This window comes from Synechococcus sp. Lug-A (genome assembly GCF_024345655.1).
Classification (GTDB): Bacteria; Cyanobacteriota; Cyanobacteriia; order PCC-6307; family Cyanobiaceae; genus MW101C3.
In genome coordinates this window covers 1-56,497 of record NZ_JAGQBN010000013.1, presented here as the reverse complement: position 1 = coordinate 56,497, position 56,497 = coordinate 1, and the positions used below count along the sequence as shown (strand labels likewise).

49 protein-coding genes are annotated in these 56,497 nt (G+C 65.7%); 19 read left to right on the top strand and 30 right to left on the bottom strand.

The features are described 5' to 3' along the window. The first annotated feature begins 199 nt into the window (after positions 1–199). On the top strand, positions 200–748 hold the full coding sequence (locus KBY86_RS10760) for a thioesterase family protein (protein WP_255141089.1): 549 nt from the start codon (positions 200–202) through the stop codon (positions 746–748). On the opposite strand, the gene KBY86_RS10755 is transcribed toward KBY86_RS10760, so the two are convergent. From KBY86_RS10755 to menA, 5 genes are read right to left on the bottom strand one after another with little or no spacing between them, the layout of a single operon-like run. Then, positions 745–927: a hypothetical protein gene (locus tag KBY86_RS10755; protein ID WP_094511787.1), complete on the bottom strand. Its 183-nt coding sequence runs from the start codon at positions 925–927 to the stop codon at positions 745–747. The genes KBY86_RS10760 and KBY86_RS10755 overlap by 4 nt on opposite strands. Then, positions 927–1,193, bottom strand: a complete 267-nt coding sequence (locus KBY86_RS10750) for a TM2 domain-containing protein (RefSeq protein WP_094511789.1) — start codon at positions 1,191–1,193, stop codon at positions 927–929. The genes KBY86_RS10755 and KBY86_RS10750 overlap by 1 nt, the downstream gene beginning before the upstream one ends. Positions 1,194–1,218: 25 nt before the next feature. After that, positions 1,219–2,469, bottom strand: a complete 1,251-nt coding sequence (locus KBY86_RS10745) for an AMP-binding protein (protein ID WP_255141088.1) — start codon at positions 2,467–2,469, stop codon at positions 1,219–1,221. Between the two features lie 13 nt (positions 2,470–2,482). Continuing rightward, positions 2,483–3,577 carry an o-succinylbenzoate synthase gene (locus KBY86_RS10740; protein ID WP_255141087.1) on the bottom strand — a complete coding sequence of 365 codons (1,095 nt, stop codon included), beginning with the start codon at positions 3,575–3,577 and terminating at the stop codon, positions 2,483–2,485. Beyond that, positions 3,559–4,518: a 2-carboxy-1,4-naphthoquinone phytyltransferase gene (menA, locus tag KBY86_RS10735; protein ID WP_094511795.1), complete on the bottom strand. Its 960-nt coding sequence runs from the start codon at positions 4,516–4,518 to the stop codon at positions 3,559–3,561. Before menA ends, KBY86_RS10740 begins: the two co-directional genes overlap by 19 nt. 77 nt (positions 4,519–4,595) lie before the next feature. Here menA and KBY86_RS10730 point away from each other — a divergent pair, with 77 nt between their 5' ends. Both KBY86_RS10730 and KBY86_RS10725 read left to right on the top strand, forming a co-directional pair. After that, the gene (locus KBY86_RS10730; protein WP_255141086.1) at positions 4,596–6,020 is read left to right on the top strand and encodes an isochorismate synthase MenF; all 1,425 of its coding nucleotides are present in this window, start codon (positions 4,596–4,598) and stop codon (positions 6,018–6,020) included. Between the two features lie 41 nt (positions 6,021–6,061). Further along, positions 6,062–7,789, top strand: a complete 1,728-nt coding sequence (locus KBY86_RS10725) for a cyclic nucleotide-binding and patatin-like phospholipase domain-containing protein (RefSeq protein ID WP_255141085.1) — start codon at positions 6,062–6,064, stop codon at positions 7,787–7,789. A gap of 141 nt (positions 7,790–7,930) precedes the next feature. On the opposite strand, the gene KBY86_RS10720 is transcribed toward KBY86_RS10725, so the two are convergent. From KBY86_RS10720 to grxC, 3 genes are all read right to left on the bottom strand, one after another. Next, the gene (locus tag KBY86_RS10720) at positions 7,931–8,947 is read right to left on the bottom strand and encodes a fatty acid desaturase (RefSeq protein ID WP_255100100.1); all 1,017 of its coding nucleotides are present in this window, start codon (positions 8,945–8,947) and stop codon (positions 7,931–7,933) included. A 97-nt stretch (positions 8,948–9,044) separates the two neighbouring features. Beyond that, positions 9,045–10,061, bottom strand: coding sequence for a glutathione synthase (gene gshB / locus KBY86_RS10715; protein ID WP_255141084.1), 1,017 nt, complete (start codon positions 10,059–10,061; stop codon positions 9,045–9,047). Between the two features lie 3 nt (positions 10,062–10,064). Then, a complete protein-coding gene (gene grxC, locus KBY86_RS10710) occupies positions 10,065–10,355 on the bottom strand; it encodes a glutaredoxin 3 (RefSeq protein ID WP_255141083.1) in 291 nt (96 codons plus the stop codon). 119 nt (positions 10,356–10,474) lie between these two features. On the opposite strand from grxC, the gene prfB reads away from it, so the two are divergent. The 6 genes from prfB to KBY86_RS10680 all read left to right on the top strand — a co-directional run bounded on the left by prfB (position 10,475) and on the right by KBY86_RS10680 (position 14,476). Beyond that, a protein-coding gene (prfB, locus tag KBY86_RS10705) for a peptide chain release factor 2 (protein WP_144036962.1) occupies positions 10,475–11,600 on the top strand; the annotation gives its coding sequence in 2 pieces (ribosomal slippage) (positions 10,475–10,549 and positions 10,551–11,600; 1,125 coding nt in all). Between the two features lie 32 nt (positions 11,601–11,632). Next, positions 11,633–11,836 carry a DUF3285 domain-containing protein gene (locus KBY86_RS10700; protein ID WP_255141082.1) on the top strand — a complete coding sequence of 68 codons (204 nt, stop codon included), beginning with the start codon at positions 11,633–11,635 and terminating at the stop codon, positions 11,834–11,836. Next, positions 11,833–12,444, top strand: a complete 612-nt coding sequence (ybeY, locus tag KBY86_RS10695) for an rRNA maturation RNase YbeY (protein WP_255141081.1) — start codon at positions 11,833–11,835, stop codon at positions 12,442–12,444. Before KBY86_RS10700 ends, ybeY begins: the two co-directional genes overlap by 4 nt. A 99-nt stretch (positions 12,445–12,543) precedes the next feature. Further along, positions 12,544–12,966, top strand: coding sequence for a diacylglycerol kinase family protein (locus KBY86_RS10690; protein WP_233132917.1), 423 nt, complete (start codon positions 12,544–12,546; stop codon positions 12,964–12,966). A gap of 62 nt (positions 12,967–13,028) precedes the next feature. Further along, entirely contained in the window at positions 13,029–13,643 is a 615-nt protein-coding gene (locus KBY86_RS10685) for an aminodeoxychorismate/anthranilate synthase component II (protein WP_094511813.1), read from the top strand. Positions 13,644–13,789: 146 nt separating this feature from the next. Then, positions 13,790–14,476, top strand: a complete 687-nt coding sequence (locus tag KBY86_RS10680; RefSeq protein ID WP_255100684.1) for an MBL fold metallo-hydrolase — start codon at positions 13,790–13,792, stop codon at positions 14,474–14,476. A gap of 74 nt (positions 14,477–14,550) precedes the next feature. On the opposite strand, the gene KBY86_RS10675 is transcribed toward KBY86_RS10680, so the two are convergent. Then, positions 14,551–15,390, bottom strand: a complete 840-nt coding sequence (locus KBY86_RS10675; protein WP_255141080.1) for a hypothetical protein — start codon at positions 15,388–15,390, stop codon at positions 14,551–14,553. Positions 15,391–15,492: 102 nt separating this feature from the next. Between KBY86_RS10675 and KBY86_RS10670 the strand changes: the two genes are divergently transcribed. Further along, the gene (locus KBY86_RS10670) at positions 15,493–16,200 is read left to right on the top strand and encodes a hypothetical protein (RefSeq protein WP_255141079.1); all 708 of its coding nucleotides are present in this window, start codon (positions 15,493–15,495) and stop codon (positions 16,198–16,200) included. Between the two features lie 12 nt (positions 16,201–16,212). On the opposite strand, the gene KBY86_RS10665 is transcribed toward KBY86_RS10670, so the two are convergent. After that, entirely contained in the window at positions 16,213–18,102 is a 1,890-nt protein-coding gene (locus KBY86_RS10665; protein WP_255141078.1) for a glycosyltransferase, read from the bottom strand. A gap of 34 nt (positions 18,103–18,136) precedes the next feature. Here KBY86_RS10665 and KBY86_RS10660 point away from each other — a divergent pair, with 34 nt between their 5' ends. Continuing rightward, positions 18,137–19,303 (top strand): glycosyltransferase, encoded by a 1,167-nt coding sequence (locus tag KBY86_RS10660; RefSeq protein ID WP_255141077.1) that lies wholly within the window; start codon positions 18,137–18,139, stop codon positions 19,301–19,303. On the opposite strand, the gene KBY86_RS10655 is transcribed toward KBY86_RS10660, so the two are convergent. From KBY86_RS10655 to KBY86_RS10630, 6 genes are all read right to left on the bottom strand, one after another. Further along, the gene (locus KBY86_RS10655; protein WP_255141076.1) at positions 19,297–19,956 is read right to left on the bottom strand and encodes a hypothetical protein; all 660 of its coding nucleotides are present in this window, start codon (positions 19,954–19,956) and stop codon (positions 19,297–19,299) included. The two genes, KBY86_RS10660 and KBY86_RS10655, sit on opposite strands and share 7 nt — an antisense overlap. Next, complete coding sequence (locus KBY86_RS10650; RefSeq protein ID WP_255141075.1) at positions 19,953–21,179, bottom strand: glycosyltransferase; 1,227 nt, start codon at positions 21,177–21,179, stop codon at positions 19,953–19,955. Before KBY86_RS10650 ends, KBY86_RS10655 begins: the two co-directional genes overlap by 4 nt. A 2-nt stretch (positions 21,180–21,181) precedes the next feature. Further along, on the bottom strand, positions 21,182–22,312 hold the full coding sequence (locus tag KBY86_RS10645; protein ID WP_255100111.1) for an HlyD family secretion protein: 1,131 nt from the start codon (positions 22,310–22,312) through the stop codon (positions 21,182–21,184). A gap of 108 nt (positions 22,313–22,420) precedes the next feature. Further along, positions 22,421–25,384, bottom strand: coding sequence for an ATP-binding cassette domain-containing protein (locus KBY86_RS10640; protein ID WP_255141074.1), 2,964 nt, complete (start codon positions 25,382–25,384; stop codon positions 22,421–22,423). Next, positions 25,384–26,175 (bottom strand): peptidylprolyl isomerase, encoded by a 792-nt coding sequence (locus KBY86_RS10635; RefSeq protein WP_094511830.1) that lies wholly within the window; start codon positions 26,173–26,175, stop codon positions 25,384–25,386. Before KBY86_RS10635 ends, KBY86_RS10640 begins: the two co-directional genes overlap by 1 nt. Further along, positions 26,172–27,152, bottom strand: a complete 981-nt coding sequence (locus KBY86_RS10630) for a tetratricopeptide repeat protein (protein ID WP_255141073.1) — start codon at positions 27,150–27,152, stop codon at positions 26,172–26,174. The genes KBY86_RS10635 and KBY86_RS10630 overlap by 4 nt, the downstream gene beginning before the upstream one ends. Before the next feature lie 35 nt (positions 27,153–27,187). On the opposite strand from KBY86_RS10630, the gene KBY86_RS10625 reads away from it, so the two are divergent. The 4 genes from KBY86_RS10625 (at position 27,188) to KBY86_RS10610 (ending at position 33,896) form a co-directional block, all read left to right on the top strand. Continuing rightward, entirely contained in the window at positions 27,188–29,740 is a 2,553-nt protein-coding gene (locus KBY86_RS10625) for a glycosyltransferase (RefSeq protein ID WP_255141072.1), read from the top strand. A gap of 10 nt (positions 29,741–29,750) precedes the next feature. Beyond that, a complete protein-coding gene (locus KBY86_RS10620) occupies positions 29,751–30,821 on the top strand; it encodes a sulfotransferase (protein WP_255141071.1) in 1,071 nt (356 codons plus the stop codon). 328 nt (positions 30,822–31,149) lie between these two features. Next, a complete protein-coding gene (locus tag KBY86_RS10615; protein ID WP_255141070.1) occupies positions 31,150–33,675 on the top strand; it encodes a hypothetical protein in 2,526 nt (841 codons plus the stop codon). After that, positions 33,672–33,896: a hypothetical protein gene (locus KBY86_RS10610; RefSeq protein WP_255141069.1), complete on the top strand. Its 225-nt coding sequence runs from the start codon at positions 33,672–33,674 to the stop codon at positions 33,894–33,896. Before KBY86_RS10615 ends, KBY86_RS10610 begins: the two co-directional genes overlap by 4 nt. On the opposite strand, the gene KBY86_RS10605 is transcribed toward KBY86_RS10610, so the two are convergent. From KBY86_RS10605 to KBY86_RS10590, 4 genes are all read right to left on the bottom strand, one after another. Next, positions 33,877–34,680: a hypothetical protein gene (locus KBY86_RS10605; RefSeq protein ID WP_255141068.1), complete on the bottom strand. Its 804-nt coding sequence runs from the start codon at positions 34,678–34,680 to the stop codon at positions 33,877–33,879. The two genes, KBY86_RS10610 and KBY86_RS10605, sit on opposite strands and share 20 nt — an antisense overlap. Then, complete coding sequence (locus KBY86_RS10600) at positions 34,677–37,031, bottom strand: glycosyltransferase (RefSeq protein WP_255141067.1); 2,355 nt, start codon at positions 37,029–37,031, stop codon at positions 34,677–34,679. Before KBY86_RS10600 ends, KBY86_RS10605 begins: the two co-directional genes overlap by 4 nt. 255 nt (positions 37,032–37,286) lie before the next feature. After that, positions 37,287–38,189 carry a calcium-binding protein gene (locus tag KBY86_RS10595; protein WP_255141066.1) on the bottom strand — a complete coding sequence of 301 codons (903 nt, stop codon included), beginning with the start codon at positions 38,187–38,189 and terminating at the stop codon, positions 37,287–37,289. A gap of 161 nt (positions 38,190–38,350) precedes the next feature. Beyond that, the gene (locus KBY86_RS10590; protein WP_255141065.1) at positions 38,351–39,619 is read right to left on the bottom strand and encodes a hypothetical protein; all 1,269 of its coding nucleotides are present in this window, start codon (positions 39,617–39,619) and stop codon (positions 38,351–38,353) included. Between the two features lie 232 nt (positions 39,620–39,851). Here KBY86_RS10590 and KBY86_RS10585 point away from each other — a divergent pair, with 232 nt between their 5' ends. The 3 genes from KBY86_RS10585 (at position 39,852) to KBY86_RS10575 (ending at position 42,989) form a co-directional block, all read left to right on the top strand. After that, positions 39,852–40,835, top strand: coding sequence for a Hint domain-containing protein (locus tag KBY86_RS10585; protein WP_255141064.1), 984 nt, complete (start codon positions 39,852–39,854; stop codon positions 40,833–40,835). 39 nt (positions 40,836–40,874) lie between these two features. Then, complete coding sequence (locus KBY86_RS10580; RefSeq protein ID WP_255141063.1) at positions 40,875–41,672, top strand: hypothetical protein; 798 nt, start codon at positions 40,875–40,877, stop codon at positions 41,670–41,672. Positions 41,673–41,774: 102 nt separating this feature from the next. Next, positions 41,775–42,989 carry an FkbM family methyltransferase gene (locus tag KBY86_RS10575; protein WP_255141062.1) on the top strand — a complete coding sequence of 405 codons (1,215 nt, stop codon included), beginning with the start codon at positions 41,775–41,777 and terminating at the stop codon, positions 42,987–42,989. A 518-nt stretch (positions 42,990–43,507) separates the two neighbouring features. Here the strand turns inward: KBY86_RS10575 and KBY86_RS10570 are convergent. From KBY86_RS10570 to KBY86_RS10525, 10 genes are all read right to left on the bottom strand, one after another. After that, positions 43,508–43,828 carry a hypothetical protein gene (locus KBY86_RS10570; RefSeq protein WP_255141061.1) on the bottom strand — a complete coding sequence of 107 codons (321 nt, stop codon included), beginning with the start codon at positions 43,826–43,828 and terminating at the stop codon, positions 43,508–43,510. Beyond that, positions 43,815–44,060, bottom strand: a complete 246-nt coding sequence (locus KBY86_RS10565; protein ID WP_255141060.1) for a hypothetical protein — start codon at positions 44,058–44,060, stop codon at positions 43,815–43,817. The genes KBY86_RS10570 and KBY86_RS10565 overlap by 14 nt, the downstream gene beginning before the upstream one ends. A 302-nt stretch (positions 44,061–44,362) precedes the next feature. Next, positions 44,363–44,764, bottom strand: a complete 402-nt coding sequence (locus tag KBY86_RS10560) for a type II toxin-antitoxin system VapC family toxin (RefSeq protein ID WP_255141059.1) — start codon at positions 44,762–44,764, stop codon at positions 44,363–44,365. Continuing rightward, on the bottom strand, positions 44,764–45,033 hold the full coding sequence (locus KBY86_RS10555) for a type II toxin-antitoxin system VapB family antitoxin (protein WP_255141058.1): 270 nt from the start codon (positions 45,031–45,033) through the stop codon (positions 44,764–44,766). The genes KBY86_RS10560 and KBY86_RS10555 overlap by 1 nt, the downstream gene beginning before the upstream one ends. Positions 45,034–45,719: 686 nt before the next feature. Further along, the gene (locus KBY86_RS10550) at positions 45,720–47,120 is read right to left on the bottom strand and encodes a nucleotide sugar dehydrogenase (RefSeq protein WP_255141112.1); all 1,401 of its coding nucleotides are present in this window, start codon (positions 47,118–47,120) and stop codon (positions 45,720–45,722) included. Between the two features lie 505 nt (positions 47,121–47,625). Further along, positions 47,626–48,573: a hypothetical protein gene (locus KBY86_RS10545; RefSeq protein ID WP_255141057.1), complete on the bottom strand. Its 948-nt coding sequence runs from the start codon at positions 48,571–48,573 to the stop codon at positions 47,626–47,628. Positions 48,574–48,575: 2 nt separating this feature from the next. Beyond that, positions 48,576–49,580, bottom strand: a complete 1,005-nt coding sequence (locus tag KBY86_RS10540) for a hypothetical protein (protein ID WP_255141056.1) — start codon at positions 49,578–49,580, stop codon at positions 48,576–48,578. After that, positions 49,580–50,227 (bottom strand): FkbM family methyltransferase, encoded by a 648-nt coding sequence (locus tag KBY86_RS10535; RefSeq protein ID WP_255141055.1) that lies wholly within the window; start codon positions 50,225–50,227, stop codon positions 49,580–49,582. Before KBY86_RS10535 ends, KBY86_RS10540 begins: the two co-directional genes overlap by 1 nt. Positions 50,228–50,276: 49 nt before the next feature. Beyond that, positions 50,277–54,875: an exostosin family protein gene (locus tag KBY86_RS10530; RefSeq protein ID WP_255141054.1), complete on the bottom strand. Its 4,599-nt coding sequence runs from the start codon at positions 54,873–54,875 to the stop codon at positions 50,277–50,279. Between the two features lie 118 nt (positions 54,876–54,993). Further along, positions 54,994–55,989 (bottom strand): GDP-L-fucose synthase, encoded by a 996-nt coding sequence (locus KBY86_RS10525; RefSeq protein ID WP_255141053.1) that lies wholly within the window; start codon positions 55,987–55,989, stop codon positions 54,994–54,996. A 114-nt stretch (positions 55,990–56,103) separates the two neighbouring features. Here KBY86_RS10525 and KBY86_RS10520 point away from each other — a divergent pair, with 114 nt between their 5' ends. Further along, a complete protein-coding gene (locus KBY86_RS10520) occupies positions 56,104–56,367 on the top strand; it encodes a type II toxin-antitoxin system Phd/YefM family antitoxin (RefSeq protein ID WP_255141052.1) in 264 nt (87 codons plus the stop codon). Positions 56,368–56,497: the final 130 nt, after the last annotated feature.

Genomic DNA, 56,497 nt, shown 5'->3' with positions numbered 1-56,497 from the left:
GAGGGGAACGTAGTCGTGGTGACCACAGCCGACAACAGACCTGTCATGAACGGCGGAAATCTCCCTCCGACACGCAAGCACGACACGGCGCTGCAGGCCTCGTCCGCCACTCCGGCGGCGTGCGTGGCGTGACCGCCACGCCGGCTTTGTGGGGCGGCCCACCAGGATGGTCAGACGGCGGGAAGGATGGAGGAAGGTGATGCAGCCAGGGGAGGGTGCGATCAACCCGGAGTTGGGGGAACCCGGCACCCGCCAGGATCCCGCCGACTGGCTGGAGCTGCGGCGAATGGTGCGCTTCGGCGACACCGATGCCGCCGGCGTGATGCAGTTCCACCAGTTGCTGCGCTGGTGCCACGAAGCCTGGGAGGAAAGCCTGGAGCGCTTCGGCATTGCGGCCGCAGAGATCTTTCCGACCCCCGCCGCCACGCCCGCCCGCGCGCTGCCGGTGGTGCACTGCGACGCCGACTACCGGCGGCCCCTCGTCTGCGGCGCGCCCCTGCGGATCAGGCTGGAGCCGCAGCGCCTGGAGGCATCGAGCTTCGAGGTGGCCTATCGCTTCACTTCTGAAGGGCGTGAAGTGGCGCGGGCCCGACTGCGCCATGTGGCGATCGATCCAACGGTCCGGCAACGGCAGGCGCTGCCGGATGCGGTCGAACGGTGGCTTGCGGCCTCAGCACCGGCTGCGTCATCAGCTTCTGCAGCGCCACTGGAGCCGGCAACACCACCAGCGGAGTCCGCTCCGGGCTAGCGGCCGAAGACCCACAGCAGCCCCGCCAGCTGGAGCGGCAGCAGGGAAGCGATCAGGGTGAGGGGATGGAGCGGTTCCAGCGCGAGCCCGGGAGCCAGGCTGACGCTGGCCACGCCTCCCACACCAAGCACCACGAGCAGCAGGGCTCGACGTGCTGTGCCGGCGCGTTGCTTCGCCATCAGAACCACTCCTTCTGGGCATCGATATAGGTGGCCTTGAAGTCCTGCGGGGTGGCGGCGAGATAAATGATGCCTTCGATCAGGCCGATCACACCCATCACGAAGCCGCCGAACCCGCAGGTGAGCACAGTGACGAGCAGCATGATGATGCCGGCCTTGGTGTAACCGAGCATGAACTTGTGAATGCCCAGTGCACCAAGAAAGAGCCCCAGCAGCCCTGCCACCAGTTTCTTGTTGGCGATCTCGGAATCAGTCAGGTCAGCCATCGGTGGCAGTCAACGCGCACCCTCTTTAGCGGGGTTCGGGGTTGATTTCATGCTGTTGCCGCAACCATTCATGCCAGCGCGGCCGCTGCCACTTGCCCGTGTCGGTGCGCGCCAGGGATGTGCAGGTCCACCAGTGCAGCGGCCGCTCGGCCGGCGGCAGGCGGCGGGCGAGCTCCATCAGGCCTTCGCGCAACGGCGCAGCAGCTCCGACTGGCAGCGGGCGGACCAGGGCCACCAACCGCTCCCCCCAGAGAGGATCCCGCACCGGCAGCAACAGCAGATCCGCCAGTGGCAGGCCGGCGGCGGCGGCCAGCCGCTTCAGCCGCTGCTCCACCTGCTCGGGAAACACAGTTTCGCCGCCGCTGTGGATGGCTCCGTCGAGCCGGCCCAGCACCTGCAGACCGGCCGGTGTGAGCTGCCCGGCATCGCCGCTGGCCCACCAGCCCTCGGCGCCGGCTTCAACGAACGGGCGCAGGCCGATGCCGTCGGCAGCCAGCCAGCCCGGACTGAGCCGCCCGCAACGCAGTTCGATCGCGCCATCGGCAGGGTTCAGGCGCAGGGTCACATCGTCGAGGGGGTGGCCGCAGCCCCCATCGCCGGCCAGGAAGCGCTGCGGCGGCAGCGCCGTGACCATGGCGGCGGTTTCGGTGGCCCCATAGCAAGGGGCGAGGCGGATCTCCTCGTGCCTGGCCCAGGCGGCCAGATCCGGAGCCAGGGGGCCCCCACCCGTCCAGATCACTGCCAGGCCCCGCAACCAGCGCCGCCCTGCCGGATCCGCCAACAGGCGCTGCAGCTGGGTGGGCACCAGCGACAGCAGCACCGGACGATCCGTCGGCAGAGGCACCGCCTCCGGCAGCTCAGCCGGCGCGCGCAGCAGCTGCGGCGGCAACCAACGCCACTGGCCGCCCCACTGCCGGGCACGCAGCACCGGCATCAGGCCGCTCGTGTGCTGCAGCGGCAGCGGATTGAGCTGCAGGCAGGCGGCGGGATCGAGGCCCAAGGCCTGCAGCCAGGCGGCCGTGGCGCGGGCCGAGGCCTGCAGATGGGCCAGTGGCTGCACGCACCAGCGGCGCCCGCCACGGCTGCCGCCGCTGCCGATCACCACCCCCGGCGCCGCCAGCGGCGGGCAGCCGGCCATGGCCGCCACCAGCTCTTCCCCTTCCCCTGCCGCACACAACCCCACCAGTTGCCCCCGCTGCCAGGCGGCCAGCAACCGGGCCACCTGCGGCTCAGGCGCCACCTCGGCGTGCACTTCGATGCTGAGGGCCATCGTCATGCCCGATCAGGCGTCACAAGCTATGGCCTTCCTCGGCCCGCTGGCCGGCGCCAGCCGCCTGCCACACTGTTTCCGGATCGGCGGCGCACAACGCTGAGGCCTGCGCCCAGCCGGGCGCCAGGCCGGGAGCGGCGGGGGTGGCGCTCCGGCTCTGCAGCGCCGCCAGATGCCCCACCAACCGCTGCGCGATGCCCGTTTCGAAGGCCGTGCTCAGCACCACTGCACTGGCGCCGCCGTCGCCCTGCTGCAACGCCGCCAGCAGCTGCCGGGGATCCCCTTCCACGGCAGGCCGCCGCACCTGCCAGCCCGGCCAGTGGCGGCGCAGGGCGGGATCGAGCTGCAGCGACTCATCCAGCGCCACCGGCACCCGCCGTGCCAGCTCCTGCAGGCCGGGAAGGTCAGTGGGAGCCAGGGGCTGCTCCAGCCATTCCAGGCGCGGATCCTCTGCCAGCCGCTCGGCCCACTGCCAGGCCGTGGCGCGGTCCCAGCCGCCGTTGGCATCCAGGCGCAGGCGACTGCCGGCAGGCAGGCGCGCCAGCAGCTGCTCCAGCAGCTCACGCTCGACCTCATCGCCAGCGGCGGCCACCTTCCACTTGCAGGTGAACGGCGGCTCCGCTCGCCGATCGAGCGCCGCGTCCAGCGCCGCCACCGCCGCTTCCCCTGCCGCCAGGAGCACGGCGGAAGGGGGCGCCGCCAGCCAGCCGCCGGCGGCCACGCCCAGCAGCCCATCGGCTTCCGCCAGGGCCAGGCCGAGCGCGAAAGCCAGCTCGGGCGGCAGGGAAGGCAGGGACGCCTCCAGCTCCTGCCGGGGCAGAGCGCTGCCGAGGGCCTTGATCGCCGCGGCCAGCGAGCGCTGGCGCTCCTGGGCGGTGGCTGGGGTGAAACACAGCGGCGCCGCTTCTCCCCAGCCAAGGCCGGCTGGGGCGGCCAGGCCGGAGCTGGAGGTGCCATGGCCGGAGGCGCCGATGCGGGAGTTGCCCGGGCCTTCGGCCTGGAGCCGCAGCAACCAGCCGTGCTTTTCGGCCATGGCGCCCTGGGCCGTGACCAGCGGACGCGCCAACGGCAGCCGGAAGGGCCGCCAGGTCAGCGTCACCAGCGGCTCAGCCATGGCCCCACCGCCAGTCCACAGGCCAGGCCGAGTCCGTTGAGGGCTTGAAACTGAAGCGCCAGGAACTTGCTGCTGGTGATCCGCTCAGGGGCGGCGTGGTGCTCCCGCAGCAGCTGGATCAAGGCGCGGGCCGGCGGCAGGCCCACCACCCCGAGCAGGGCCGTGAGCGGCCAGCGCCCCAGCAGCACCGGCGCCCACTGCAGCGCCAGGGTGAGGGCCACGAACCAGGGCACCAGCGCCGCCGCCGGTGCCGTGCCGAGCCGCACCACCGGCGAGTGCTTGCCATTGGCGGCGTCTTCCGCCACCTGGTGGAAATGGGAGCAGAACAGCACCAGGGTGGTGGCAATGGCAGGCCCGCCGCCAAGCAGCAAGGCGGTGCGCCAAGGGATCGCTGTGGCCGTCGCGGCGGGGGCGAGTGCCAGCAGGGCGGCGGCTGTGGCCAGCGGCCCGAAGGCCAGCCAGCACAGCGGTTCCCCCAGCCCCCTGTAACCCAGCCGCAGCGGCGGCCCCTGGTAGGCGTAGCCGAGCCCGCAGCAGGCCAGCACCAGCGCCAGCACCGCCGGAGTGCTGCGGGCCGCCACCACGGCGATCAGGACCAGACCCAGCCCCAGGCAGCCATTGGCCAGCACAGCCACCTGGTCGCGGCGGCCGGTGAGGTTCACCACTGAATGGGGCTTGCCGAGCCGGTCCACGCCGGTATCGGCATCAAAGACATCGTTGGCCAGGTTCTCCCAGCCGAGCAGGAGTACAGCCGCCACAAGGAACCCCAGCAGCTGGTCCCAGCGCGGAACCTGTCCCTGGCCGGCCAGCCAGCCAGCGGCCAGCAGCACGGGCATCACCGCCACCGAATACATCGGCCACTTGATGGCTGCCTTCCACAACCGGCGACGGGCAGGATCCGCGCATGCGTAACGGCTTGCGACGACCTTGGGGTCGGACATGGGCAGCGGAGACGTCGGACCGAAGAGGACCCATACATTTGAGCAGCTTCCGCCCGCCGCTCCCGGCCCTCCCCCTGGTGCAGGTCGCCCCTTCCTTCACCGATCTGCTGGCAGCCGCCGCCCTTGGGGCACGGCAGCTCGAGGAGGAGGGCGTGCTCAGCCTGGCCCTGCCGATTCCCGCTCGGGACCCGCTGGCGCTCCTCCCCCACCTGGGTGATGGTCATCGTTTCCGCTTCCTCTGGGATGGCGCCCCCGGGCTCTGCCTGGCGGCAACGGGCCACACAAACAGCCTTGTTCTGAGCGGTCCACGCCGCTTCGAGATGGCCCAGCGGTTCAGCGCCGTGAGCCTGAGCCGGCTGGTGACGGTGCCCCAGTTCTGCCCCGCCGCGGCGCGGCCCCGGGTGCTGCTGGCCTTCTCCTTCTTCGACAGCCCGCTGCAGGAAGGCAATGGTGTAGCCGGTGTGGAGGCGGTCCTGCCCCGCTGGCAACTCAGCCGCCAGGGCCGCCATTGCTGGCTGAGGTTGCAGCGCAATCTGGGCGGGGATGTCACCACCCGAGCGATGGCCGAAGAGCTCTGGGAACAGGCCCGCCGTCTGGAACAGCTGCCGACGGATCACGAGGCGGAGCTCCCCCTGGGCAGGGGCCCGGGCATCGCCAGCCGTTCTCCCTGGGAAGCGGGCTACCGCGAAGCGGTGACGCGTGCCCTGGAACTGGTGGAGAGCGGTGCCCTGCGCAAGCTGGTGGTGGCGGTGCGGCAGCAGTTGCAGCTCGACCGCCCGCTGGATCCACTCCAGTTGCTGGCCCATCTGCGACGCCATCAGCCCGGCAGCTGTCGCTTCCTGTGGCAGCAACGGGAAGGTGCAGCCCTGATCGGCGCCTCGCCGGAGCGGCTGCTGACCGTGCGCCAGGGCCAGCTGCGCAGCGACGCCCTGGCCGGCACCGCCCCCTGCGGGCCGCTGGCCGACCAGCTCAGCCGGTCCGTCAAAGACCGGCACGAGCACGAGTTGGTGGTGGAGGCGATCACTGAGGTGCTGGCCGGCGCCGGACTGTCGCCGCGGCGGCCGCGCCATCCGCGGCTGGCTCGGCACGGCCAGCTGGTGCATCTGCACACCCCCATCACCGCAGCCCTCGGGGACCAGCAGTTGCTGGCCCTAGCGGCGGCGCTGCACCCCACACCGGCGGTGGCGGGGCTCCCCCGGCGGGAAGCGATGGCCTGGCTGCGCAGCCTGGAACCGTTCGAACGCGGCCACTACGCCGCCCCGATCGGCTGGATCGACAGCGCTGGCGACGCCGAGCTGCGGGTGGCCATCCGCAGCGGGCGCCTGCACGGTGACCAGCTGGAACTCACGGCGGGTGCGGGCCTGGTGCGGGGTTCGGAACCGGAGCGGGAGCTGCAGGAAGTGGCCCTGAAACTGGGTGTCCTGCAACAACAACTCAATCTGCCGCTGGATCCAGCGATCCCGCACATACGCAGGCGCGCCAGTAGCAGCCTGCAGGGGTAGAGGGATAATCACACGCAGTTCAACAGTGCCGCACAGACGGGATGACGACGAGGGAGCGGCTGCAGAAGGTCTTCAAACACTCCCGGATGTTCAGAAGCATTCCGTCCAGCTGCATCGAGGCTCTGAACCCGCAGACAGGCACGATCAAAGAAGGCGATCTTCTCTTCCGAGAAGGGGAGTCAGCCGACTTCGCCTATGTGATTGAAGCAGGAATTCTCGGCCTGTTCAGCGGCGGACTGGAGCACACCACCTGCTGCTTCCGCAAAGTGGTGCAGGGGGATCTGGTGGGTGAATACGGGTTGTTCTGTGATCAGCCACGATCCGCTTCTGCGATCGCGCTGACCGATCTGAAGTACTTCCAGTTCGGCAAGGAAGATCTCCAGCAGATGCTGCATCAATCGGCTGATTTTCAGACTCAGCTGTTGGCATCGCTGGCCGAAGCCGCCTCCATCGGCAGAGATCCAAGGCAATCTCCTCTCAATACCATTCTGATTCACAATGTCCACCCGGAGTCCTTGCTCACACGCCAGGTCCTGGTGGAGCTGGCCAGCCATCTACGTAGCCAGGCAGGCAAAACCATCCCCTTAGAAAACCCTGTCATCACATGTCATTGCAGCAGCGAGGCTGAACTTCACCACCAGCTCACGGAAGCCACCAAAGCGCGCGATCTTCAGGTGTTGATCACGGACGATCCGCTGGCAGTGAGCTGGAGGAATCAGAAGTTGATCGACCGGCTGGTGATTCTCAGTGATGGCAGCGTTGACCATGCCGATCTGCCCAGCCGTATGGATTCGGAGGCGATTCTGGTGCGGCTCTGGCCCATGGAGCAGGATTGCCCCAGCACGCAGGGCTGGTTCAGCGACAAGAGTTTTGCCTTCGTGCTCAACATCAAAGCTGCCAAGCAAAGCCATTTGGAACGGCTGGCCCGCACGGTGCTGCGCCTCCAGAACATTCTGGTGCTGGGCGGTGGTGGTGCCAGGGGATTTGCTCATGTTGGAGCGATCGCTGCCCTACAGGAACTTCCGGTGGACGACATCGACATGGTCATGGGCGTGAGCATTGGAGCGCTCGTTTCCTCCTTGGCAGCCTTTGAGCTGACCGCGCAGCAAATCCTCGGACACCTTGAGCGAGTGATCATCGACGCCAAGCCCTACACCATCACCATTCCCCGCGACTCCCTGTTTTCGTTGTCCAATTCCCAGCGTGAGCTCGCCGCCTTCTTCGGTTGCTCGATGATTCAAGACAGCTGGTTGGTGCTGCAGTGTTTCTCCACCAATCTCTCCACCAATCAACTTCAAGCCTGGACAGCTGGCGACATTCCCACCGCTGTGATCGCCAGCATGTCAGTGCCGGGAATCTTTCCACCCGTTGAAGACACCACTGGCGAACTGCATGTGGATGGCGGAATCCTGAATAATCTTCCCATCGCTCCGGCCCGGCACCTGACCGATGGCAGGATCATCGCCATCTCGCTGGATGTAGAGCCGGATTCCGCCAATCAATATGGTGTGAACCGGCAGCGGCGCAGACCATCCCTCGGCAAAACCATCATCAACGCCATGATGTGTGCCTCCCACGCTGCTTCCCAGTCACAGGAACACCTTGCCGATGTGGTGCTGAGGCCTGAGATCGGGCACTACCCCTTCATGGAATGGAAGAGTTACAGCCAGATCTTTGAAGCTGGCTACAACCATGCGCGCAGCCAACTCCCCAGTTCACTCGCTTCGGGAAACACCCCCCAGACGCCGAGCAAGCCGAGCAGCTTCTGAGCGAGTGGGTCGAGCGCTGCGCGCTTAGCCATCAGCCACCCACCAAGTCAGCTTGGCCGTTGGATCGGCATCCAGCGCATCGGGATTCCACTGGTGCTGGTCTTCCTGCCCCGCTTGCTGCCAGGGTTGTGAAGCACGGCATCACATCAGCAAGGCCAGTCCCTCGATGTAGTTGTCCACCTTGGGCAGCGGTGGCTTGCCATGGCTGAGCAGTGTCTTCTCTGCGATGGCCGTGGCCTCGGGTAGCCGGTCGTAGGGGATCGACGGGTAGGCGTGATGCAGCGAGTGATGCGGCAGGCCTCCCATCAGCACGTTCACCAGCGGACCGGCGGCAATGTTGCGCGAGGTGTACAGCTGAGTGAGCTCATAGGTGGTGTTGGCGTGCCAGAGCCTGTGGTGCTCGATCATGCCGCGCACCTGCATCAGTCCGCCCACGAGGCGCTCCACCACCACCAGCATCAGGATCAGCTTGATCACCTCGCCCTGGCTGATTGCCCAGGCGAACATGCAGGTCTGCACCACCAGGATGCCGATCAGGTCGTTGACCATGCCGGCGACAAGGCGTGAATGGCTGTCACGCAGTTTCCAGCCGAACCAGAACATCGACACAATCAATTGCAGGCCGCCGAACACGAGCACGCTGATCCAGAACGGGTGCTGAAAGTGGAGACGCCGCAGCGCACCGGCCCTGGCCTCCTCCTCCTCGGACGGTTCCCGCCGCTCCGGGTCGCGCAGGTCCATCCCATTCATGCGGTGATGGAGCTGATGCAGATTGCGGTAAGTGCGATAGGGCCAACCGATCGGCCAGCTCAGCGCGCAGCCCACGGCCTGTTCAATGTCACCGAGGTCAAGCAGGGTGGAGTGGCTGATGTCGTGGGTGCTGATCATCACAAAGGCGTAGAGCAGCGTGCTCGCCACCAGCCAGGGCAGGGCCAGAAGCAACCGGGGTTCCTGCCAGTACATCCACAGACAGGCGAGCGAAGGCACCAGCAGGGCGAACAGACGCAGCCAGCCGAGGCCTTGATTCACCTTGAACAAGGGCTGAACCAGGTCCTCGATGCCTTCGGTCATCAGGCGGTCAGCGCGACGCTGCTCCTTACTGAATCCGGTGTCCTGATTGGAATCGCTACCCGGGACCAGGCTGGCGTCGGACGTCATGGTTCCGGTCGCGAAGATGGACCCAGAGACTAAACCCGATCCACGAATCAGCAGCAACGGCTCCTCTGGTGGACGGGCCCTGGCGGATGGCCAGGCCTCAGACCTTCAGGAGCCGCTCCATGGTGAGATCGGCCACGGGCACACCGCCCAGCCGTTCGATCTCGCGGATGCCCGTGGGGCTGGTCACGTTGATCTCGCTCAGGCGGCCGTCGATCACATCGATGCCCACGAAGAACAGGCCTTCCGCCTGTAGCACCGGCTCCAGTTCGGAGCAGATGGCGGTTTCGGCGGCGGTGAGGGCCGTGGGTTCAGGGGCGCCGCCCACCGCCAGATTGCTGCGGAACTCGCCGGGCAGGGGCCGGCGGTTGATCGCCCCCAGCGGCTCGCCGTTCACCAGCAGGATGCGTTTGTCGCCGGCGGTGACGGCCGGCAGGAAGGCCTGCACCATCACCGGCAGTGTCTGCTGGTGGGTGACCAGCTCCAGCAGGGCACGCAGGCCCGGTGCGGCGGCGGCGGTTCGCACCACGCCCTGGCCGGCGCGTCCCCCCAGCGGCTTGAGCACCACCTCGTGGTGCAGGGCGGCGAAGGCGGCCAGCTGCTGGGCATCGGCACTCACCAGCGAGGGCGCCATCAGGTGGCTGAAGCGCAGCGCGCCGAGCTTCTCATTCCAGGCCAGCAGGGCTGCGGGCCGGTTGAGCACGCGCACGCCCTGGTGCTCGGCCCGCTCCAGCAGCAGGGTGGCGTAGAGGAAGGCTTCATCGACGGGGGGATCCTTGCGCATCCACACCACCGGGAAGTGATGAAGCGGCAGCCAGAGCGGTTCCCCGGCGCTGAACCAGGGATCGGGCACCTGCCAGCCGTCACCGTCGGGGTGCATGGGGGCGAAGGTGACGGGGCGGGCGCGCACCAGCGGCGTGCAACCGGGGCCAGCGGCGCCGGCCCGCTCGCCTTCCACGGCCAGCTCGGCGATGGTGCAGACCCACACTTCCTGGCCGGCCCGCTGGGCGGCCTGCATCAGGGCGACGCTGGAATCCTTAGCCGGCCGCAGCCGCTCGATGGGGTCGACGACGAAGAGCTGGGAAGCGGGCGCCGGGGTGCGTGCTGTGGCCCCCACCCCTCAGGCTCCCTGCAGCAGGGGATCGAGGCGGCCGGTGCGTTCGAGGGCATGGAGCTCGTCGCAGCCGCCGATGCCCCGATCGGCGATGAAGATCTGGGGCAGGCTGGTGCGGCCATCGGCGCGGTCGGCCATGGCGGCGCGGGCCGCGTCATCGCCATCGATGCCGTATTCGGTGTAGGCGACCCCTTTGCGATCCAGCAGCGCCTTGGCGCGCATGCAGAACGGGCAGAACCGCCAGGTGTAGATCTCCACGCTGGGGCTGGCGGAGGAGGGAGCGGGGGATACCGCCATCAGGCTGGACCGGTGCTTTGGCTGGATCCTAGGAGCGGCCCCGGTCGGGGAGCGCCGACGCGGGCGTGGCAAGCAGGCGCGGCTGATACGGTCGAATCCACCACGCCCCAGGCCCGCCGGTGCTCGATCTCACCGATTTCAAGCGCGATCTCTCCGAACTCACCGACCGCCTGGGCCATGCCCAGGACTGTCTTTGACGTACCGGCCCTGAACGCGCGCCAGCAGGACCTCGAGCAGCTGGCCTCCCAGCCCGGCTTCTGGGACGACCAGCAGCAGGCCCAGAAACAGATGCGCCAGCTCGATGAGGTGAAGGCGCAGCTGGAGCAACTGCAGCAGTGGCAGGCGGCGATCGACGACGCCCGCGCCACGCTGGAGCTCTACGACCTGGAACCCGACGAGGAACTGCTGGGCGAGGCCAACGGCGGCCTGCAGAGCCTCAAGGGCGCCCTCGACCGCTGGGAACTGGAGCGGCTGCTGAGCGGCCCCTATGACAAGGAAGGCGCCGTGATCTCGATCAACGCCGGCGCCGGCGGCACCGATGCCCAGGACTGGGCGCTGATGCTGATGCGCATGTACACCCGCTGGGCCGAAGACCACGGCATGAAGGTGTCGGTGGACGAACTCTCGGAAGGGGAGGAGGCGGGCATCAAGAGCTGCACGATCGAGATCGACGGCCGCTACGCCTACGGCTACCTGCGCAACGAGAAGGGCACCCACCGGCTGGTGCGGATCTCGCCCTTCAACGCCAACGACAAGCGCCAGACCAGCTTCGCGGGGGTGGAGGTGATGCCGAAGCTGGACGAAGACGTGAAGCTCGACATCCCCGACAAGGATCTGGAGGTGACCACCTCCCGCTCGGGCGGCGCCGGCGGCCAGAACGTGAACAAGGTGGAGACGGCCGTGCGGATCCTGCACATCCCCACCGGCCTGGCGGTGCGCTGCACCCAGGAGCGCTCCCAGCTCCAGAACAAGGAGAAGGCGATGGCGCTGCTGATGGCCAAGCTGCTGGTGATCGCCCAGGAGCAGCGGGCGTCGGAGATCGCCGACATCCGCGGCGACATCGTGGAAGCGGCCTGGGGCAACCAGATCCGCAACTACGTGTTCCACCCGTACCAGATGGTGAAGGATCTGCGCACCGCCGTGGAAACCACCGATGTGCAGGGGGTGATGGATGGCGATCTCGATCCCTTCATCCAGGCGCTGCTGCGCCAGGGTGTGGAGATCGCCGCCGATGAGGCCGCCTGAGCCCCGTTGATCCCCTGATGGCCAATCCCCAGATGCCTGAGAGCAGCCCCCCGGACGCCCCCGGCGCGACCACGGCAGCTCCCGCAGTGCCACCGCCGAGCTTCGTGAAGCTGGCGATGCGCAACATGGTGCGCAAGGGGCGTCAGAGCCTGCTGCACTTCGGGCTCACCGCCGTGGGGCTCAGCTCCCTGCTGCTGCTGCTGGCCTGGTTCGGCCGCCCCACCCTGCCGCAATGACGCTGCCAGCCGCCCACGGCAACCTGCCGCTCCCGCCCGACCTCGACCTGGCCTTCTCCAGCGACGACGACCTGCCGGACGATCTGCTCGCCGCCGCCGGAGATCTGGCCGATCCGCTGGCGGGGGCCGATCTCTGGCACGGGGCTCTGAGCGTGTGGCTGGCGCAGCTGCAGGGCGAACTGCCGCCCGAGCTGGCAGCGTCCTCCTACAGCCTCGGGCTCACCCTGGTGAACGATGCGGCGATGGCGGAGCTGAACGCCGACTGGCGCCAGAAGGAGGGCCCCACCGATGTGCTGGCCTTCGCGGCCCAGGAGGAGGCGCCACCGCTGCCGACCGGCGACGACGACGAGGACAGCGAGCCGCTCGAGCTCGGCGACATCGTGATCTCGGTGGAGACGGCCGCGCGGCAGGCCGAGGCGGCGGGCCAGAGCCTGGCGCGGGAGCTCACCTGGCTGGCCAGCCACGGCCTGCTGCACCTGCTGGGCTGGGACCACCCCGACGACGCCCGCCTGGAGGCCATGCTCGCCCGTCAGGACCAGCTGCTGGAGGGCATCGCTGCGGCGGCGCCAGCAGAAAGCGGCGACGCCGGCCCGGTGTGCGAGCCGTGACCGGCAGGGGGAGCGTGCCAGTGAAACCAGCGGTAAGGTTCGACGCAGGCCCGAGTTGCGGCGCCCATGACCACGCTGCTGCCACGCTCCACCGAACCGATGGCGAGTGAAGCTCCTCGCCGGGGGCGCGGCCGCCGGGGCGGAGCCTGGAGGGTGGCCGGCGATCTGCCGCTGAGCCTGCGCTACGCGATGCAGGGGCTGGGCTACGGCTTCGTCAGCCAGCGCAACTTCCGCATCCATGTGATCACCGGCGCGGTGGTGTTCGGCCTGGGGCTATGGCTGCAGCTGAGCCTGGATCGCCTGGCAGTGCTGGTGCTCACGGTGGCGGCGGTGCTGGTGCTGGAACTGCTGAATACGGCGATCGAATCGGTGGTGGATCTGGCGATCGGGCGCCGCTTCCACCCACTGGCCAAGATCGCCAAGGATTGCGCCGCCGCCGCCGTGCTGGTGGCCGCCCTGGCTGCCGTGCTGATCGCGGCGCTGCTGCTGGTGCCGGCCCTGCTCCTGCGGCTGGGGCTTTGAGCCGCCCAAACCGCCGCTCCCTGGCGCGGGTGGGTTGAATGGCGGCAGGTCCGGCAGCCGGGATGCTTCTCGTTCTCGACAACTACGACAGCTTCACCTTCAACCTGGTGCAGTACCTGGGCGAGCTGGCGGCGCAGCACCCGCTGGCGGCCGAGCTGCGGGTGGAGCGCAACGACGCGCTCACGCTGGAGCAGATCCGCCAGCTGGAGCCGGCCGCGATCCTGATCTCGCCGGGCCCCGGTGACCCGGATCAGGCGGGCGTGTGCCTGGAGGTGCTGGCGGCGCTGGGGCCGACGGTGCCGATCCTGGGGGTGTGCCTGGGGCACCAGTGCCTGGCCCAGGTGTACGGCGGCAAGGTGGTGCGCGCCCATGAGCTGATGCACGGCAAAACCTCACCGGTGCTGCATACAGAGGTGGGGGTGTTCGAGGGGTTGCCCAACCCGCTCACGGCCACCCGCTATCACAGCCTGATCGCCGAGCGCGAGAGCCTGCCCGACTGCCTGGAGATCACCGCGTGGCTGGAAGACGGCACGATCATGGGCCTGCGGCACCGGCAGTACCGCCACGTGCAGGGGGTGCAGTTTCACCCGGAGAGCGTGCTCACCCAGAGCGGCCATCAGCTGCTGGCCAACTTCCTGCGGCAGGCCGCCAGCACGACGAGCGGAACCAGTCGGTAGGGCTCGCCCCGGCAGCGCTGCTAGGTTCCGCCAAGATCCGGCGCCATCGGGGCGCAAAGCAGCCCATGGCGTCCGACTCCCCGGCACCGGCCCCGTCCCGGCGCCGCCTGCTTGCCCAGCTGCTGGTGGGGGGCTTGACCCTGGCGATGCCCTTGGCCCTGGCGATGCCGCTGGCCGGCCATGCTGCCGGTGGGGTGAGCATCACCAGCTACGGGCACAGCGCCCTGCTGATCCGCGGCGGTGGCGCCACGGTGCTGCTGAATCCGTTCAAGGCGGTGGGCTGCGCCGCCGGGCTGCCGGAACCGAGGGTGAGCGCCGACGTGATCCTGGCCAGCAGCCGCCTGCTGGATGAAGGGGCGCCTGTGGCCACCGGCCGCTTCCTGGTCAGCCCGGGCTCCTACCGGGTGGCGGGTCTGCGCATCGAAGGCTTCGCTGCCCCCCACGACCGCCTCGGCGGCCGCCGCTTCGGCATGGCGACGCTGTGGCGCTGGAAGCAGGGAGGACTGGAGATCGCCCACCTCGGCGGCACGGCCGCGCCGCTGAAACCGGAAGACCGCGTGCTGCTCGGCAAGCCCGATGTGCTGATCATCGGTGTGGGCGGCGGCGCCAAGGTGTACACAGGCGCCGAAGCCGCTGAAGTGGTGCGCGAACTGCAACCACGCCGCGTGATCCCGGTGCAATACGTGAGCGGCACCACCCCCGCCAGTTGCGACCAGGGCAGCGTGAAGCCCTTCCTTGATGCCATGCCCGGCACCCCCGTGCAGCGCCCGGGCCGCACGGTGACCCTGGGGGCGCCCCTGAGCGACGCCACGCAGATTCTGGTGTTGCGCTGAAGACGGGCGAAGGCGACGTCATGGGTGGGCGGCTTGATCAGACAAGCGGCCTGCTGACCAGCGAGCCTTAGGCCTCAGCCATGGAGCCCATGGCCACCGGGTACTGCGGAGCTGCTGACTCCGATCAGGCGCCGAGCCCGCTCCAGCAGCTGCGGAAGTTGTTCCGCCAGCGTTGCTGTCCGCTCATGGTTGGCCAGGAAGTGGTCGAGTTCTCGCTCCATCTGCAGCAGATAGCCCTGCAGCAACCCCACATGCTCCTTTTCCAGGTCAAGGGAGCGTTCAAGCTGTTCACAACGCTCCTCCAGCTGGCGGTGTCCTGCGCTCGCCTTCAACCCCTGGCCTTCCAGAGCTGACAGGATCCGGGCCAATGGCATTGGTCGGCGCCAGTCGACACCCTCGGCGTGGCCGCTGGCATCGGCCCATTGCTGGGCGTCAAGCCAAGCCTTCAGCAGGCTCGGGCGGGCCTCCAGCAGTGCACGCGTGGCCAGTTCCATGGCGCCGCTCGACACCCCGCTCGCCAGGATCCCGCGGCGTTGCCCAGTGGCCAACTCTGGCAGTTCTGCGGCCAACAGCGCTGCCCCATCGCCACAGATGTTGATCAACTGGATCCGTTCCCGCCAGCGCCGCTTCAGTGCCGCCGATCTGGAGAGATCTGTCTGCCATTGATCAAGTGCGGCCTCCAGCTCCTGGGGAGCGTCAGAGCGCATCACCACGTCCGCCAGTCCGTCCGCCAGTTCCCCGTAGCAGATCCAGATGCGTGTGGACTCCCCCACTGCCGCAGGTTCCTGACAGGCAAGCTCCTGCAGCGAAGGAGCCCCAGCCGCCTGGCTGTACATCAGTCCGCTGCCGGGCAGGCCATACAGCCAGAGGGCGCCATGGCCGTCGTAGGAGCTGGTCTGGGGCGATAAACCCATGGATTGGTGGCCATCGCCGATCCCGTGGCTCCATCCTGCCGCCCTTGCCTCACGGCTGCCCGGCCAGCTCTTCGGTGGTTGGCTGCTGGCCAAGGCCAGACAATGGGAGCACACCACCAGGGGCTCGCCTTGCGGAGGGAAACACTGCTGGAGAGTCTGCGCCGGTTCCCCGGTGATGCCGGGATGATTCAGCGGCTGGGGCAAGAGCTGGAGGCCAGCGGCGATTGGCCATTGATGGTTGAGGCGCTTCAGCCCCAGCTCCAGCATGTGAAGGCCGGCACACCGCTGGAAGCGCAGATCACTTACCTGCTGGCGAAGGCCTCCCTGGAACTTGGCGATGAGCGGCGCGCCCTGGCGCTGATTGGCCGCTCCCTGCTCGGACGCCCGGATTTCGCCTTCAGCCACCACATCAAGGGTCGGGCGCTCGCCCGGCTGCAGCGCTGCGCCGAAGCGATTGCCGCGCAGCAGCGCTGTGTGGAGCTGGCACCCACGTTTTGCTGGGGTTGGTTTGAGCTCGGTTGCCAGCTGCGGCACCAAGGCGATCTTGAGCACGCCATGGGCAGCCTTCGCCGCGCCCTGGCTCTGCAGCCTGCTGAGAATCAGCACCACCACCGCCTCATTGAACGGGCGCTGGGCGAGGTGGAAGCCGAGCTCGCCCAGCGGGAACGCCAGGAAGCGGCCTTGTCGCTCTGGCCGGATCGTGCGCTGGTGCCCCAGGGACAACGGCTCCCATCACTGGACGAAATCGAGCTGCAACTGGAGCAGTTCCGCCTGTTTCTCCATCGCCACGAAGCCCAGCGAAGCCGCTGAACCGGCAACACGTCAGTCCCAGCCGGGGATCTGCAGTTCGCGGGGGCGGCCATCGTGGTGCAGTGCACTGCTCGCGCCCGGCCAGCACAGGCCTGGGCCGGCCATGGCTGCAGGCCAGCGTTGCCGCAGACCGGTGAGGCCGGCATGGCGGGCCGCACGGTCATCGCCGCGGCTGTGGCGGCTGCTCCCCTCGGCATGAACAAGCACCGCCTCCGGGGTGAGCACATGCCGCAGGCCGAAGGCTCCAAGCCGCAAGCAGAAGTCCACATCGTTGCCTTCCACCGGCAAGGCTGGATCGAATCCACCCGCCTCAAGAAACAGCGGCCGCCTCACCATCAGGCAAGCGCCGGTGAGGGCGGGCCAGGTGGTGAGAAAGGAACTGCGGGAGCGGTGCACGTGATGGTCTGGCGGCAGATCGCGGTAGGGGTGGGCACAGCCATCCCTGCCCAGCCCCGGCAGCACCCCGGCGTGCTGCAGGCGCCCTGCAGGCGTGAGCAGCAGGGCGCCTGCGCAGCCCACCACCGGGCGCAGCGCCTGGGCCGCCAGGCTTTCGAGCCAGCCGGAGTGGTGCCCACGGCGCTGCAGAGGGTGCACGTCGTTGTTGAGAAACAGCAGCAGATCTCCACGGGCGGCGCGGGCTGCCCCGTTGTTGAGCAGGCTCCAGTTGAACGGGCCATCGCCATCCAGCCAACCGGCCCGCAGACCTGGCCGCTCCTGCCATCGACGCTGCAGCTCGGCGCTGGCCTGCTGGCGTGAACCGTTGTCGACCACCCACACCTCAAGGCGCAGCCGGGGCGTCTGCGCCCGGTCAACCCCATCGAGGCAAGCCGCCAGCAGATCGGGGCGATCGCGGCTGGGCACGATCACGCTCACCAGCGGTGGCGAGCTAGGCAGGGCCCAGGTGAAACGGAAACCGGCCACCCCGCCAGGCTGTGCTGATCCCGGCGGCACCACCGTGTGGGGCGTGACGGCCGTGACCGCCTCACCCAGCTCGCGCAGGTGGCGGTGCAGCAGGTTGGAGCGAGCGATCGCCGGCCTGGCGGAGGGCTGGCCGCCTGCGGCAGCACGGCAGTGCACAAGGATGCGCGGCAGGGCAACCAGGCGCGGCTGGCAGGCGAGGGCCTGCAACTGCCAGGCAAACAGGGCGTCGGGTGCGGCAGGTGGTGGTGACAGGCCGGCCTGCTGCAGCCAGTCGAGCCGCCACACGCTCAGCCCATCCAGCCAGGGGGTGCTCCAGAAGCTCTCCGGCTGCCAACCCGGCTTGAACCAGGGCCCAAAACGCTCGCCGGTTGGGCTGATCAGGTCTTCGTCGGCGTAGAGGCCATCGGGGAGCCGTTCACCAGCGTCCTGCCGGCGCTTCAGTTCGGCCGCCACCCAGCCCAGAGCCCCCGCCCGCAGCTGGGCACCGGCACCGACGCAGACCTGCCAACCAGGCAGCGGATCAGCCGGCTCGAGAGGGGGCAAGGGCGGCTCCAGCTGCCGGCACCAGTAGCGGTAAGCGGCGGGGCCCAGCCCATCGGCGAGGGTCTCGCCGTCGAGAGCGGCGAGGCCCTCCAGCCGTTGCCGGCGGCGAGCGATCCAGGGCTGGTGCGGCAGGGCTGCCGCAGCCGCGGCCATGGCCCCGGCGGCAGCCGGCCAGTCGTTCTGCTCCTCCAGCAGTTCCGCCAGAGCGAAGGCGTTCCAGCCGAGGCCTGGATCGCAACGGGTGCTCTCTCGCTGCAGGCGAATGGCCTCCGGGCGCCGCCCCTGGCGCGCTCGCAGGCGGCCCAGCAGATGCAGGGCTGCGGCATGGCGCGGTTGCAGGGCCAGGCATTCCCACAGTGCAGCTTCCGCCTCAGCCCAGTGCTCCCGCTCGAGAGCCTGCTCGCCGAGGGAATACCAGTGCTGCGGTGTGGAAGCCAAGGGGAGGCCACACTGGATGGGTTGCCACAGCTCAGTGTCGCCCCTGGTTGTGAATCTGTGGGGCCATCTCGGCGGTGGGTTCGGCCTGGGCGAGGGTGCGCTGTGCACGGCGCGAGCCCTGCGTGCCGCCGGGCTCACGGTGCAGCTGCGCCACCTGCCCCTGGCAACCCATGCCGATGGAGCTGAGGGCGCCGCCGCGGGGTCAGCCGCCGCCGCGATCGATCTGGTGCACACCAACCCCAATGTGCTGCGGCAGACCGATGGCCTGGCGGAGCGGTTGCAGCTGGAGGCACCGCTGCGGATCGGCTTCTGGGCGTGGGAGCTGGAGGCCTTCCCCGACGGCTGGGAGGTGGGCTTCCCAGGCCTCGATCAGCTCTGGTGCCCTTCGCCCTTCTGCGCTACAGCCCTTGGCCAGCGCAGCCCGGTGCCGGTCACGGCGTTGCCGCATCTGATCGATTGGCAACGCGCCGACCGGCTGGCGCAGTTGCGCGCCGGGCGCAGTGGCTGTGGGGAGCCCTTCACCGTGCTCTATGCCTTCGATTTCTGGAGCACCCGCGGCCGCAAGAATCCCGACGGCGTGATCGAGGCCTTCCTCGCCGCCTTCCCGGCAGGCGGTGCGCTGGAGGCGCGGCTGGTGCTCAAGCTCGCCAGTGCCAGCCAGTTTCCGGAGGCCACCGCCCAACTGGTCGAGCGCTGCGCCGGCGATGCCCGCCTGCAGCTGATCACCAACCACCTGTCTGCGGGCGCCTTTGATGCGCTCTACGCGCAAGCCGACGTGGTGCTCAGCCTGCATCGGGCCGAAGGGTTCGGACTGCTGTTGGCCGAAGCCATGGCCGCTGGCATCCCGACGGTGGCCAGTGGCTATGGCGGCAATCTCTGCTTCATGCCCCCGGGAAGTGCGGTGCTGGTGCCCTGCCGCCGGGTGGCGATCCAACGCAGTGAGGGCGACTACCGGGCCGGTTGGTGCTGGGGCGAACCGGATCTGGAGGTGGCGGCGGCGGCCCTGCGGCGGCTGGCCGAGCATCCGGCCCAAGCGGCCCAGCTGGGCGCGGCGGGGCGGCGGGCGGTGCGGCAGGCCCTCGATCCAGCGGCCCTCGCCGCCGTGGTGGCCGAACGGATCGGCTGCCTGCTGCGCTGGGGGGGCCGGGCCGAGCTGGTGAAGGCCCTGCCCCCCAATCACCCGCTGCGCCGGCTTCAGTGACCCTCGGGCTGCGGCAGGGGCGACTGCAACCGTTCGAGCCGCTGCCGCAGGGGAGCTGACCAGGGGGTATCGATGGCCTGCAGAAGCTGCATGGCCCTGTCGAGGTCCAAGCAGCTGAGGCGCCGCATGCAGACCAGGGCCCGCACCGTCTGATCGGCGGCGCCATTGGCGCAGAGCCACTCAGCGAGTTCGGGGGCCAAGCCGGAGCTGGCGGCGGCGCAGGCGCCCTCCTGCCAGCCGGGTTGCTGCTGGCTCGCCAATTGCTGCAGACGCTGCAGCGCCCGCGCCGGATCGAGGGGCACCAGCACCTCCAGCAGGTTGCGCACGGTGAGGGGGCTGTCGCTGCCCCAGGTGAGAGCCTGCTCGTAGGCTGCGGCCGCGGCCGTCAGGCGCTGCCGGCCGCGATGGGCGTCGCCGAGCTTGTGGGGCGTCCAGAAACTGCGGCTGCCGGCGGCCAGGGCCCGCTCCAGGGCAGCTTCGCAGGCATCGAAGCGCCCTTGCATCAGCAGCACGTAGCCGAGCAGGTCGAGCAGATCAGGGGCCTCGGGGGTGAGCAACAGCAGCCGCTGCAGGGCCCCTTCGGCCACGGGCCAGTCGGCCTCGGCCAGGGCGCGCCGCAGCACCTCCGTCCATGACGCCGAGGGGGTGCTCATGGCGAGGGGAGCTCCTGGCCACAGGCCACCGCATCGAGCAGCTCGATCTGGGCGCTGACGCAACGGCGGTGATCGAAGTGGGCGGCCACATGACGGCGGGCACCGAGCCGCAGCGCAGCGGCAGCAGCGGGCTGCTCCAGCAGGGGCACGAGCAGGTCGAGCAGGACGTGCGGATCGTCGGCGGGCAGCAGCCGGCCGTTCACCCCCTCCAGCACCAGCCCCTCCACGCCGGCATCATGGCTGGCCAGAACGGGAGCGCCGCAGGCCATCGCCTCCAGCAGGCTCCAGCTGGGCACGTAGGGGCGGCTGAGGTAAACGTGCAAGCGGCTGATCTGGAACAGGCACCTGAGCTGGGAACGGGGCAGCAGGCCGGGGGTGTGCAGGCGGCTGCGGTCGATGCTGTCGCCGAGGCGAGCCAGCAGATGGGCCAACCAGCTCTCGCTGCCGGGGGGTGCGGCTCCGTAGCAACCGCGGTCGCAGGCACCGGCCAGCACCACCTGCAGGCGGGGCAGGCGGCGTTGCAGGGCCGGCAGCACGGCCAGTAAACGATCGAGGCCCCGCAGGGGTTCGAGGCTGCGGGCCGCAAAGCTGAGCACCATCGCTTCGGGGCCGAGGTTGACGCCGCCGGGGAGCTTGAGGCGGGCGAGCGGATCGGGGGCACAGGCCTGCAGGTCCACGCCTTCGTGGATCACCCGGAGGCGGGGGTGAAGCCAGGAGGGATAGCTGTCGCGCTGGAAGCGGCTGGCCGTGAGCCCCACCGCCATGCGGCGGATGGCCAGAGCGTCAGCCCACTGCTGCAGCTGCCGCCGGCCGGGCGAGGCCGCCCCGCCCCACACCTGGGGGGAACTGAGGTCGAGTTCGAGCAGGGCCACCAGGGGAGCAGCGGGGAAGAGGTCGTCGAGCAGAAGCGCATCGCCCCAGAAACAATGCGCGAGCACCACATCGGGCCGCCATCCCGATGCGGCCAAGGGCTTGAGGCAGTCCACCACCCGGCGTGCCTGGTGCCAGGGAGCCAGCAGGCGCCGCTCGGGATCGCCATGGCGTAGATCGTTGTGCACGTTGCCGCCCGTGGCGAGCCAGCGCAGACGGCCAGCCAGGGCCGGATAGCTGCCCGTTCGGCGTCCCACCGCCACCACGTCGTCGCCGCGGTTCACCAGGGCGGGCGCCAGATGCTGGAACTGACCAGGAAAATTCTGGTGCAGCAGCAGCACCCGCAGCGCCAACGTCAGCGGATGGTGCGCAGGGCGCGTGCACCGCCGGCAAAGCTGGAAAACAAGAGTTCGAGAATGCTGACTTTGTCGAGTTTGAGGTGGGCGGTGAGGGCCATGCCGGCCTGAAGCGAATAGCGCTGGCCATCGGCTTCGAGGTATTGGCGGCTGAGCTGCAGCTTTGCGGGAAAGCGTGGGGTTTGCACAGGGCTGTTTTCGGCGGGCGGCAGCGCATCGGTACCGATGGAGACGACCTCGGCGGGCAACCAGCCGTAGCGGTCACGCGGGTAGGCGGAGAACTCGACTTCGGCTCTCTGGCCGGGGCGCACGAAAGCAAGGTCGGCATCGGGCAGGTCGACCTCGGCCCGAAGGTTGTCGCTGGGCACCAGCTTGAGCAGGGGTTCGGTGCCACGGGCCACCAACCCGGGCTTGGCCTGGAGATCGAGCACCGTGCCGTCGAGCGGCGCCTTGAGCACCGTCTGGCGGAGACGGTTGCGGGTGGCCACCAGACTGGAGCGCGTTGAAGCGAGCTCACCGGCCAGCAAGGCTTCCTTCTGTGCCGATTCGGCCTGGAGCCTGGTGATCTCGGCGCGGGTGGAGCGGATGCTGGATTCCAGTTCCACCCGGCTCTTTTCAGTGTCGAGCACGTTGAGCTGGCCGTATCCGCCCTCTTGAGCCAGGGGACGCAGGCGGGCGAGCTGTTCGTTGGTAATGGTGAGCTGCTCCTGGGCACCGGCCAAGCGGGCATTGGCCTCGCCGATCGCGGCCTCCAGCCGCTGCAGCTCGGCGATGGCGTTGGCCTGAAGGGATCCCTGCCGGTCAACCAACGAGGCCGATTCAGCCGTGAGGGTTTCAGGATCGAGCACCACCAGGGGCTGGCCCGCCCGCACCAGCTGGTTTTCCTTCACCAGCACCTTGCTCACCACCCCCTGTTCCGTGGAGGCCACATCCTGGGTGGAGCGCAGCGTTTTGAGGCGGCCAGGCACGGTGACAACCCGGTCAACCTTGATGAACACCGCACTGGCCACCAGAGCCAGCACCAGCACGGAGAGGGCCGAGCCGATCGCCACGGGCATCCAGGAGGCCGGCCGGCTTTCGAGGCGGATGTCTTCGCTGGAAAAGCCAGTGTCTTCGATGGAGCCCAGCATCCGGTTGTGAGACCGGACGGGGGCGGTGGGCCGCAGCCTGCCAAGCAAGGAGCGGGATGGCGCGGCGGGGGGCTTGTTGGGCTGCATGGCGGGGGGCGCGGGTTGGGTTCAGGCCTGGCTGCCCTGGTTGGAATCGAAGGGAATCCCCACCTGCTGGTAATAGAGGGTGGCGTAGGAGCCAGCGAGGCGCATCAGGTCGTCGTGGCGGCCATCCTCAATGATCTGGCCCCTGTCCATGAAAAGGATGCGATCGGCCTCGCCCAGGGTAGTGAGCCTGTGAGTGATGAACAGCACGGTGGTGCCTTGAAACCGTTGCCGCAGCCTGGCGAACACCTGCCGCTCGGTCTCGGCGTCGAGGGCGGAGGTGGCCTCATCGAGGATCAGCAACGTGGGGTTCTGCAACACCATGCGGGCCAGGCAGAGCCGCTGGCGCTGGCCACCGCTCACGCCGGCGCCACGCTCGCCCAGCCGGGTGGCATAGCCATTCGGAAGGGCGCAAATGAACTCATGGGCGGCGGCAACGTTCGCGGCGGCGACCACGGCCTCCATGTCGGCATCAGGGCTGTTGAGGCAGAGGTTTTCGAGCACGGTGCCCTCGAACAGCAGGCCGTCCTGGGGCACGTAGCCCACCTGGGTGCGCAGGCTGGCGAGCTGAACCTTGCCCACATCCATGCCATCGAGGAACACCTTGCCCTGCTGGGGCAGGTAGAGGCGATCAATCAGCTGCACCAGGGTGCTCTTGCCGCTGCCGCTGAGGCCCACGATGCCCACGAACTGGCCCGCCTTCACGCTCAGGTCAAGACCATCGAGCAGGTAGGGGGTGCGGGTGCCGTAGCGGAACGACACCTGCTCAAAGCGGAGGTCGCCACGCAGGGGAGGCAGCGGTTGCTGCTGCTGGTCTTCAGGGCCGGCCTCCGGCATGCTCTCCATCACTTCACTGATCGCGGCCAGGGAGATCTGCAACTCCTGAATGCCCTGCCAGAGCCCACCAAGCCGCACCAACGAGCTCACCAACCGGCCGGAGAGGATGCGGATCGCGAAGAGCGCACCAAGGCTGAGATCGTTGGCCAGGATCATCACGACCGCCACACCCATCAGCACAACATCGGTGACGTTGCCAACGGTTTTACCTGCCTGATTGAGCAGGGTGGAGAGGCGCGTGAGCCGGTAGCGGGCATTGGTGTAGCGGCGGTAGCGATCCAGCCAGCGCCAGCGGGCCTCCACCTCGAAGTTCTGGCTCTTGACGGTGCGCATGCCCGAGAGCAGCTCCACCAGATAGGAGTTGGCCGACGCCATGTAGCGGTTGCTGATCTTGAGGTTGCGGCTGACCAGCGGGCTGCCGATCAGATTGAGGCCGATCATCACGGGCACCACCGCCAGGGTGATGTACGTGATGGTGGGGCTGATGAAAAAGAGAATCACCAGCACGATCAGGCCGAGCACCAGGTCGAGGCCAACGCCGAGCACCTGATCCACCACGAAACGGCGGATCGAATACAGCTGGTTCACGTTGTAGAGAATGGCGCCCACCTGGCGGCTCTCGAAATAAGGCAAAGGCAGGCGCAGCAGATGCTCCACCACCGACGATCCCAGGCGAACATCGACCCGATCGGAGAGATCGGCGGTGACCAGGGCCCGCACGCCGCCGATCACGGCGTTCACCAACGTGGCGGTGACCAGGACAAAGAGGATGGGCGCCAGCAGGGTGGGATTGTTGCGGCCGATCACCACATCGATCAGCAGCAGCACACTGAGCGGCAGCACCATGTCGAGCACCTGGTAAACCAGGCCCGAGAACATCACCATCGAAACCATGCCCGGGTAACGGGAAAAGGCACTGAGGAACCAGCCCAGGCCAGCCTTTTCGACCACATCACGGCCGGCCCTGCCCTCGCGCACCACCAGCACATCAAGGCCTTCGGGGCAGCGCTTCTCCAGCTCGGCCAGGCTGAGCCGCACCGGCCCGCGGCGGGGATCACCGATCAGCACGCCGCTGCCGCGGCCGGCCAGCAGCAGCAACACGAACTGGCCGTCGAAATCCATCACCGCCGGGGGCTCCAGCCGGGCCAGCTCCCAGGCGCGCGCCCGCAGCGGCCGGGTATCGAAGCCGAGGGCTTCCAGCTGCAGCCCCACCTGCGGCAAGCGCAGGGCACCGAGCCGTGCTTCCACATCGCGCAGATTACGCATCAGCTGCTCGTTGGACAGCACCACCTGCCGCGCCTGGCAGAGCTGCTGGATGCAGAGGAAGGCTTGCTCCACCCGATCAGCAGAGGGATTGGTGGCACCGCGGGCGTCGCCGCCCAGCGGGCGGGTGTCCACGAAGCCCAGCTCAAGGGGATCGACGGGCAGCATTGGTGCCCGGTTGGTCAGGGGGACCAGGGCGGAACTGCCCTCCTGGGGCAACTGGGCGTTGAGGGCCGCTTCCGGGATGGCCACCACCCGGGGCGGCAGTTGGTTCACCGCGCCGCGCCAGCCTTCCGAATCCGATTGGAGCCGATCCCCCGGCAGCAGCCCGGCCGGCTGGCGCGGCCCGCTGTACAGCACCAGGTGGCCAGGGGGGAGCTGGTCGTTGGGGCCGAGCAGCAGGGCCTCACCCAGCAACTGCTCCAGCCGCGCCTGCGGCCGCTCGGGCCGCAGGCCCTGGGCTTGCCACCACACCTCCATCAGGCTGGCGAGCTCTTCGAGCGACGGCCGGCCCGCCACGGCCTGGCGCAGGAGCGACTCCTGCTGCAACAGCCGGACAGCCAGGGCCGCCGGCAGCACCAGCAGGGCGCAGGGCTGAGAGGCCACCAAGCCCAGTTCCGGCTCACCGCGCCACAGGGAGGTCCAGCCGAGCCAACTGCCAGGGCCCACCAGACCTAGGCTGGTGGGTGGCTCCCCCAGCCGCACCTGCAGCCGCCGCAGCCGCCCCTCAACGAGCAGCGCGGCGCCGGGGGGCAGCTGACCGGCCCGCTGGAAGGGCTGGCCCACCCCCAGCTGAAGCATGGAGGCCTCGGCCGCCATCCGGTTGATCAGGTCGTCAGGCAGGTCGGCGAGGAGCGCCGAGTTGCGCAGAAGCTGGTCAAAACGCATCAGGGCTGGTCCTCCAGGGAAGGGGAAAACTGCATCAGCCGCTCACGCAGCTTCTTGAGTTGATCGCGCTGCCAGCGGCTGCGGCATTCCTCCAGGAGCTGGGCCCGGAGGCGGTCGTCGAGCTGAGCGGGTTTGAGCGATTCCACCCGGATCAGATGCACCACCCCGCCGATATCGAGCGGCGGAATCAGTTCGCCGGGTTTGTAGCGGCGTACCACCCGCATCAACAGCGGATTGAGCCGGTTCACCGGCAACGGACCCACCACCCCACGCCGCAGCCGATCGGCTTCGTCGGCATGGCGCTCCACCACTTCATGAAAGGAGCATTCCCCGTCTTGCAGCTGAAAGAAGAGCTCAGTGGCCAGGTCGGGGTCGCGCACGCGCACCAAGGTGAGCACCACTTCATCAAGCTGACCGCGGCGCTTCAGGAAGAGGCCAGGCACCTCCTGGCTCCAGATCCACTGGCTGGCACGGGCCACCCGGGTGTCGAAGCTGGCCAGGGCTTCCAGCTCTTCCAGCGAAAGCCCGCGTGCCTCGCGCCAGGTCTGCAGGGCGTCGAGGTTGTCGAGGCCACAACGGCGGGCGTAGCCGAGCAGCAAGGCTTCGTCGTCGTCCTCGGCCTCGGGATCCGCCTGCAGCGGTAAGGGGGCAGCGGCCAACTCCTCAAGCAGACGCCGCTGGCACCAGGCGCTGAGCAGTTCATGCCGGGCCAGGAACCGCACGGTGGCCTGATCCGGCAGAGGGAGTGTGTTGCCGAGATCCTGCAGCTGGGGCGGCAGCAGGGTGTTCATGGGCTACCGGTGCCGGCGGCGAGCTCCCGATACACCAGGGCCGCCTGCTGATAGTCACCCCGCCGTTCGAGCAACTCGGCCAGGCGGCGGTTGAGGTCGGGCTCGCGCAGGCGGGTGCGGAGGTGCTGAAGCAGGTCGATAGCCGCCGTGTCGTCGCCCATCTCCTCGAGATGCTTGGCCGCCACCACGAGTTTGTCGGGCTGGAGGTGATCGGGCTTGATGCGAAAGATGCGCAGCACCAACTGGGCGGCATCGATCGGGCGGCCGAGCTGGGTTTGGGCCACGGCCAGGTTGGTGAGGGCCGCCAACGACTCAGGCGATCCGGGGCGCGTGTGCTGGAGTGAGCTCTCCAGCAGCGGCACCGCCTCCTCGATCCGGCCGGTTTTCAACAGCACCCCGCCCAGATTCACCAGGCTGCGGAAATGATTGCCGTCGTATTTGAGCGCTTCGCGGAAGGCGCGCTCCGCCTCCGCCGGCTGATTTTTCAGCAGGTGGCACATGCCCAGCAGGCTGAAGGAATCAGCGCCACGGCCTCCCGCCACAATCAGCTGGCGCACTTCCTGCTCCACCTCGGCGGCGTTGGCGCTGCTGAGCTTCTGGCGCAGGGCCGCGAGGGGGTTGGGCGTGGCGGGAGCAGGAGGCTGGCCTGGACGTTGCGGCAGGCCCGGCATGGGCTGGCCGGAGGTGCGATCCGGCAGGGCGAGCTGGGTGTAACCGGCAAGCTGGGCTGCCGCAGGCCCGGCCAGCACCCGCAACATCACATAGGCCTGCCGGTAGTGGGAAACGGCGAGATCAGGCCGCCCATGGTCGTTGAGCTCTTCGGCGTAGCGAAACTGCAGCTCCGGGGAGGAGGGACCGGCGCTGGCTGGGGCATGGGGGGGTGGGGCAGGAGGCTGATCCAGGGAGAATGAACCGCTGGGGCCGGCAGAGCTTTTCTCCCCGCCGAGCATGCGGATCAAGGCCGTACGCAAACCCATCAGCCAGCCTCAGCCTGCATTTGCTTCGCCATATGTTGCCACGCGTTTCCGTGATCCTTCCGTTCCGCGATGCGGAACGGTGGCTCCCGGCCTGCCTGGCGTCGCTGCGGGGCCAGGAGCTGGCGGACTGGGAACTGGTGGCGGTGGATGACGGCAGCACGGATCACTCGGCCGCCTTGATCGCCGCGTGGTCGCGCGGAGGTGTTCAGCCGGTGCGGTTGATCCGCCTAGCGGCCGGGCGAGGGGTGGCCTCGGCCCGCAACATCGGCTGGGCCAATGCACAGGCGCCCCTGGTGGCCTTCCTCGATGCCGACGACATCGCCCTGCCTGCCCGGCTCAGCCACCAGGCGGCTCGTTTCGAGGCCGACCCCGGTTTGCAGCACCTGCTGTGCGGTTGGCGGCGCCTGGATGCTTCCGGCCAGCCCCTTCATGACGTGTGCCCCTGGCAGGAGGGAGCGGGCTGCGAGCTGGAGTCGGCCTTTGAGCACAAAGCCGTTCTGCCGAGCGCCTGGATGCTGCGGCGCTCGCTGCTGGCCAGCAGCGGCGGCTTTGATCCCGGGCTGCGGCACGCGGAAGATGTGGACCTGCTGTTGCGGCTGGCCGCCGATGGCCAGCGCGGCGCCTGGCTGGAGGAGGTGCTCTGCGGCTATCGGGTGCATGGCGGCGCGGCCAGCCGGCAGGCGGCCGATCAGGCCCGTGCGCTCCTGTGGGTGATGAACCGGCGCCTGGAGGCCCTGCCTGCGGCCCATCCGCTGCGGGCCCGGCGCACGGCGCTGCTGTTTGGAACCCGCGCCTGGGCGGGCTGGCACGCCTGGCAGGAACAACACCCTCAGCTGGCCCTGGAGCTGTGGCGCACCGCCTGGGGCAGCCGCCCGCACGGAGCCGCCCACACCTGGCTGCACCTGGCCGAAAACGCGGCACGCAGCTGCGCGCGCATCGGCCGCCAGATCAGCGCTGAACAGTGGCTGAGCGATCCCACCTGGCGCGCCCTAGAAGTGCTGGTGCTGGAGGATCTCGCCCACTCCGGCCGCGGCCGTACAGGCCGCCGGCTGCAGGGCCTGGCCAGCCAGCTGAGGGCTGAATTGCAGGACAGCGACCCGCTGTGGCAGCCGGAAGCACTGAGCCGCTGGTGGCAGACCCTGCCCGCCGGCTCTGACCCGTTGGCCAGCCTGCGGCTCCGGGTGCTGGCCTGGTGCGAGGCGTTGCTGCAGCCGCAGTCCAGCGCGGCCGAGCTGGCGGAGGAGCTGGCGGAGCTGCTGCGCTGCTGGGCCCTGATCAGCTGGCCGGAAAACGCCGAAACGGCGCGTCAGCGGTTGCAGGAGGTGTTTGAGCTGCAACCCGGTGGCGAACTGGCCCGGGCCATCGCGCGGCTGGCAGCCCCCCGCTACCCATGGGGTGCGGCGGCGCTGGAGCAGCTGGCGGCCCACCTGCCCCCCCAGCCCAGCGATGGCGCGGATGCCGCCCGCTTCGGGGGCCTGGCGGCGCCAGCACCAGCGGGGGCCTGCCGCGGCACCGACTGCCTCCCCTGTGCCCAGACCCTGCAGGAGCAGGGGTGGCGGGAGGAACGCTTCCAGCTGCATGAGCTCCACCACGGCCGCGCCTGGTTGCGCCCACCCAGCAGCAACCCCTGGGGCACCACCCACGGACTCGGTGTGGCCGATGGCGCGGGCGAGCTGCTGCCGCAGCTGTGTCGCCGCTATCCCCAGCCCTGGCCCACCTGCCCCAACCCTCCCACCAGCACCGAGCCGCCGCCGGCCGGAGCGCCGCTGGTGGTGGCCGGCACAGTGCTGGCCGTGGCGGACCTCTCCGCCGAGATCCACTACCACTGGCTGCTTGACAGCCTGCCGCGCCTGGGCCTGGCGCTGGCTGGCGCGGGGGGGTGGCCGGCCGCCTGGCACCTCTGGCACAACGGCGGCAGCAGCGAGCGGGTGCGCCGCTGCCTGGTGGACGACCTCGGCATTCCGCCCGAGCGGCTGATCGATGCGCGTGAACACCCCCACCTGCAGGCAGAGCGGCTGTTGGTGCCCGCTGCGCTGCATCCATTGGGTTGGCCGTCACGGCGGGCCCGCGCCTGGCTGCGCCACCGCTACCTACGGCCTGAGCAGCGGGGACCCCGGCGTGGTGCAGGCCGGCGGCTGTGGCTGGTGCGCGGCCCATCGGGCAGGCGACCGGTGTTCGGGGAGGCGGAGCTGCTGGCGCACCTGGAGCAGGAGGGGTTGGCGCTGGAGCCCACGGTGCTGGAAGGGCTGCCGCTGGCAGATCAGGCGGCCCTGATCGCCGACGCCGAACTGCTGGTGCTCGCCCATGGAGCAGCGTTGGCGGGCTTGGCCTTTGCACGACCGGGCACCCAGGTGCTGGAGCTGCATCAGCCGCGCTACGCCCCTCCCTACGGCCATGCCCTGGCGGCAGCGGGCGCCCTGAAGCTGGTGCGCTGCCTGCAGCCCGCTACCCCACCCAGGCTGTACAGCCAGCTGCTGTTCGAGGCGCCGATCACAGAGCCGATCCTGCTCGATCCCGTGCGTGTGGCGGCTGCCCTGCGACGGATCCAGCAGGACGCAGCGGCAGATGATCTAGGGCAGCCTGCCTAATCTCGCCACCATGCTGCTGGCAAAAACGAAAGGACTCCAACAGGCGGCGGCGGCGGCACGGATTGAGGGCCGACCCGAGGCCGCGGCTGCCGCCTACCTGCAGGTGCTGGCGCTGGATCCGGCGGACGCCAGCAGCCTGCGGGGCCTGTATTACCTGCAGATCGACGCCTCCGCCCGTCAGGAGCTGTTGCCCCAGCTGCGCCAGCTGATCGAGGCGGCACCCCCCCACTCCCTTGGCTTGTCGCTGTTGGCCCATTGGCTGCGGGACGACGACCCCGAAGCAGCGATGGCCCTGAACCGCCGGGCCGCCCGCCTGGGCCTGCCGGCCTGGCGCCTGGCAGCGGGAACAGACGGTGGGCTGCCGGAGGTGCTGATCCTCGGCGCTCCCAAGAGCGGCACCACCTCCCTGGCGGCCTACCTGGCCGGTCATCCGCGGGTGTGGCTGCATCCGCTCAAGGAACTGCACTTCTTCGACAACCACTGGCAACGGGGCGAGGCCTGGTACCGGGCCCAGTTTCCGGCGCTGCGCAGCCCGGGGCTGCTGCGGCTGGAGGCCACACCTGACTATCTGCAGAACCCGGAAACGCCGCAACGGATGCGCGCCCTTGTGCCGGAAGCGCGGCTGATCGTGCTGCTGCGCGAACCACTGGATCGGGCACTCAGCTGGCTGCGCCACATGCACAGCCTGATCGGCCTCTCGGGTGATGCCGGAGCCCTGCTGGCGGATGAAGCCGACCGGCTGGAGGCGATGGGAAGGGCGGAACGGGCAGCGATGGGCTGGTTTCGGCCCAATGCGCTGAGCGGCAGCCTCTACGCCGAGCAGCTACGCCGCTGGCAAGCGGTATGGCCGGCGTCTCAACTGCTGGTGCTGCGTTTCGAAGACCTGGCCCTCCACCCCGAGCGGGTGCTGCACCGCTGCCTGGCCTTCCTCGATCTGGAGCGCGAGGGCCTGCCGGCAGGCCGCAGCTATCCGGCGCACAACGTGGGTGTGGCACCCAGCCAGCCGATCGATCCGGCGCTGGCGCGCCGCTGCCGGGAAGGGGTGCTGGCGGAAGCGCTTGAGCTGTGGACGGCGTTGTGAGCCAATGGACAGCGCTCTGAGCGTGCCGAAGGTAGACAGGCTGGTGCAACTGCCGCCACCGTGCGACGACGTTGGCCGCCGTTGGCTGGCCTGGCGCTAGGGACACGACCGACGCCGCTCGGTCCGGTGCTCAGTGAAGGCCCGGAGCACGAAGACACTGGACGTACAGTTGCGTGACATGGGCCAGAGCGACAGGATTGATCATCAACTGACCCAATCATCCAGACCTGTGCCCCAGGAAGAATGGGCCGCTTCGAGCTCACTGGCCACCGGCGCCATGGCCCGGGCATCACTTCAGGAACTTGATGCCTGGGTTTTAAGGCGCAGCATGAAGAGATATCAGCAATGGATCGTCGATGAGACCCCCTTCGTCGTCAGAATTGACGCGATCGACTATTCCTTTCAATGCTGCCGTACCACGGCAGGCACCAATCATCTTGAGATGCATCGCTGCAGCGATGGGGCCCCTTTTGAACTGATTTCGGATAGCTGCGGCAGCGGATTCAGCCTGGCGACCAGTCTCCCCCAGCCCCTGGATCCCGCCCGCGCAGAGGCCCCGCTCCCGCTAGCCAGCGGAGCGCCGGTGGTGCGCATCGGCGACCCCAACTTCGCTCACTTCCTCTGGAACGAGCTGGATCCCCTGCTGCACCTGCTTGAGCAAGCACGGCAGCGCGGCCAGCGGCTTCTGGTGGTGCAGGACAGCGACAGCATTCTCGATCTGGGCACTCTGCAGGGCGTGGAACGCCTGCCAGCCGAGGTTCTGCAGCAGCGCTCCAGTGTTCATGTCGGGGCGATGTGGGTGAGCACTGCGGCGCGCCGGACAGCCCTGGCCGCTCTGGGGGCGCCTGCGGCCGCCAGCGCCCGGGAAGGGAGGCCACCGTTGCTGGTGCTGGGGGTGCGAGGGCCCGGGCGCCGTGAGTTACGCGGCGAGGTGGAGCTGCTGTGCGGCCTGATCCGTCGTCTGCTCAACCGCTGGCCAAGCCTGCGGATTGCCCTCGATGGCTTCACCTATCAGCACAACAATCTCGACGATCCAGGCAGCCAGGCGCGCGCCGCAGCCATCGCCGATCGGATCGCCATCCTCCGTGAAGCTTTTCCCGGTAACAGCCTCGAATCGCTTCATGGCTTCTGCTTTGAGGACTATCTCCCCCGGGTGGCCGAGGCGACGGCCTACATCACCCATGAGGGCACGATCCAGCACAAGATCGGCTGGTTTTACCCAGAGATTCCCGGGATCTGCCTGGTCGCGGGGCCGCACGCTGAGGCGATCGGTCACTGGCATCGCCTCCAATGTGAGGGAGCCTCCCAGCTGGATGTGCTGCCCACCGGTCTGCTGGTGCGCACCACAGTGGAGGAGCAGGGCGACACAACCCACAGCCCGGCGACGGCGGACGACGACCTGCGCAACCAGCCGTTTGAAGCGACCGACCCGGCCGCCACGATTGCTGCCATGGAGCAACTGCTTGCCCCGCACCTGGATCCGCCACCCAGCCCGCACCTGGATCTGGTCGCCGCTGTGTGGGCAGCTCCTGATCCGCTGGCGGCACTCACGGACCTGGCGCAGCACCATATGGCAGGAACCGGGGACAGCCACAGCGCTGTGTTCGGTCTGTGCGAGGCCGCCTGCCTGACCCGCAACCGCGAGCATCTCGCGGTTGCGGCCAGGCAACTGGGACAGCTGCCGGCGGACGACCTGTGGGTGCGGATGCATCGCCTGCGGATCAAGATCGCCAGCGCTGAACCAGACGCTCCCCTGCAGGAAGCCGCCCAGGCGTTGCTTGCCGATGCCGGGCAGCTGGATGCCAGCAGCCGCCAGCTGCTGGCCTGCCTGCTGGAGGCCAGGCTCGATCCTGCGCAGCTCTCCCTGCTGCTGCCGGAGTTCCCCGCGGACAGCCTGGTGCTGTTGCGGGGCACGCCGATGGAGCCCGCCAAGGCCGCTGTGCTGGCGGCGCGGGTGCTGGAGGCCACCCTGGGCGCCAGCCCTGAAGTGTGCAGCCGTGCCGCGGGGGTTTACAGCCGCCTTGACCCAAGCTTGCGGCGCCCCTTTCAGAGCTGGGACCACCCGCAGGTGGCGGATCCCGCCCGGCTGGATGGGCTGGTGGAGCGCATCACCACCGCCTTGCGCGAGGGGCGGGGCTTCGGGGTGATCCGTCTCGGTGACGGGGAGGGCATGCATCTAGCGGGTCGTGTCACGGATCTGGAGGGCGCCACCAGCAATGGCGACGTCCGCGATCCAGCCCTGGCGGCGGCCGGCGGCCATCTGGACGCAGAGCAGCACCACCAGCTGCTGGAGCGGTTCCGGCAGGCGCTTGGCATGGCCGATGTGGTAGCCATCCCTGATCTCTGGCAGTGCCTGCAGGGCCCTGAACAGACGCTGCAGGTGGCCGCCAACCTGGCGGTCGCCCCGGCAGCCACCTGGCCGGGTGGCTGGCATCTGCATCTGCAGTTGTTGTTGCATGGCGCCTTCCACCGCCCGCCGTTCGATCGGGTCGACGCGGTGATTGCAGCGGCGCTGCCGCCGGCACTGAGGAACAGCCCGGTGACCTTCGTACCCCTGCCGGGCGAGGACCCGCACTGGAGGGGCACAGTGCGTCCTGACGCCCACTACCCGCAGGTGTACCACCGGGTGTTGGCGTGGATCGAGCGGAGCGTGGAACCGGGGCAACTGGTGCTGGTCAGCGGTGGGCTGCTGGGCAAGATCTACGTGGGGGCGATTCAGGCCCGCGGTGGGGTGGGCGTCGATGTGGGCAGTGTGATCGATCTGTGTTGCGGCCATACGGGTCACCGTGGCGAACACCGGCTCAACCCCTATCTGGGCACCATGGCCGCGGCGGCCTTCCAACCCAAACGATGACGACTGGAGAAAAGCTGGCTGGAGGGGAATGGCTGGAGCAAGCCTGTGAACACCTTGGCGCCATCACGCCCGGCCTTCAAGGGGAGGTGCGCCGCCAGCAGGCAGCCCTGGCGCTGATGCAGGCAGGACGCGAGGGGGCCGCCTGCGCGCAGCTGGAGGGAGCGCTGCAGGCCTGCGCGTTGCGGCAGCTCCAACAGGCGATCAAGGAGCTTGGGGGCTGAGCTGCTCCAGGTTCTGCCACACCTCAAGGGCGGCATGGCCACGGAACACCGCCAGGTGCAGCGCTTCGCGGGCCTGCTCCGGCATCTGCGGGTCGTGTCCCATGGCGGCACACGCCTGGAGGAGCTGGGCCAGGTGCTGGGGATCGGCCAGTGCTTCAGCGTGTTCCAGCTCCTGCACGCCCTGGAGCAATCGGTCGCGGATGGCCGGCACCACCCAATCACGGGCCTCCGGCAGGAGCTGCAGCAGCCGCTGCAGCAGCTCTACCGCACGCCAGCGGGCCGCTGCCCCGGGCTGGGACATCCAGGCGATCGCGCCGTAGCGGCAGAGGTGCTCGGCCATCAGCGAGCGAAGGTCCGTCTCCTGATGAGGCAGCGCCTCCAGCCGGCGCATCCAGCGATCGGCCTGCCAGAGCTGCTCGGCGCGCAGTGGGTCAGCCACCAGCTCCGGGGCAGGGGAGGGCCCGGCCTGCTCCACCAGCCGGCGATGCAGGCCGGGCATCAAGCGATGGAGCAGGGCCGCCAGGGCGGTGGGCTCGAGGCCAGCGGCGAGGGCTTCGAGCCGGCTGAGCCCCGCCTCGATCTCCCCGGCCTCGCAGAGGGCTTCCACACGGCGCAGCTCATGGGCCTGAAGGGCCTGCTCGAGGGCCTGGCGTTCGCGAACAGCAGCGGGGGGCAGGACACGCAGCAGCTCGCGCCAGAGGCAGGCGAGGGGCTCGGCCGGCAGTGGCAGCGCGAGCAATTGATCGAGCGGGATCCATACGCCCGCCTGTGCGCCAGGGTTCATCGGAGGTTGTAGAAGCTGAGCAGGCCTTCAGGACCGGCGCCCAGGGGGAGCGGCCAGTGTTGCTCCGGCAGGGGCCTGGACACCGGAGCCACAGGCAGGCCCAAAGCGCGCAAGGCGTCTGCCAGGTGTTCGCGCACCACGGCGGCGCCCCAGCCGGCTTCGAGGTGGGCGGTGGCTGCCTCCACCTGGCGCTCCCACAGCTCGGCGGAGGAATGCAGAGCCAGCACATCACGCGCGAAGGCTTCGGCATCCTCGGCCAGCAGGGCCGTGAGGCCATGGCGCAGCCCCAGCCCCTCGGCCGCCACGCCAGTGGCCACCAGCGGCAAGCCGGCCGCCATGGCGGTGAGCATCTTGCCCTTCACGCCGGCACCAAAACGCAGAGGCGCCACGCACACCCTCAGGCGGCTGAGCAGGGGCCCCAGATCGGCCACATAGCCATGCACCGTGACACCCTCACCGGCGAGGGCCTGTATGGCGGCGGGGGGGTTGGCACCCACCACATGGAAATGGGGCACGGCGGCATCACCAGCCAGGTGACGCAACGCGGGCAGCACCTCCTGCACGTACCAGAGCACGGCATCGGCGTTGGGGGGGTGGCCAAAGCCACCGAGAAACAGCACCCCCTGCCGCTCATGAAAGGAACTGGGCAGGGCTTCACGGCGCACGCGGGGCGGCAGCACGAAACCGGCGGCACGGGGGCTGAGCCGCTCCACGGCCTGACGGCGCTCCTCTTCGCTGAGGTAGAGCACGGCATCGACGATGTCGAGGATGCGCTTCTCGCAGGCGCGCATGCGCTCGATCGCCTCGCGACTGATCGCCTCGGGCTGAACGGCGAGCTGCCGCTCCATGCGCAGGTGGTGCAGATCGTGGGTGTAGTAGAGGAGGCGAGCGAGCGGGGCGTGGGTCTTGATGGCTTCGAGCCAACGGTCGGCCACTTCGGGCCGGGCGATCAGGATCGCCTCATAGTGATCGCCGCGCTCTTCGAGCAGCTGGTTCACGGAGGGCACCCAGGGGTGCACCAGCACTTCCACACCAAGGCGCTGGAGTGGGGTGCCGTAGTCGGGCTGCCAGAGCAGGTTGTCGGTGGGGAGAAAGCTCACATCCCAGCCGAGGGCGAGCAGATCGGTGAGCAGGTGAAGGATGTAGAGGGAGCCGGCGTCGCGGTCGGGCGTGGGCAGGCTGGCCTCCATCACCAGGATGCGGCCCACCCGGCCGCGGTTGCGTTCGTGCCAGACGGCACTGCCGTTTTCGGCATGGCTCTGCAGGCGCCGCTCCCACTTGCTGCGGAACAGGCGGGCGTTGCGTTCCTGAAAGCGCTTGGGGCCACTGTCGTGGTCGCGGCCGCTGGAGAGGCCTTCGTAGTGGATCACGCGGGCAAGGGGCTGCATGAGCACGCGGTAGCCGAGATCCCGCACGGCCATGGCCAGGTCGGTGTCCTCGTAGTAGGCGGGGGCATAGCGGCTGTCGAAGCCGCCGATGCGGCGAAACAGCTCGGTGCGCATCAGCAGGCAGGCACCGGACACGTAGTCGACGTCGCGGCAGAAGCCATAGGAGGGGTCGGTGGGATCGCCATCGCGGCCGTAGTTCCAGGCGCTGCCATCGCGCCAGACGATGCCACCGGCTTCCTGCAGGCGGCCATCGGGGTAGAGCAGCATGGGGCCCACCAGGCCTGCATCGGGAAAGCCCTCCAGGCTGCCGATCAGTTCGGTGAGCCAGTCGGTGGTCACAACGGTGTCGTTGTTGAGAAAGCAGAGCAGTTCGCCGGTGGCGTTGGCGGCGCCGCTGTTGCAGGTGCGCAGGTAGCCGAGGTTGTCGGGCTGGCGCAGCAGGCGCAGGTGCTTGCTGTCGAGTTCGGCCACCAGGGCGACCAGCTGATCGATGGAGCCGGCGGGGGAGGCGTCGTCGAGGAGGAGGATCTCGAGGTTGGCCGGTGGATCGGGCCGGCGCAGCTGCTCCTGCACCAGGCTTTCAAGGCAGCGCAGGGTGACGGCCTCCTGGCCGAAGAGCGGCAGCACCACACTCACGGTGGGAGCGGGCTTGAGCCGTTGCAACAGCAGCGGCCAGAGGGTGCGAAGGCGGGCCACGGTGGCTTCAGCGGCAGGCGGCTGGAAGCGACCATCGGCGAAGGGCCGGCCTTCCAGGGGATGCGGCGCCAGCAAGGGGCGGGGCCGCTCGACGAGCCAGCAGGCGTAGCGCTGCCAGAGGCGGGTGAGCGCCTGGCTGGGAGGCAGGGGCTCCAGCTGGCGATGGAGTTCGAGGCCATCGTGAAAGAGGGTGGCCGGATCCTCGGCGCAGAGCTGGCGGGCCATGGCGAGGCCCGCCAGCCGCGGAGTGATGGGGCGCCAGGACACCTGAAGCGGTGAGCCGGGCCGATCCGGCAAGACGGCCTGGACCGCGAGCGGCTGATCCGCCAACGGAAGCACCACCATCCCCGAACAAGAAGACTCAGCAAGACGCACATGATGCTGCGCCTTGCTGCCGTCGTTCAGGTTGAAGCTGAGCTGCAGCGGCAAGCCAGAAGTGGGTGCAGCTGCGCGGATCTCAATCGAAAACCAGCGGGCTGAGGGAGGGCTAACCAAAGGGCCGCAAACCGGCTGATTCGGCTATCAAACCACGAAGAGAATGTCGTCCTGATCCCAGAGATAGCCGTTGCCAGCCACCACTTGAGTGATGTTGCCGCCGACGGTGACAGTAAGGGTGGAGGTTCCGAAGCCAGAGAATGCGCTGAAGTTGTTGGGGCCACCAACAGCAGCGGCGTCGAAGGCCAGCCTGTCGTCGCTAAAGGTGAAGTCGCTGACGGTGTCGACATCGCCGCCGCCGAGCTGATCGGAGGTGTAGTAGAGGGTGTCGTTGCCATCGGTACCCAGACTGACGAAGTCAGACCCTGAACCACCGCGGATGAGATCGTTGCCACCGAAGCCATAGAGCGCGTCGTCACCGGAGCCGCCGCGGATGAAGTCGGAGCCGCTACTACCGTAGATGGTGTCGTTGCCGGTGCCGCCGACGGCGTAGTTCTGGAAGTCGGTGCCCAACTGGCCACCACCAGCCGCGTCAAGGATGGTAGTTGTCGAACCGATTTCGTTGCCAGCAGTGGTGCTGGTCAGATCGACCGTGACACTGGGGTCGTTGGAGTCGTTGCCGCCACCAAAATCACCAAGGCTGATCACCTTGGGGCTGTCAATCACACCAATTTGCTGCTGAGCTTCAACAATGTTGCCGCTGCCCTGCACCTGCACATTGGTTGCACCAGCACCGAGGCTGAGGGTGTTGTTCTCGCCCGTCAGAAGAATTTCGTTCGTTTCACCGGCGGGAGCCGGCGTGGTTGCCCAAAAGGCGCCAACACCACCAACTTCGACAGGGCCGCTGGTTCCATCAACCTGTGTGCGCTCCCCGACAAAATCATCAATAGTGCCTGGATCCACTGGCTCCAGGGGGAGTAGTCCCCCACCTTCCTCATCAACTGGCCTTGTGCCAAAGATATCTGAGGCAGGGGGCGCAATGAAGGACATGGCTCGTAACGGACCAACTCGATGGATCCACCCTACGCCATGCGCACATGCCGATAGCTGTATCGCTTACAACTTTCTTGATCCGGAAATGGTATTAAGGATTGCACTTGAAAATCAAAAGCATGTGCTGGGTAGGCTTCACGCTCGTATAGATTCAGTCATCACTGGCTTGAAGCGAGCAGCTGCCAGCCGCCCAGGGAGGCCACAGCGCTGAAGCCCGGCGGCTCCACCAGCCCCACGGGCGCAAGCAGATGGGCCACCTTCGGCCACAGGAGGCCCAGCGCTGTGGGGAACCTGCTGCCGCTGGGCCGCTGGATCACCAGCAGCGCCACGGATTGGTTTGCGTCGGCAGCCAGCTGGCGCAGCAGAGGGGAGGATTGTTCGCTGCGGCAACGCAGCCCCGCCGTTGCCAGGGCCTCCGCCATCAGCAGGGGCTCACGGCTCGCCACCGGCTGCACCTCAAGGCCCTCGGGCAGCAGTTCCTGGGCCAGGCACCAGTGCAGGGCGCCGGTGGGATGGCCGTGCAACACCACCACCAAGCCATCGCGCGAGAACAGGTGCCGCAACCGCAGCCGCTCACCCAGGGGCAGGTCAGTCGTCGGTGCGTCCGCCGCCGTGCGGTGGCTCAAGCGGTGGCGCTGGGCGTTGTCTTGCAGATCCTGCCGAAGCGCTGGATCGCTCGGCAGCCCCTGGGGGTCGGCTGTGAGCAGGTCGTAGCTGCGCCAGCTGCCTCCGGCCAGCAGGATGCGGGCGCGCAGGTTACGGCCCCAATCGCTGGTGGGATCACGGGCAAGGCCCTGCTGCACGGCCTCAAAGGCCTCATCGAGCACGCCCTGCTGCAGCAACAGACGGGCCAGCAAGAACCAGGGCCGCGGCTGGTTGCGCTGCTTGCTGAGGCTGGTGCAGAGCCAGCGCTCGGCTTCCCACCACTGCTCCAATTGCAGCAAGGCGGAGGCCATGGCGTTGCAGTGATCCGGTTTGAGGCCGCTGGCCACGGCCTGCCGCTGCAACAACTCCACGGCGGCGGCACCATCGCCCGCCGCCAGCAGGGCCCGAGCCCAGGCCGCCACCTGGGCGGCCGCGGGTAAATCAAGCTGCAGCGCCAGCGCCTGGCGGGCCGCCGCCACGGGATCGACCGGCAGCTGCCCATGGGGATCAGGCCCAAAGCGGGTCAATTCCTGGCGGGCCTCAGCGATGGCCGCAGCAAGCTGGGGTGCAGGCGGTGGCAGCAGGGCCCAGGTGCGCCAGCGGGCAGCGGCGGCGGTGAGGCCCTGCCCTAGCAGAACATCCGCCAACTGTTCGCAGACCTCACTGAGCGGATCAGTGGCCTGATCAGCTGGCAGATCGCTTGGCTGTGCGTTGCCCTGGCCAGCCTGGGCGGCGGCAACCGCCTGGTCGAGGCGGTGGAGCAATGGCTCGAGCTCAAGCATGCTGAAAACCCTAGGGGCCAGCAGCCGGGCTGGCATTGGCGCCCCCCGGCGCAGCTGACACCGCCGATCGGGCGCCAGGCGCGCGATCAACGGGAGGAGCGAGCCGAACATGGCAGCAAAACCAAGCGACAGCTGATAGCACGGAACATCAACAGAGTCAAACTAGATTTTTTAAACAATTCTTGCGAGCACTTGGGAGACGGGTAACTGTGCGAAATCCAATGCTGAAATCATGGCCCAAGAAAATTATAACTATTTCTATCAGATCAAGTTTCCCGATAAGAGCGGAGATTCGTTCACGGTGGAATCGACACTGAGCAAAGAAATCCTGCTTGATGAGCCAGAAAAAGCTGATGACGGCAAACTCACCATTGGAGAGACGGTGACGGTGACCCCCAGCGACGGGAAGGAAAGCTATACTTATACAGGATATTCCCATGAAGACTATCCTATTTTTGCGCTCGATGTGCCTGGCTCCGAAGGCGGCAAACCCTCTGAAGGCGCACCTGAAGGCCTGGATCCTGATCGCACCTATGTTCTTGCCACGAACGACGAACTCGTACAATCGAAAGTTGAATACAAGGCGTTTTCATCGGCAGACCCTCTGGTTCTGTGCCTCGTTGAGGGCACAAGCGTGCGGCTTGCGGATGGCAGCAGCAAGGATGTGGCGGCGTTGGAGGTGGGCGATGAGGTGCTCACGCCATCGGGCACTCATGCCGTGCGCTTTGTAGGGCAAACCACCCGCACGCTGTGGCAATTGCGCTCCACTGGCCACATGCCGATCTGCATCGAAGCCGGAGCGTTGGGGGGCATGGGGCCGGAGCAAGCGATTCATTGCACCTCCAACCACGCCTTCTTGATTGAAGGCTGCCTGGGGAAAGCGCAAGCGCTCATCAATGGCCGCACGATCCGCCAACTCGAGGAGTGGCACCCCGGCACGGTGACGTACTACTCGATTGAGCTGGAGCGCCACGCACTGGTGTGGGCCAACGGCCTGCTGTGCGAAACCTATTTCGCCACCGCGCGCGGCAATCAGTTCAGCCGTGAGAGCTGGGACAACTTCTCCGCTTATCAGGCGCTGTATGGCAACGGCGCGGCGATGGTGGAGCTGGCGCTTTCGCGGATTCCGTTCGCACGCCAGCTGCCTGTGGAGATCCGCCAGCGGGTGGTCGCTGGTGCTCCCAGCCGTTCAGAGAAGGCACTGGCCCTGCGCTAAGCCCTGATCGATCGCCAACCATGGCGCTGTGGTGAACCTGTGGTAGTTGATCAAGCCGCGCTGCTGAACGATCTGCAGCAGGCGTCGGCGAAGCTGCTGCCGGAGGCAGACGCCCTGCTGGCGCGCTACTGCGCCCTACCGGCGGCCGAGGGTGCCGATCGGCTCGGCAAGCTCTGGCGGGCGGCGGAGCTGGCCCAACGGCGGGGCCGTCTCACGGTGGCGATGGGGCTGTTGCGCACGATCGATGCGTTGAGTGTTGGCGAGCAGCTCACGCCATTGCGGCGCCGGGCACTGGAGCGGGCAGAGCGGCTCGCCTATCTGCAGGCCGATCTGGAAGCAGCGGGGCAGTTACGGGAACGGCTGCGGCGACTGCTGGCCGCCAGCAGCCAGCCCGACGACCACGCCCTGGTGAAGACCGAACCGCTGCGCCATTGGCGGCTGGAGCTGGCATGGCTGGATCACACCGCTATGGAGGAAACGGCGCAGGTTGAGGTGCCGCCGTTGGTTCGGGCGGCCTGCCACGGCGTGAACGACCCGGCGGTACAGGGCGATCTGCTGTGCCTGGCGATGCTGTGGCTGCGCTGGCTGACGGCGCACCAGGGGGTGAAAGCGGTGATCCTGCAGCCGAATGCCGCCGCCAAGTCCAAGGAACTGGCGTTCCCGCCGGCGAGCCCGGAGCCGCTAGCCCAGGAGCAGACGCTTTGGCATGTCTACAACGGGCCGTCAGGCGGCAACGATGTCGCTGTGGCGGGAGTGCAGGCCTACTGGAAGGCGCGCGGCTCTGACCTGGCGGCGCTGCTGGGGTGGAAACGGAGCGGGAGGCGGATTTCTTATTGAGCGTTGATGCGCGGCCCAACGGTGTCTGGCACATAGGCTTTTCCCGCACGGCTTCTGTGTTGGCGGCGCTCGTAGGTTGGGCATTGGCCGCGGGGCAACGCAATGAGCCGGGAGGCCTACGAGCAGGGCAACTGGCAGGCCGTGATCGAGGCCCACCCGCCGGGAAGCCATGACCCGGCGGAATGGCTGCGTTACGCAGTGGCACTGCTGCAAACGCTCAAGCCTGCCCCGGAAGGAAGCCGGCAGCAACGGCAGGCGGCGCTGGCCTTTCGGCAGGCGCAGACAGAAGGGGCAGAGCCAGCCGAGGTGATTGCGGCACAGCGGCAGGCCATCTGGCTGCTGCTGGCAGAAGGGCTGCTTCTGAGTGGAATGCAGCAGGAAGCGCTGGAGCTGCTGGCCAGCAGCTTGCCGGGGCAGATGGACTCTGAGGAGCGTGTCAGCCGAGCACGACTACTGGCAAACCAACTGCTGGTGAATGCGGGGTATTGGCGGGAGGCCGAGGCTCTGCATTCCGAAGCGCTGAAAGCAATCCAGCCCGAATCACTAAGTCTCGACAGGCTTAACGCCGAATTGCAGATCCTGAGGGTGGAAGGAGAGCTGCTATCTCATGAGTTGAGCCTGGCGCTTGGCCAGGGCGCCTTGGCGAGCCCACCGGCCAAGCCCAGCCCGTCGGAAGGCAGCGCTGAGGGCGTCCGCTGGCTGAGCAAGAGCCGCTCCCAACTGGGTCAAGACCTCTGGGTGCTGGAACAGCTGGGCTGGAAGCGGAGCGGCTATTTCGTGGAATTCGGAGCCACCGATGGGGTGCTGTTGAGCAACAGCTGGCTACTGGAGAAGCACTTCGGCTGGGAAGGAATCTGCGCCGAACCCAACCCGAAGCTGTTTGAGCGGCTGCAGCAGAACCGCTCCTGCACACTCAGCCCCGCGTGCGTGTATCGCAGCAGTGGGGAGCGCATGCGATTTGTGCTGGCCGATGCCTATGGCGGCCTGGCCGAGCTCGGCACAGAGGATCAGCATGGTGCAAAACGTGAGGCTTACGCGGCGGCGGGTGAGGTGATGGAGGTCACCACCACGTCGCTGATGGATCTGCTGGCACAGCACGGGGCACCGCCGCTAATCGACTACCTGAGCATCGATACCGAAGGCAGTGAACTGGCGATCCTCGAAGGGCTGGATTGGGATCGTTATCAGTTCAGATGCATCACGGTGGAGCACAACTTCACGGCGCAGCGCCAGGGGCTGCAGGAACTGTTGGAAGCGCGGGGGTATCAGCGCCAGGAAGCCCAGTGGGACGATTGGTATGTGCTTATTGATGAATGACGACACCTCAAGAGGAGCTGCTCTCAGCGCCCTGAGCTGTCAGTGAATGCAGTGATGTTGGTGGTCTGCTCCGGAGGATGGATGTGAAACGCCATTCGCTCTGATTGGTAAAGGGGTTCCGCCCAATCGCCGCCAACCCCTACCTGCGATGACCACAGCGAGTGCGCGCCGCCATGGATCCGCCAATGGCACGAACAGACCGCACGCATCCCCCACAGGGGATTAACCGAATTTATACCCCACAGGGGATCGGTTGAATTCGTTCCTTGTGGGGGATGAGATTTGTCGCAGGTGGTACGCCTTCCGGCACAGCTGGGCGGTGCGCTTTCTGCAGAACGTGGCCAGAACGCTCCATCAAGGCGATGGTTGGCCACTTTGAGCTCGGGTGCCTCAAAGCAGTAGAGCGCATCACCAAGGCATCGCTTGCCAGGCCCTTAGCGAAGCTGTGCACCTTGCGGCAGCGGGAAGAGAAGTCGTCGGCGGCGGTGAACAGCCAGCAGTGCTGATGGGCGAAAGCGCTAAGCCTTGCCGTAGGTGGCGTCGTGGTCAGGCGCAATGGTGAGGAAGCGGATGAAATCCCCATCCCGGTGGGCAGTGGCACGGCACGCCCGGCTGATGCGCAGGGAGTAAACCGCATCAATGCCTTGGGGTGGCTTGATACTGCTGATTTTCTCCCACTTCAGGTCTTGGTCGCGATAGAGCTGAATCCAGGTGAGTTGGCGAATCTTGTTGAGGGTGGTCATGGCTGCATGCCGTTCGGCATTTTCCAGCGTGAGCAGATTTTCCTGAACCACGGGGTTGTTGAGGTCTAGCCGGATCGTTGCTTCATCGCCGATCATGATCAAGGCGTTTCAGGGTGCCCTCCAGATCGGCGTCTGAGGGTGAATGGCTCACAGACCAAGCCATCGCAGCCTGCAGGTCTGCCGCTGCAGAAGATTGATGCAGCCAGCGCTCGTTATCAGGGATCACGGTGGCCGTGCGCACGATCCAGACACCGGGCTCACTTTGTTCCACCAAGACCTGCCGGCCGGCGTATTGCTTACCCAGGGTGATCTGGCCATTGGCGCCCACAACTTTGACGGCAGGCGCTGGGGCAGTGCTAGCCACGACGGGCCTCCTTGATCGTTCTGCACGATAGCCCAGTAATCGTGCCGCACGAATTCACGGGCTATCGTGCCGCCCACCGGCCGCTCCAGAGCGGTCAACCTGTTGACAGAGAGGCTGATCAGGAGTGAGCGGTATGAGCCTCAGGATTCAGATGGCCTGATCTCTTCCATCAGCACAGCCAAGGCTTCATTCAGTTGGAGCCGGTTGCGGGAGAGCGCGAATCTGGAGGGTGGCATCGGCGTGCCTGCCTGTGGGCTGAAGTATGGTCAGCCCGCCAGGCCGAAGGCGGGCTGGAGATCGGTGTGGCAGAAGTCGTCACCTTTGAAGAGCAACGGTTGATCGAGCCACTTGGCCAGGGCATAGGAAAAACAATCGCCGAAGTTGAGCCCAGCCCGATGACGTCCTTTGCTAAAACGACTGAAGGCCTGGCGAGCGAGTTCAGCCTGTTCACGATCCAGGCTGATGATTTCGATCAGCGCCGTGCTTAGAAACAGATCAAGATCTCCCTGGCCATCAGCACCAAAGCGTGCCTCCATCACAATGGAGAGCTCTACCAGGGAAGCAGAAGAGAGAGAGCACTGTTCTGCTGCGGCGATGGCTTCGTTGAAGGCGTGACGCTCCGGTTCGTTCTGCAGGATGGCCAGCACTGCCGAGGAATCGATCACCATCAGTTGGGCAGGCCCGTGGTGTCGTAGCCGAGGATCTCTTCTGAGCTGCGGCGATCGCTGATCGGCCGCCCAGCACAACGCAGGGCGATCTGGTCGAGTCGGTTGACGAGGCCGGCTTGCTTGTTCGCTGTGGTGTGGCTCTGGCGCTGCAGGCGCCGCAGACGCTCTTTCAGGGCCAGGATCACGGCGGTGGTTTTGGTTTCGCCCGCGAGGGCTGCCACCTCAGCGGCGAGGCGGTTGGCCTCGGCGTTGCGGATGTTGAGGGCCACGGCTGGAAGCGTGTAGACAGCGCTCCATCAGTGTAGCCCTGCAGGCCAGGGCCGAGCACGAGCGCTGGTGCAACGAAAAAGTGCATAGCACCGCTTGATCCTCGCCACACTCCTGCAGGAGTCTGAGAAGACTTCGTCTTCGCCAAGAAGCGCCACCACGGCGGCAACAACGACCAGAACACCGCCGAAAAGCGAGGCATAGCCGGCACGGTCAAGCAGGGGAAGCGGATCGGGCGGATCCGACGAAAGCGGCGCTTCGTTCTCTGCCATGACCGTAGCGGCACTAGCCCGCGTGCTACTTGCGGCACGTGGGCAGCCCGCCCATCAGGTTGCAGAGCGGTTCATGCAGTGGTGACGACGGAGGCAACCACAGCGTGCTGGCTCCCTTGAAGACAGAGAGGCCGATCAGGAGTGCCCATAGCCAGCCGAGGCGGCGACCACCGCGCCCAAGGATCGGCACACACTTGTGAGGAATGATTTGGGCAGTGTGGCACCGGTGATGGCGCCGAGGGGAGGGAACGGCGTCAGGGCGGAGCAGCAAGACCTTCAGCCTCTGCTCAGGGGCACAGGGTTACCGGCAGCAGGAGGCCAAATGGGAAGACTGTGGTTGGCTGGAGTTCGGCTGACTCGCTTTGGTCTGTGAGGCGGCAAAGCCACCTTGGTGGTGTGCCTCTACCGCAAGATCCCTACCCCTCACCCTTCCCCACTACCCAGAGGCGCAAGCCCGCAGCCCGTACGGCGGCGGCATCCGCGATCGCACGGGTGTCAAATACCCAGGCGGGATGGCGCATCACCGCTGCAACTGCGGCCCAATCGATCTGGCGGAATGCAGGCCACTCGGTGAGCACCAGCACAGCATCGGCACCACGGGCTGCATCGAGCGGTGTGGACACCCGTTGCCATACCCCTTCTGCACCCTGTGCCTCCTCTTGCCCGAGATTCAAGGAGATCTGCTCGACCGAGACTTTGGGGTCGTGAAAGGCCAGAACAGCGCCTTCGTTCAGGAGGTCTTGGCAAATGCGAATGGCCGGCGATTCACGCGTGTCGTTCGTGTTGGCCTTGAAGGCGAAGCCAAGCACTGCAAGGCGTTTACCGGATACCGTGCCAAACAAACGGTTGACCACCAAGCGCGCGATGCGGTGTTGCTGCCAGGTGTTGATCTCCACCACCTGCTGCCAGTAGGCGGCCACTTCATGCAGGCCGTAGTAGTCACAGAGATACGCCAGGTTGAGGATGTCTTTCTGAAAGCAACTGCCGCCAAAACCAGGGCCGGCGTTGAGAAACTTGGCGCCGATGCGTGAGTCGGTGCCGATGGCGCGGCCCACCTCCTGCACATCGGCGCCGGTGGCTTCACAGAGAGCGGCGATGGAGTTGATCGAGCTGATGCGCTGCGCCAGGAAGGCATTGGCCGTGAGCTTGGAGAGCTCAGAACTCCAGAGGTTGGTGCGCAGCACACGCTCAGCTGGCACCCAGTGGGAATAGAGACCCGCAAGCGCCTCGATAGCGGCGGGATCCTCACCGCCGATCAACACGCGATCAGGATGTTCGAGATCTGAAATGGCCGTGCCTTCGGCAAGGAACTCAGGATTGGAGAGCACTGAAAACGTTTTCGGCTCGCCGCTGGCACTGGCTTCACCCTGCGCGGCGCCAAGGATGGCCGTGATGATGGCGGCCGTGCGCACCGGCAAGGTGCTCTTTTCCACCACGATCGTGTGCCCCTGGGCGCAAGCCGCCACCTGACGCGCGGAGGCTTCGATCCAACGCAGATCACTGGCCTGGCCGGCGCCAACACCGCGCTTCTTGGTGGGTGTGTTCACCGAGAGAAACACCATGTCCGCGCTGGCGATGGCCGCCTCCACAGCGGTGGAGAAGTGCAGATTGCGGCCCCTGCAACGGGCCACCACAGCATCGAGGCCAGGCTCATAAACGGGGAGGCAGGAGAGATCGTCAGCATTCCAGGCCGCGATCCGGGAGGAATTGAGATCCACCACCGTGATTTGGACCTGGGGACAGCGATCAGCGATCACAGCCATGGTGGGCCCGCCCACGTAGCCGGCGCCGATGCAGCAGATCGTGCGAATGGGCATGGTCATCAGCCAAGAGCCTCTCTGGAGTAAGTGATTGTGGGCGCCAGGACCTGCTCCAACACAATGATGGGTGCTGAGCCAGTTCCCGTGGCGCTGGGTGGGGTCGGCGGCAGGAAGCGGCTTCTCAATGAGCGGCAGTTCTGGGTTGATGCGCACTCGCACCAACTCGGCTAGCTGGTGAATCGTGAACTCCACTGGGTTGCCATGCGTGGTCGAAAAGCGTTTTCGGCAGCAGGATCCTGAAATCGTTTCGGGCCTCCCATCGCAGAACGGTGAACCAGAAAAGATGGCAATCCCAGCAGCATCTCGGCTCGCTCAGCTGCAGGCATAAACAACCTGTTGGAAAACCACACCCAGCCCGGCTATCAGCGGTGGGACCTGCAGCCAAGCCATTGGCCGGCCACCGCCAAGACGTGGGACATCGGAACGCTCGCAGCCTTCGAAGCAATTATCAGTATTGCGGAAGCCACCTCCAACCCAAGCATAGAGTCCATTGGGATCATATCTAAACATACTCAAGTGATTGAACCTCAATGTCTGCCGTGTAGCACTCAATCAGCGGAACAAACAATGAGCCATTGTATTCAAAACCAGGATCTCTGGTAATCGTCCGATCTGGCGGGTCTGCGTTCACTTCAATTAAAACTTCAGCACGATCAGATACTGCTTGCCAAGGAGCAAGTACCGCATAATACATCTCACGCTCAAAGTGACACCACTGGTCGAAGAGATTGATCGATCTTACAAGTGCTTCATTATAATAAATATTGATCACTGGAGAATAAGGACCCACTCTGACACGCAGAACAATTTCTGGAAATAAACCAGACGTAACAGTCCTTAGCCTTAGCGACCGATGCGGACTAATGGTAGAATCAATGCTAAAATTGGAAAGCCTGTAGGGATGATAATCGCTAATCTTAGTTAAGCCTGTCGGGGGCGAACAGACAATCTCACCTGAGAACAAGAAGTCAAAGATCGCCTTTGCATATAAAATTGCCCCTTCCCTATTTGTGTGCACATTATCTCGCAGGTGCACGCTCTGATCAATTAAATTTCTCAGGTCAAGGCAGGGAAGATTATAGTTTTTTGATAAGCTTATAACCTGCCTTTCTGCTTCTCTGTCGCCAAGAAGATTCGTGTCAGTCCGCGGGAAAATTAAAAAGACAGGCAAGGTATCTTTGTTCAACAGGCTGGCCAGCACATAGTGAAGCTTGTTTGAATCAAACTCGCCCATACCAGTCGTATTCCAGTCAAAGAAGCAAACATTCGCCATGCTGTTGATAACTTCATCTGCCTTAAAAAAGCCTGCATCGTTAAAATGACACGCTGAATAAGCAAAACATTCAAGGCCAATGTTGTGCTGGCTACACAAATCTCTAAGATGAGTAATGTAACCTGAATCCTTGCCTTGTGCAGTGACGCTTGCCCCAAACAACGAAATTCTGATCATGGCTATAAACGTGGTGACAATTGATCAATGATACTGCTTAACTTTTTGGGCACGATTAGCTTATCATTAAAGACTTTACCCAAAGAGTTCTTAAACTCAGAAGGCGAGATTTGCAAGTATTCAGATATGCTAGCAACAAAATGATCTATATTCATATCAATTTTTCGCAAAGTCTCAGATCGGATAAATTGTGGATCAATTCCTTCGCTTTTCAGCGAGCGAACAGCATTACACACATCACTCGGCGTATCATTCACCCACCTGACAAACCTTCCATCAAAATAGAAGTCGCGTCCGCCTTGATTGATGGTTGTGACAACAGGAATGCCAGCAAGAAGATACTCCATACTGGCATGCATCGCGCCTTCTTGCTTAGATAGACATAGGCCGCAGTGGGAACTATTATAAATTGCATTTACCTGATCTTGAGGCAGCCATCGCTTGTTTCCATTTTCGTCAAGATTAGCAATTCTTACATCAGGCAGCAGTTCGCGAACGCATTTGAAGTGCTCATTTTCAAAATTATATCCAATTAGCACAAGATTGGAAAGCTCTGTACAAAGCTCATGCCGCTTGAAGCTCAGAAACTGTGCGTTGTAAACAGCATCATAGATTTTTGCATTCTCAGGAACAATCGGCTGAAACAGTCTTCTGTCTACAAACATGTTTTGATTATGAAGAAGCACCTCCGCGCCTAGCGACCTAAGATTGTCCACTTCAGCATGTGTATTTGCCAAGAAAATCATTCGATGATTTCTGTGGGTAGCTAAAATATGATCTCGCCATGCACTTATAGTAGCTGCAGATGCCGAGTTCTCCTCAGCCGTCCAAGCCACAAGAACAAGCCAAACAACCTCTTCTGAACTTAGGCAATCGGCTAGCATTGTAAACGGATTTGGCTCTTGTTGCCCAGCATACATTCCGGAATAGACTAGAACAGGTTCTTCGAGCAATAAGGTTCCCCTAAACGTTAAATCAAAAAGACTAGAAGAATCTGAGAGTCCCATCAGAATCGTCTCCGGATCATAAATGTATCAAACTCTGCCTTGCAAGCATCATAGCTGGGGCCTACATGAGACAAGATTGCATTAAACTTTTCATCGCTCAAATGGCAATGCTCAAAGATGATCAGCTTAGGAAGGAACCTATCAAAACTAACGGACTGGAAGACCTGAGGCTCCCATCCTTCTGTGTCTACTACTAGTATATCGACATCAAACAAGTAGTACTTGTCTACAATACTTTGCAATGTGACAACTGAAACCGACTCACGCCCTATGTTATCCTCGTGAATACCATGACCGAGCAAATGACTTAACTGAAAACTTGCAATACCCTTAAGCTTTTGATTGCCTTCGTGAACGTCTTTGACATAAAAGAGATCTTTGGTGCTATCAGACTCCAAGCCGATAGCTGCATTCTCAAAGAAGCACCTGGTACATGCGCTGTAATGCGATTTGAGTTGCTGAAAATACAGAGGATGAGGCTCTACAAAAACACAATACCAATTATTCTTTATAGCCCTAGGGCTAATGAAATCAGCATTCACCCCATCATTTGCGCCAATTTGAAGAACGGAGCATTGAAACTTTCTTGATTCCAGAAAGTCAGTGAAAAGTGCTTGGGTGATGGACGAATGATAGGCAGTAGTCATTTGTCGCATGCTCCGATGAGTAAAGGGAATGCCTGAACCAAGCTACGATCTAAACATTGCATTTGTCCCAAACAAGAGCAATGAGTTCTTGCTTATTCATTGAGGCCAGCCTTGAGCTCGTGTCGTACCAGCCGGCAACTATTCTCAAAGCCTCCATTTCCGCATCGGAACTGGAATCGTCAATCGCTGGCATCTTTCTGATTAGGCATATGCAAAGAAAAGCAGAAGTGCTTGCAACTGTTGCAGTTGCGCTAGGCTCTGTAGAACTCCAAAATCTTTGCCTGAGTGATGCGATCCGATTTTGATAGGTCTTGACCATTGGATGGACAATGTTTTGATTATCGCACCGAACCGACTGATCATGCTCTTGGTGATGCATTAAATCATAATTGAAAACTGATTTACGCAGAGAAGACAGCGCCATCCGATCCTTGAGATTTGTATCGTCCTGCCCGTAAGCAAGAAATCGCTCGTCGTATCCATTGACTCTGTTGAAATCTCTGATGAAATAATAGGTCTCACCATGCAAGTGGCGCTCATTATTGTCTCTTGCTTGATGCCAATCCCCAACCCAGAATTCACCAGGCTCCAATGGGTGAGCAGCAAAGAAGTCTCCCTTGAATTCCACATCAGAATCACATTTGAAGATGCGTCGATGACGTGCCATGCGGCTAGCAAGATTCTGTGCCAAAGTGCGGATGAACTTGGTCTGCCCGTCTACCCGCACCACCCGCACCCGCGGATCGCCAAACACTCCAGGAATCTCAGCCACAGGATCGGTTGAACTCCAATCCAGCAGAATCAGCTCATCAAAATTCTGCTGCAACCAGTTCGGCAGATTTTTCTGCACGTTCTCGTTGCGATTCATCAGATGCACGTACATCGTGATGCCCTCTCCCAGCGGTTCCCCGATCAAATTCGTTGTCGGTGCAGCCACCGGCGGGAACAACTCGTTACCGGGCACCACATCTTCCGGCCATGCCACCACCGGCAACTGCTCCAGAATCTCTCCGCTGTTGATGTGCTTGGTGTCAAAGGTGTCGTCTTGCCGGTCTGCATTGCGATCCGATGCCGCCTTGAGAATCCCAGCTCGATCCAAGCGCTGTGCTTCCCGTGCGAAGGCATCCTTCTGGCTCAACACAGCCAGCTGCAGATGCGCTGGGAGCCTTGCCTCGGCGCCTGTCTTCCACTGGGCCGTGAACTTCAGGCCCATCGCCCACCACCGCTCCCCGCTCGGCAACCCCAACCAGGCGCTATCCCCCGTCGTGCACTCCACCTTCAAGGGCAGCTCCTCGAACTTGTTGAATTCCCGGTAGCGGGAGATCGTGAAGCTCACCTGCTCGAGCGTGCAACCCTTTCCAGTGAGCTGGAATCCCAGCAGGTGCTCGGTCTGGTCCAGGTGCACCACGATTGAGCTTGGGCCTTCAGAACGCAGCGCCAACATCGCCGGCACCAGCCGGGCCACGCCGGTGAACTCAGCTTTCGTTTCTCCTGGTATCTGCACCTGCTGAGGCTTAAACAGCTTCTGCAGGAGAGGGATCGGCTCCGCTTGCCGCTGGCTGCTTCCAAAGCAGGTCATCGCCACGCTGGCCTCATACAGCCGCCTGCACAGCCGCTGGCGCCGGTGCCGCTCAGCAGCATCAATCGCCCGCAGCCGCTCATCCAGCTGCTCCAGCTCGGCTTCCGGATGGAGCACGATCACTTGGCCCCAGCTCAGCCCCTCCCCCGGCAACAGCCGTTCCAGCGCCGGCAACTCGTGCCGATCCGACAGCACCACCGGAATAGCCCCCGCCGCCAGCGACTCCCACAGCCGCAGGGTGTTGGGTCCTGCCCCCACCGGACACAAGGAGAAGCGGGTGTGACTCAGCAGCTCGTTGTAGCTGCGCACCTCATCGGTTTCGATCGCGTCTTTCTTGCTCTCGTCGCCGAAAACCTGAAAGTTGTACACCACCTTGTTGAAGTGCCACATGTCCTTGATGGTCACCTGGTAGCCCTCCAGCTCCGCCAAAGCGGCCATGCGCTGGCGCACGTCGCTCAGGTAGTGCTTCATGTGGGCACCGCTGAACGAAGCGAACACCGCCCGCTGCTCGATCGGCACAAACGCAAGCCCCTGGCGACGCTCTGGATCCCGATCATTCACCGCATAGAGGCTCCAGCTGTGCAGCCGCATGCCTTGCGCCTGATCAAGGCCCTTTTCCTTGTGGGAGAGCCACAGATCGGTGATGCCGGCCGCTCGGATCCAGGAGGCGGCTTCTCTCCAGAAGATGTGCTGGCAAACGCTGTGCACCTGCAAGGATCTGCCCCAATGGCTGAGAACAGCCGCCAGTGCCTCCGCACGCTTGGCATGCGCAAGGAGGAGTGCTTGCGGGTATGGGGTGCCGCTCAGTTGTTGATTCACGCCACGGTCGATGAACGTGGCCCAAGGCAGGCCCACATACACCTGATACGCATCTCCCTCACGCTGGGGCCCGCTTAGCTCGCTGTGCACAAGGTGTGCATCTTCCTCTGTGCGGCAGGGATACTGCCAGAACAGCAGCTGATTCTTGTGCTGCTTCACTGAGGCGATCTGATCAGGCTTCCACTCCTGCAAGGGCTGGAGAAAACCCAAAGCAAAGAGCGCCTCCTCCCCCTGCTCAAGCGCTGCCTGGGCTGAACCCAGGAAGGCCACCGTGCCCACCATGGGCCAGAAGCGATCCACGAAATAGAGCGCCTCCCCATCGCTGAACACCTCAAAGCGGCTGCCGAAACGCTGCACCAGCTCGCAGCCTTCTGTCTTGAACTCCGAGCGATTGATCAAGGAAAACTGGCCCCAGCCAGCATCAGCGGCCGGTGCACTAGGTGCGGCAGCCAAGGCAGGCTCAGCCGGACCGGTGGCCGAGACGCTCTGGACGCAGCCATCCAAAGGGCTCCGCTGCAGCGAGGAGGGGAGACAGACACCTTCAAGCACACAGGCTTCTGCGGTGTAGAGCATGCCGACAGAGCTTGAAGGGGCATAGTGCTCAAACCAGATGGATGGAGCCTGTAAGAACGACAGCGGCTCGACAAAAGCTGCGGCAATGCTGCAGCGATACCAACCATCACCGACGGCTTCAATCGCACTGCTTGCACCCGTGGCCGAGCCACTATTGATCGCAGGTCCTACCACCAGGCCTGTGGCGAGGTCAAAGGCTTGCCTGGCGTCGTTGTTACCCGTTTGGTCGTTGATGCGCAGAACAATTCTGTTTTGCGTTCCTGCCTTGATCACAACGGAGGCTGTATAAGCACCACTCTCGGTGGTGGCATACTTGTTGAAGGCGTATTTCACCGCAGACGCGCCATCTGCACTGATGATCACAGCAGCACCGGAAACTCCATATGGCCCTGCGGTTTCCGAGTGCTCAAGAGCAAGGTTTCTGAGCTCAACGTATTCAGAATCTGCAAACTGAATGGTGCGCAGTGGCTTGGCAGCCTGTGCTGCCTGGCCCGCTTCAGCGGTGGATGGGGGATTGGCTTCTGGCTTGGGATCTTCTGCGATCACATTCAGGCTCTTCGCTTCTGCCAGGGCGCCCGCTTCGCCAAACAGCACCAACTCGGCGCCTTCTTCAGGGCGCCAGGCTGGCTCGGCAGCGGCAGGCGCGCCAGTGAGCTTCAGGCGCAGCTTGCACCAGGGGGTTCCTTTCAACTCCGCCGGTTGCCAGAAGCGCCGCTCACCACCTGGCTTCAAGGTGAGCGCGCCATCGCCGCACAACTCCAGCCAGGCCTCTCCTTCGCCTTCCGCCTGCAGCGTCAGCTGATGGCCGGCCGAGGCCCGCCGTGGCAGCCGCATCGTGAGGCCCTCCAGCTGGGTGGGTCGCTTCAGCCTCAGCTCCACCCCCTCACCCAGCAGGGCCGTCATCGGCAGAAACACCGTGTCTTCACTGGCGAAGGGAGACCCATCCCCCTGTAAGTGCGCCGACCCCACCGCCTCATGCACCCAGCTCAGGCCCGTGAACTGCTGCTGATCGAGGAACCGCTGCGCCACCTCCGCCTCCCCGTGGCGCAGTTGGTGCACGCCCCGTTCAATCGCCTGCTGGTTGATCAACACACCCGCTGGCCGCTGCTCAGAGCGTGTCCACAGGGTGAACTCAAGCTCCGCCTCCTCATCAGGCGCCAGGCTCGGATGCACATAGCTCACGCCGCCATACAGCCTGTCGCTGGTTTTGTGATACGCGCGGGCGGTGCTGGCCTGCAGGTGCACGCTGCGCACGTGATAGCAGGGATTGCGCACGCGGAAGCCGTGGCTCCACATCACATAGGCGATGCGGTTGTCGCAGCCCGGAAAGCCGAGCGGGAAGCTGCTGGCATACAGCAAGCTCTCGGGTAGCTCTGCATCGCCACGCACGCCCCACACGTCCTGGGTCCAGTGGGGATAGTCGTTGAGGTGGAAGCCGGCATGGCCCGGGTTGTAGCGCGTCAACGCCAGGAAGGTATCTGCACGGTCGAAGGTGGTGGCCAGGTGCTCCAGGCCTTCATCCAGGTAGATGTCGGCATTCAGCAGCAGGCCGATGCCCGCGCCCTGGCGCCGTACCCAGCGAAACCATTCGGCATAGGTGATGCGTTCGTCACTCACCACCACTTCCACTGGCACCGTGCCCTGCGGCACTGGCGGCGCATCGGATTCGCAGAACAACACCACCCGGCTGATGCCTGGATGGTTGAGATTGCGCCGCAGGCATTCATCAATCTCCAGCTGCCGATCTGGTGTGCGCGTGCGGTAGTACTGGCTGTAAACGACGATCTCCATCGCCTTAAAGCCTCGCGCTGCCACTGCTGGCGAACTCGGCCACCGTGCCCGCCAGCCCCTCCGCCAACGGGATGCGGGCGCGCCAGCCCAGGGCCGCCAGGCGGCTCACATCCAGCTGCTTTTTGGGGGTGCCGTCGGGCTTGGTGCTGTCCCACTCCAGGCTGCCGGCAAAGCCGGTGGCGGCGGCCACCGCTTCCGCCAGCTCGCGGATCGTGAGATCCACGCCCGTGCCCACATTCAGAAACTGCAGCTCTTGGGGCCCCGGCTGCCAGCGCTCCAGCGCAAACACACACGCCTCGCCCAGATCATCCACATGCAGGAATTCCCGCAGCGGCGTGCCGGTGCCCCAGCAGGTCACGCTCGGTGCCTTGGCCAGGGCCGCCTCATGAAACCGCCGGATCAAGGCCGGCAGCACATGGCTGTGGGTGGGGTGGTAGTTGTCGCCAGGTCCATACAGATTGGTGGGCATCAGGCTGATCGCATCGAAGCCGTGCTGCTGCCGCAGCGCCGCACACAGCTTGATGCCGGCGATCTTGGCGATCGCATACCACTCATTGGTGGGCTCCAGCGCTCCAGTGAGCAGCGCCTCTTCCCGGATCGGCTGCTCAGCAAACTTCGGGTAGATGCAGCTGCTGCCCAGGAACAGCAGCCGCCGCACGCCGCTGCGCCAGGCGCTCTCGATCACGTTGTTCTGGATCTTGAGGTTGTCGAGCAGGAAATCAGCCGGATAGCTGCTGTTCGCCGCAATGCCCCCCACCTTTGCGGCCGCCAGCACCACCACCGTGGGCTGATGCGCTGCAAACCAGGCCGCCACCGCCGCGCCATCGAGCAGATCGAGCTCCTCGCGGCCGGCGGTGAGCAGGGCGCCGCCCTGGGCTTCCTCCCCATAGCCGGCGCGCTGCAGTGCCCGCACGATCGCGCCGCCCGCCATCCCCCGATGCCCCGCCACGAAGAAGCGGTCGGCTGGGGTGATCAAGGGTGTGGTGGAGGTGGTGGTCATGGCTTGAACAACCTGTTCAAGAGCGGCACTCCAGGCCTGCGGCCACAAGCCTGAGCTCCCGCTTGGTCCACCAGTGGACTAAGCTTGATTAGTCGGCAGCCGCCCCTTGTCGCCATGCACACGCCTTTCACGCGGATCGTGAACGTGCACGAGGCCAAAACCCACTTCTCGCGGCTGATCGATGCCGCCCATGCTGGTGAAACCATCGTGCTGGCCAAAGGCGGACGTCCCTGGGCGCGGCTGGTGCCTCTGGAGCAGCCCACACCCAAGCGCAGTCCCGGCGTGTTGCGCGGGATCATCACCCTGCCTTCGCCGGAGGTGCTGCTCGAACCGCTTCCGGAGGAGGAGCTCGCCGCTCTGGAAGACCCGCTGCTGTGAGCGCTGCTTTGCTGCTCGACACCCACGCCCTGCTCTGGTGGCTGGCTGAACCCGATCGCCTCTCTCCAGCAGCCCATGCCGCCATTGCCGATGACACGGCACGGGTGCTGGTGAGTGCGGCTTCCGGCTG

What these genes read in the sequence shown, in the direction of transcription:
- KBY86_RS10645 (WP_255100111.1), bottom strand. Translation starts at nt 22,312, where the DNA reads ATGCTGGGCTCCATCGAAGACACTGGCTTTTCCAGCGAAGACATCCGC.
- KBY86_RS10760 (WP_255141089.1), top strand. Translation starts at nt 200, where the DNA reads ATGCAGCCAGGGGAGGGTGCGATCAACCCGGAGTTGGGGGAACCCGGC.
- KBY86_RS10670 (WP_255141079.1), top strand. Translation starts at nt 15,493, where the DNA reads ATGGGAGCACACCACCAGGGGCTCGCCTTGCGGAGGGAAACACTGCTG.
- KBY86_RS10595 (WP_255141066.1), bottom strand. Translation starts at nt 38,189, where the DNA reads ATGTCCTTCATTGCGCCCCCTGCCTCAGATATCTTTGGCACAAGGCCA.
- KBY86_RS10620 (WP_255141071.1), top strand. Translation starts at nt 29,751, where the DNA reads ATGCTGCTGGCAAAAACGAAAGGACTCCAACAGGCGGCGGCGGCGGCA.
- KBY86_RS10545 (WP_255141057.1), bottom strand. Translation starts at nt 48,573, where the DNA reads ATGATCAGAATTTCGTTGTTTGGGGCAAGCGTCACTGCACAAGGCAAG.
- ybeY (WP_255141081.1), top strand. Translation starts at nt 11,833, where the DNA reads ATGACGCTGCCAGCCGCCCACGGCAACCTGCCGCTCCCGCCCGACCTC.
- KBY86_RS10640 (WP_255141074.1), bottom strand. Translation starts at nt 25,384, where the DNA reads ATGCGTTTTGACCAGCTTCTGCGCAACTCGGCGCTCCTCGCCGACCTG.
- menA (WP_094511795.1), bottom strand. Translation starts at nt 4,518, where the DNA reads ATGTCCGACCCCAAGGTCGTCGCAAGCCGTTACGCATGCGCGGATCCT.
- KBY86_RS10690 (WP_233132917.1), top strand. Translation starts at nt 12,544, where the DNA reads ATGGCGAGTGAAGCTCCTCGCCGGGGGCGCGGCCGCCGGGGCGGAGCC.
- KBY86_RS10525 (WP_255141053.1), bottom strand. Translation starts at nt 55,989, where the DNA reads ATGACCACCACCTCCACCACACCCTTGATCACCCCAGCCGACCGCTTC.
- KBY86_RS10535 (WP_255141055.1), bottom strand. Translation starts at nt 50,227, where the DNA reads ATGACTACTGCCTATCATTCGTCCATCACCCAAGCACTTTTCACTGAC.
- KBY86_RS10680 (WP_255100684.1), top strand. Translation starts at nt 13,790, where the DNA reads ATGCCCTTGGCCCTGGCGATGCCGCTGGCCGGCCATGCTGCCGGTGGG.
- KBY86_RS10675 (WP_255141080.1), bottom strand. Translation starts at nt 15,390, where the DNA reads ATGGGTTTATCGCCCCAGACCAGCTCCTACGACGGCCATGGCGCCCTC.
- KBY86_RS10720 (WP_255100100.1), bottom strand. Translation starts at nt 8,947, where the DNA reads ATGACGTCCGACGCCAGCCTGGTCCCGGGTAGCGATTCCAATCAGGAC.
- KBY86_RS10685 (WP_094511813.1), top strand. Translation starts at nt 13,029, where the DNA reads ATGCTTCTCGTTCTCGACAACTACGACAGCTTCACCTTCAACCTGGTG.
- KBY86_RS10635 (WP_094511830.1), bottom strand. Translation starts at nt 26,175, where the DNA reads ATGAACACCCTGCTGCCGCCCCAGCTGCAGGATCTCGGCAACACACTC.
- KBY86_RS10615 (WP_255141070.1), top strand. Translation starts at nt 31,150, where the DNA reads ATGAAGAGATATCAGCAATGGATCGTCGATGAGACCCCCTTCGTCGTC.
- KBY86_RS10745 (WP_255141088.1), bottom strand. Translation starts at nt 2,469, where the DNA reads ATGACGATGGCCCTCAGCATCGAAGTGCACGCCGAGGTGGCGCCTGAG.
- KBY86_RS10750 (WP_094511789.1), bottom strand. Translation starts at nt 1,193, where the DNA reads ATGGCTGACCTGACTGATTCCGAGATCGCCAACAAGAAACTGGTGGCA.
- KBY86_RS10570 (WP_255141061.1), bottom strand. Translation starts at nt 43,828, where the DNA reads ATGATCGGCGATGAAGCAACGATCCGGCTAGACCTCAACAACCCCGTG.
- KBY86_RS10590 (WP_255141065.1), bottom strand. Translation starts at nt 39,619, where the DNA reads ATGCTTGAGCTCGAGCCATTGCTCCACCGCCTCGACCAGGCGGTTGCC.
- KBY86_RS10755 (WP_094511787.1), bottom strand. Translation starts at nt 927, where the DNA reads ATGGCGAAGCAACGCGCCGGCACAGCACGTCGAGCCCTGCTGCTCGTG.
- KBY86_RS10520 (WP_255141052.1), top strand. Translation starts at nt 56,104, where the DNA reads ATGCACACGCCTTTCACGCGGATCGTGAACGTGCACGAGGCCAAAACC.
- KBY86_RS10725 (WP_255141085.1), top strand. Translation starts at nt 6,062, where the DNA reads ATGACGACGAGGGAGCGGCTGCAGAAGGTCTTCAAACACTCCCGGATG.
- KBY86_RS10630 (WP_255141073.1), bottom strand. Translation starts at nt 27,152, where the DNA reads ATGGGTTTGCGTACGGCCTTGATCCGCATGCTCGGCGGGGAGAAAAGC.
- KBY86_RS10550 (WP_255141112.1), bottom strand. Translation starts at nt 47,120, where the DNA reads ATGCCCATTCGCACGATCTGCTGCATCGGCGCCGGCTACGTGGGCGGG.
- KBY86_RS10575 (WP_255141062.1), top strand. Translation starts at nt 41,775, where the DNA reads ATGAGCCGGGAGGCCTACGAGCAGGGCAACTGGCAGGCCGTGATCGAG.
- KBY86_RS10540 (WP_255141056.1), bottom strand. Translation starts at nt 49,580, where the DNA reads ATGGGACTCTCAGATTCTTCTAGTCTTTTTGATTTAACGTTTAGGGGA.
- KBY86_RS10585 (WP_255141064.1), top strand. Translation starts at nt 39,852, where the DNA reads ATGGCCCAAGAAAATTATAACTATTTCTATCAGATCAAGTTTCCCGAT.
- KBY86_RS10605 (WP_255141068.1), bottom strand. Translation starts at nt 34,680, where the DNA reads ATGAACCCTGGCGCACAGGCGGGCGTATGGATCCCGCTCGATCAATTG.
- KBY86_RS10700 (WP_255141082.1), top strand. Translation starts at nt 11,633, where the DNA reads ATGCCTGAGAGCAGCCCCCCGGACGCCCCCGGCGCGACCACGGCAGCT.
- KBY86_RS10740 (WP_255141087.1), bottom strand. Translation starts at nt 3,577, where the DNA reads ATGGCTGAGCCGCTGGTGACGCTGACCTGGCGGCCCTTCCGGCTGCCG.
- KBY86_RS10610 (WP_255141069.1), top strand. Translation starts at nt 33,672, where the DNA reads ATGACGACTGGAGAAAAGCTGGCTGGAGGGGAATGGCTGGAGCAAGCC.
- grxC (WP_255141083.1), bottom strand. Translation starts at nt 10,355, where the DNA reads ATGGCGGTATCCCCCGCTCCCTCCTCCGCCAGCCCCAGCGTGGAGATC.
- KBY86_RS10560 (WP_255141059.1), bottom strand. Translation starts at nt 44,764, where the DNA reads ATGGTGATCGATTCCTCGGCAGTGCTGGCCATCCTGCAGAACGAACCG.
- KBY86_RS10655 (WP_255141076.1), bottom strand. Translation starts at nt 19,956, where the DNA reads ATGAGCACCCCCTCGGCGTCATGGACGGAGGTGCTGCGGCGCGCCCTG.